We start from the raw sequence: 56,694 nt of genomic DNA, 5'->3' as shown, positions 1-56,694 counted from the left end.
TGATGTTTTTAATGCCGCGTGCCGCACCGACGGCACGAAGAATATCCACATTGCCAAGATGCGATGTCACCACCATAACGCCAGACTTCCGTTCCGCTAACTTGTCCAACATGCCGAGGTCTTCTTCAACAATATCGTTGAGGCGGATATGACCGATCCAGGCTGCCAGTTTATCGAGTGCCATCGCCCCAAAGGAACGATAATGCCGCCAGAGTTGCCAAATGTTCGGCTCTCGCACCTCGCCCTGCGCCACGTATACTCGACGCCAAAAGCCGCGCGACGCTTCGCGCTGTTCCCGCCCGGTCACAAAAAAATAGAGAAGCACGGGCTGCATCGCGTACCAGCAGAACCGACGCCCGGCAATACGATATAAGGAAAAGAGTATCTTCAGGCCAAGCGCCGCCCCTCGCTCACCTATACTTCCCCAATGTCGCGGCTCTTGTATATCGCCTCTCCGATTGCGCAAAATCTTGGGCACCTGAGTGAGCATCCCGAGAACGAGCCGCGTATGCATCTTGGTAATCAGCCAGTTATCTGCACCAAGACGGAAATTAGAGATATTGTCCTCAGGATAGGTCACATGGATTGGCAACATCCGGACCGGAGTGCCGCGCCAATATATTCGCACCATGATCTCGGTATCAAAATCCATATAATGGCCGACTGGCTCACTATCGATGACGTCAATCGTCGCATTCAGCGGATATATCCGATATCCACACATACTATCCGTAATCGTTGTCGATAGCGTTTCAACCCAGACCCAGACATGGGTGATCCAGCGGGCAAATTTTCGGGAGGCCGGTATTGTTTCATCATAAATCGGCTGACCACTGATCAACGCCTCGGGATGTACCACCGCGAGGTCAATCAGTGCCGGGAGAGCGTCGACATCATGTTGTCCATCCGCGTCAATCTGTAAGGCGTGAGTGAAGCCCTCCGCTGCGGCGAGACGAAATCCAGCCATCACGGCCGCCCCCTTGCCGCTGTTCTGTGGCTGACTATGGAGCGTCACCCCCTCTTCCGGGTCATGAAATTTCTCCAACTCGGATTTTGCCGGCTCCTCGCAGCCATCATCGATAATAAAAACGCGAAGCCCTTGTCCCTTCAGCGCCCCGATTACCTTGTCGATATGGCGATAATGATTATAGCTCGGCACAATGGCCGCGAGGGAAAAATTCATGGTGCCGTCAGTTCAAAATACCCTGATGAGCAGGTCTCATCCCCATCCCGGTAGGAGAAAATAAGACGCCGCTTTTCCCGGTTCCATTCCAGGCGGAGAAAGAGAAGACTATCCGCAACGATCAATCTTGAAAATTTAAGCTGGCCCATGCGCGTGAATGGCCCGTTAAAACCAAAATGCTCCCGGCCAAGCTGTGCAGCCCAGTCAATTTGCGCCACGCCAGGCAACACCGGCTCATTCGGGAAATGCCCCTGAAACTGAAAAAGGCCCGCATCCACAAAAAGTTCAATCTCAATGATGTCCCCGTCTCGCTGTTGACTGCGAATTTCAGGAAAGTGGCGGATATTTGACCATTTTATTTCAGCGTTTTCAGTCATGATCAGGATAGTTTAGTTCCGACCTGCCGGGACCGGCAAATAGTTCGTTCAAAGCCGGTTGCTGACGTTTACCTTGAGCATTAATGGGTATCCGCTTAACAAAACGCCAGCGCTTCGGCAGCGCCGCATTCTCCAGGTTAGGCGAAAGATCCCGCCGCAAGGCGCGCCCCAAACGAAAAGCACCGATTTCTTGATGGCGCTGCCAGCCAGCCGGGCTTAACTCGACCACTGCGACAAGAGTTTCCTGCTCTTCTTTAAGGATAAAGACTGCTGTTTCCGCGACTAAATCCGATTGGGCCAGATATTTCTCGACTTCAGCAAGGGAAATGCGCTTTCCTTCAATTTTAACGAACTGATTAGCCCGTCCCATCAAGATAAAACTTCCGTCATCAAGCCGTTCAACTATGTCATTAGTCGTATCCCAATCTTTACCATCGGTATAATTTGATTTTACACTGAGCAGCCCTTGCGCATCAATCCGTGTCTGCATGCCTGGAAGCGGCGTGAAGGGCGTGCGCTGTTGTTCCTGCTGACGATGGGCGACACCGCCGGTTTCGGTGCTGCCGAATACCTCCGTCGGAAGCGGGCCAAACTTTGCGCGTGCATCTTCAGCGGCCTCAAACGGCAAGGGGCCACCGGCCGTGAATATTACCGGTGCCATTTCTTCTGCGGGCAATGGATCAAACGGTGGAATACGTGTCAGATGCGCCGGACTGGAGACAAAACAGGCAGCAGGAGGCGCGACGGCGAGCAACTCCTCCCAGATCTCAAAGGTTTGCGAAAAAAACAACCGCCCCTCACACAGCGGGAGGAGGAGCTTGAAGTAAAGGCCAAAGATATGCTGATGGCTAACGGTCCCAAGTGTTGCCGCGCCTTCCAGTTCACGTCCCCATCTCTCATCCAGAACTACCAGTTCATTCTCAATCTGCGAAAGCGTCTTGGGCACCCTTTTTGGAGTGCCCGTGGAACCAGACGTATAAAAATCAAGATATGAGCGATCAGGGTCAAGCTCCTTGAAGTCAGTGATCGCCCCTTTTGAGCCATCAATCAAAATCTGATGATCACCCCCTGCCCCCTCAATATCGGAAAGAAGCGGACAGTCCTTGCCCACAAAATGTGCTAGCATTCCCGGCAAGGCATTGGGCGGCACAACGATACGGCAATCGGCATGCAGCGCCGCCAAGAATCCGGTTGCGAAGGCATAGCTGCTTGTGGTGGCCAGCACCAGCTTACGTATATTCTGTTCCTTTAATCGGACGCAAATATCCGCAACTTCATGGCTTAAGTCATTGAAAGTCTTCACGCCGTCCGGCGTGGTCGCGACGAGTGTTTCTCTGTCATGGCTGGAGGATAGCAATTTCGATAGCGGGGTAAACACCAATTAACTCACTTTTTTGCGTTTCACAAACAACCGGAGAATATATTCTCCCCCGAACATCAGGCCAATCAACAAATATGAAATAAATCCATTGTAAAGGGTCCATAAGGCCAGATCGGCGTGTAGCGCCGTCCAGAGCGAAATGGAGGCATTAACGAGAAAGAAAATGACCCAGGCCTCCGTCACATGACGCGTATAATTCATCGCCTGAGCATCAAGCTCGCCTTCCATCATCCGTGCAAACCGTTCGATTATTGGCGGTGGGTAAATCAGGGAATAAGCAAAGACCGCCGCGAAGGAAAGACTGATCAGCACGGGATAAGCCTTGATAGCGAGCATTTCATTGATCGCCAGCAGAGCAACAACCGCGCCCAGCACGAGCAGATATATCCAGGCTTCCGATTTGCGTGTCTGCCGGCTTTTGTTTAACAAAAGGCGCAGAATTAGAAAAGCGACAAGCGCCAGTCCGACAACCAACGGGGAAAATTTCATCAGTCCGAAATAGACGATAAAGGGATAGGCAATACTGATCAGGACGAGCAGAAGGTCCAGCGGCCCTGCTTTAAGCCGCCAAGAGGGCATGAACCCGATCCACCACATCACCTACCGAGCGCACAGTCCGGAATTCATCAGGTGGAATTTTCTTTCCCGTCAGATCCTGCAGCTTGACGACCAGATCCACCGCATCGATGCTATCAAGATCCAGATCTTCATAAAGCTGAGCGTCTTCGGAAATGAGGTCCGGCGGAACTTCGAACATATCTTCAAGATATTCGCGAAGTTTTTCATATATCTCGTCGCGGTTCATGCCCCTACTACCTTCCTTTCGGATGTAATGAAGCGCGCGAGATTGCGCACAGAAGCGAAATGCTCCTTCAAATCATCAGTTTTGTTATTAATTTTAATGCCGTAGGTTTTCTGTATGGCAACACCGAGTTCCAATGCATCGATTGAATCGAGCCCCAACCCATCCACGAACAGGCGCTCCTCACTGTCAATCTCCTCGGGCGTAATATCCTCAAGGTTCAAGGTCTTGATCACCAGCTTCTTAATTTCAAATTCAAAATCATTCATTGCAAAGTTTTCCAACATAATACTGCTCCAACTCACGCGTGAGCTTGCGTACCTTTAATGACCTTGGTTCATGCCTCAGATAGTCGGTCATGTCCAGTTGTTCGTCAAAGGTAATATCAAAACGAGCCTGGCGCGGAGGGATAGCATACCAGGGACTTCCTTTCGTTAAGGTTGACGGTTTGCATATTATTGTCACTAGCTGGATTGGGGCGCTGAAATGCGTTGCAATATTGGCGACTCCGCGCTGGAATTTAAGCGCCTGCCCCGGCACTGACCGGGTGCCTTCGGGGAAGACCAGAATGTTCTGTCCGTTCTTCAGGGCCTTCTCACACTGAGCCAGCATCATTTCCGCATCACCATCATTGCGGATATATCCCGCCGCACGCATCACGCCGCCAAGATAGGTATTGTTCCAGAGCTCATGCTTGACGATACATTGCACATTGGGCATCCGCGACATCAGAAAGACCGTATCGAGCAATGATGGATGATTGGCGACGATAAGAGCCCCGCGCACATCCTTAATTCTTTCAGTATCATGGAAGCGGGAGTCAATAATGCCACCGACCCGAAGCAGATAAACGAAAACCCGAAAGGCGTAATAAATGGTTTTACGTACACGGCGAATGCGCGACGTTTCATCCTTGGTAAAAAAGGCAATGGGCGCAAAAATAAAAATTGTCATAAATATGCCGCCAAGACCAAAGAAGGCAAAGGCGAGGCCCGTCCCGATCAACCGCCAGACATAATTTAACCGGTCAAGCATGGCGGCGACACGACCAGTCACCCTCCGGGCCGGACCAGTTCCAATCAGTTTCCCCACGCAGTAGAAACCGAATAAAACTTGTGAGCGGATCCCCCGGCGCAGGCCGTGTCTCTGTACCGGAAAATCCGAGGGAATATGCCTCTCCACCGTCCTTCGCTTTACTGATGAGCAGCGCCAGTGCACAGACGGGCACATCAGCATCCTGGAAGGGCGAATAGAAATCAGGGAGTGTTTCATCAGCATGCAACAGCAATACCGGTGAGATCGGGTCTTCCTTAAGACATGTCAATGCCTCTATTAGGCCCAGACACAGGCTTTCCTCACCAGCGGCAATCGCTGTCTGCGCCGCTCGGTTTTTACTGACAATGGACAACATACCGGCAAGAGAGTTATGCACCGACATACCAAAACCGGTGGGGGAAATAGGCTCCTCCACCGCCAGGCTTTTCAGCAACGACAACATTTGCGTTACATTGCCGTTGCGAGAGCTGAAAACAACACGGGGAGCCTCTTCTACCTCGACATCCATAGCGACACGTAATGCAACTTTACCCAACCGGGAAAGTCGTCGACGCAGTCCTGCCGGGAGGTCACGCACATCCGGCGTGGCCTCCTCGACTGGCAAGCCGACATCGTCGTCAGCCCATAGTCGCCATGCCTCTGGACTATCGAGGGACGGTGCCCAAGCAGACCAGCGCTGAACCGCAAAAGGAATCCCCGCCTCCATCAACCTTCCTTACGCCTGAAGGGCGGCGACGTTCAGACTCTTGTTGATATCGTTCTGCAAGGTCCGGATCCATTTATTATAGCTCCGGTGAATTTTCGATCCATCATACAGCAAATCAACGCTGGAAACATAATTGATCGAATAGTCTTTCTTGGAGTAGGTGATGTCAATGACTGCAACATGTGTGCGGTTGTGCAAGGTTGCCTTCATCTTGCCCGGCGTAACTTCGTTGACAACCCAACCACGGTTAATGGCGGCAGTCTGGATGATTGTACCAATATTTTCCAAGGATGTTTCCTGAAGCTTGACCGGAACCGGATTAGCTTCGGCATTATAAACAGGCTGAACACGCCCAAAGCACCCGCTGACCAAAATTGCCAGTGCGGTCACCATCGCTAATTTAAAAAACTGTTTCATCGCTCTCGTCCTTCCAAAGACTACATACCCAATGCCCGATTCTCCGGCCGGGCCAACCGGCTGCTGAAATGATTTACAATCCCTGAGATTGAATTGCCAGTACGAAACTGACTTTTTTATATCACTCACATTTTCTGCTAGCGTATAGTCAAGGTATCATTCTTAGCAATCTGCTGATATTGTCAGCACCGCCCCACCAACGGAACATTTTTGGTTGAAACTAGAAGGTGTAAAATCAGTCGATATGAAGGCCGCTGTTCTTTTCGAAACCGGAAAACCCTTGCGTCTTATTGACGGAATTGAACTCCCCGCCCTCCTCCCCGGCCAAGTCGAAGTCGAAATCGCCTACAGCGGAGTCTGCCACAGCCAGCTTATGGAGGTTCGTGGAAAACGCGGGGAAGACAAGTATTTACCACATCTACTCGGTCATGAGGCGACGGGAGTTGTGAGGGCCACGGGCGAAGGTGTCCGCAAGATAGCCGTCGGCGACAAAGTTATTCTCGGTTGGATTCGCGGCGAGGGAATGGAAGCTTCGGGCGCACTTTATAGCTGGCGCGACCAGGTCATTAATTCCGGAGGTATTACTACATTTAACGAACGAGCTATTGTGGCGGAGAACCGTCTTGTACCTCTCCCTGCCGGACTCCCCATGGATCTTGGTGTACTTTTTGGATGCGCCATTCCGACAGGTGCCGGTCTTGCACTCAATGAAATCAACATCACTCCGGATGATATGGTTGTCATCATTGGTATCGGCGGTATTGGCGCTGTCTCACTCATGTACGCCCATTGCTGTAACCCAAAAAAGCTCATTGCGATCGATGTCAATGAAGAAAAGCTTGAAGCCGCGTTAAAACTCGGTGCGAGCCATGCGCTCAACGGTGGCGATGCCGATATTCTGGAGCAAGTCGTTGCACTAACGGACGGGATGGGGGCGGATTACGCCCTCGATGCCGCAGGACATACTGCAACCATCGAGCTTGCCTTTAATGCCGTGCGGCGCAATGGCGGACACTGCGTATTTGCATCTCATCCCGCCGCGGGCCAGAAAATTTCCATAGATCCATTCGAATTGGTTAACGGCAAGCATATTCACGGTAGCTGGGGTGGCGGAACCCGACCAGACCAAGACTTACCGCGCTTTTATCAAATGGCAGTGGACCAGAATTTGCCACTCAAAAATATGATCACCAAACGCTACAGCCTTGACAATGTCAACGCCGCATTGGATGACTTGGAAGCGGGCCGCGTCATGCGCCCCCTATTGGAAATCAATCCATCCCTTGGGGAGTGAAATGACAGCAACCCTGAAAGACCATGCCTCCCGAATCTCCGCCCAATGCGCGGAACGTGGCGCTAATAAGAAAATCGGCATGGTGAGCGGCAACTTCAATGTAGTCCATCCTGGCCATCTCCGACTGTTGAAATTCGCAACCGATTGCTGCGATATCCTTGTCGTTGCGGTCAATGCAGACGACCGGCTGGGCGTGCTGGTGCCTGCGCATCTTCGGCTAGAAAATATTGCCGCAATCAGCTACGTGGATTATGCCTTTATTCTTGAAGATGACCTTGCCGATGCTATTGATACTATCCGCCCGGACCTTATCGTTAAGGGCAAAGAGCATCAGGAATTGCATAATCCTGAGCGCGACGCATTGGCAGCTTATGGCGGCAAGCTGCTGTTCAGTTCAGGTGACGCGGTCTTTTCCTCAATTGACCTCATTCAGGCGGAGAGTGAGAGGCCAACCTCAAATTTTAATTTAAAGTCCTCCGCGAACTATCTGAATAGGCACAATATAAGGAGTGAAGATTTCTCCGCTATTCTCGACCGATTCGATAACCTGAATGTGCTGGTAATCGGCGATTTAATCATCGATGAATATATTACTTGCGATGTGCTTGGCCTCTCAAGAGAAGATCCGACCATTGTTGTCACACCTGTGCTAGAGCAGAAATTTATTGGCGGTGCCGGAATCGTCGCAAGCCATGCACGGGGACTTGGCGCAAAAACCAGTTATCTCACCGTTTGCGGCGACGACCATGAAGCAACGGATGGCCAGAAAAAGTTGGAGGACTATGGGGTCGAGGTCATACTTGCTCGTGACCCAAGCCGTTCGACCACACTCAAACAACGTTTTAGGAGTGCGGGCAAGACGCTCCTCAGGGTCTCTAAACTTAAACAGCACGCGATCGAGCAGAGCCTGCAAGACGAAATTTTCGATCATTTCACACGCCTTGCCGCTAATCTGGATCTTCTGGTTTTCTCTGACTTCAACTACGGAGTTTTACCGCAAAGCCTGGTTAATCGCATCGCGGCCTATTGCCGGGAACGCCAAATTCCGATGGTGGCAGATAGCCAAACTTCTTCTCAGATCGGCAACATCGCCCGGTTTGAGAAAATGCTGCTGCTCAAGCCAACTGAGGTTGAGGCAAGGCTCGCCATCCAGAACCATGATATCGGGCTGGTCGCCGTCGCAGAAGCGCTCGCGAGGAAATGCGACCCGGAGCATATTCTCCTCACCCTCGGTGCGGAAGGGACATTAATTCAGACGACCCACCCGGATAAAAGCGCATGGATGACAGACCGTCTTCCGGCATTGTGCGCGTCGCCAAAAGACCCTGCGGGTGCAGGTGACGCCATGCTGGTCTCCGCCTCTCTCGCGCTGGCCTGTGGCGCGTCCATATGGGAAGCTGCCTATATCGGATCGGTCGCTTCAGGATGCCAGGTGGCGACGGTCGGCAACCGACCACTCAGCATCGATGAAATCCGCCACGAGCTTGGTGTACTCTAACAGGAGGCGTTAAGATGGAAGCTCTCTTACTTGCCGCCGGCCTCGGCACCCGCCTGCAACCGCTGACGTCAGAGCTGCCAAAATGCCTTATGCCCATTCATGGCCGTCCGTTGCTAGGGCTCTGGCTCGAAATGCTGATAGCAGGTGGAATTGAACGAATTTTCATTAATCTGCATTATCTTGCGCCAATTGTTCGCGAATATGTGTCGACAAGCCCATATGCACAACACGTGCAATTTTTGGAAGAACCGGAATTATTAGGAACGGCGGGCACCTTGAAGACTTTCAGGGATGAAATTTCCAGCGAAGCTCTACTTTTGGCGCATGCAGACAACCTAACACTCTTTGATGTCGGTGATTTTAGGAATTCATTCAAAGACCGACCGAAAGACTGTGCACTCACCATGATGACATTTGAGACGGATGATCCACAGAGCTGTGGCATCGTGACCCTCAACAAAGAAAAAAGGGTCATTGATTTCATTGAGAAACCAAAAGCGGATATCGGCCGCCTCGCCAACGGGGCAGTCTATATAATGGAACTTGCGGCTATTGATAAAATTATGGCGGCAAGTCCTTCGATTACGGACTTCAGCACCGAGATACTGCCGCATTTCATCGGGCGCATGAACAGCTTCCATAATGATCTTTATCATCGGGATATCGGCAATGTAACGGCGTTGGCTGAGGCGCAGAGGGAAATTCGGGATAAGACGCAAGCAATGTCACTTATCTCTTCGGTTCCATCCTATTGGTCTGCGGATGAGACCCGTCAAAACTATCTCCGCCAGTTTCAGGCCTGTTTGGCATTAGCCTCACTCGATACAAAGACAATAGACCTGATGACAACTAATTAGGGGCAAAAGAAATGGACGTCCCTCCCTCAAAGATGTAGTTAATAGATGATTTTTAATGCCCCGCGTATTCACAGGAACCACGCCAGACTGACCGGTAATTTTTCATGACCCAGAATTTTTTAGTCCTTGGCAGCAATTCCTTCTCCGGCGCGAGCTTCGTCGCCCATTTATTGAAATCTGGATACGTTGTGCACGGCGCGAGCCGATCTGCCGAGCCCCATGACGCTTTTCTTCCCTATAAATGGATAAGCGAGAAAGATAATTTCCAGTTCCACCAACTTGATCTGAACAATGATCTCGACAAGATCATTGATCTTGTCGTGGCGGAAAATATCACCCATGTGGTGAATTTCGCGTCACAAAGCATGGTCGGAGAAAGCTGGGCAAACCCCGGGGACTGGTTTCGTACTAACGCGCTTTCCACGGTATTGCTGCATGACGCCCTTCGCAAACTGGATATTCTCGAAAAATACGTCCATATCTCGACACCGGAGGTGTATGGCAGCACCTCTGGCTTTGTCCGGGAAGATCACGTCCTGAACCCGAGCACGCCTTATGCCGTCTCCCGCGCTGCGGCGGATATGAGCCTCAACAGCTTTTTCAAGACCTACGACTTTCCGGTCACCTATACCCGGGCGGCCAATGTTTATGGCCCCGGCCAGCAGCTCTATCGCATTATTCCGCGCACGATCCTTTATGCGCTCACCGGTCAGAAGCTTCAGCTTCATGGTGGCGGACATTCGGAGCGTTCCTTCATTCATATCGAGGATGTTTCAAGTGCGACGCTTAAAATTGCGCTGAAGGGTGAGTTGGGTGAGTGCTACCACATCTCAACTCCGGAACTGATCAGTATCCGCGGCCTTGTGGAAAAGACATGCGCAGTTCTCGGTGCAGACCCTGCGGATATGATCGAGGTGGTTGGTGAACGTCAAGGCAAAGATCAAACCTATAGTCTCGATGACGGCAAGCTTCGAAAAACTTTAAATTGGTCTGATGAAATCTCACTCGACCAAGGAATTTCCCAAACCGTCGATTGGGTGCGGAACAATCTGGAAGCGCTAAAACAACAGCCGCAATCCTACATTCACAAACCATGACATTCTCCGAACTGAATAGATAAGGAAACTAGGTCAACAATGGGACAGGAAATCGATCTGCTGGTAAACTACCCGAAGACAAAGCGGGATTTGACACAGCGGGGAAATGAAAAGACCGAAGAAGATCGCGCCGTCGCCCGACAGTTCGGGGAGGCGTTTTTTGACGGAGACCGGCGCCACGGCTATGGCGGGTTTTCCTATAATTCTCGGTTCTGGCAGCCTGTCATACCGACTTTTCAGGAGTATTTCGGTCTTACCGGAACTTCCAGCCTTCTCGACGTGGGTTCTGCGAAGGGTTTCATGCTCCATGACCTGAGGGAGCTCATCCCTGGCATCACGGTGCGCGGGGTCGATATTTCGGATTATGCGATTAAGAACAGTATCGAAAGCGTCCGTGATTTTGTGTCCGTCGCCGACGCACGAGACCTACCCTTTGATGACAACAGCTTCGATGTCGTGATCTCCGTCAACACGGTTCACAATCTCGAAAAAGAGGATTGCGGCAAAGCATTGCTGGAAATTGAGCGTGTCTCACGCGGTAAATCCTTCATCACGGTCGATGCCTATCGCACGGATGAGGAATATGAACGCATGCAAGCCTGGAACCTGACGGCCAAGACAATCCTACATGTCGATGAGTGGAAAGCCTTTTTCAAAGAGATCGGCTACACGGGCGATTACTACTGGTTTATCCCATGACACCAGAGCTGACCAAATCACTGGCCCGCGGTATGCGCCGCATTCGCACGGTCGAGGAAACTATCGCCGCGCGCTATCGCGAACAGGAAATGCGCTGCCCGACCCATCTTTCCAGCGGACAGGAAGCTGTCTCTGCCGCCGCTGGCGCGCTTCTGCGGCACAGCGACCTCACCGTCAGCGGTCATCGGGCTCATGCGCATTATATCGCGAAAGGTGGAAACCTAAACGCGATGATCGCCGAGATCTACGGTCGAGTGACCGGCTGTGCCCGTGGCAAGGGCGGCTCCATGCATCTAATCGACGAGACCGTCGGCTTTATGGGCTCAACGGCGATTGTCGGCGGCACGGTGCCCGTAGGTGTCGGCCTTGGCTACAGCCTGATGATGAAGGGCGGAGATGATATCGCCTGCATTTTCCTGGGTGATGCCGTTGTCGAGACTGGCGTGTTTCACGAGGCCCTCAACTTTGCGACCCTGAAAAACCTGCCGGTACTGTTTATCTGCGAAAACAATTTCTACTCCGTCTATTCCCCGCTCGAAGTCCGCCAGCCTACTGCGCGGGAAATCCATGAAAAGATCGCTGGCTACGGTATTCATACGGCATCGGGAGACGGTAATGACGTTGCGGCGGTTCATGCAATCATGTCTGACGCAATAACGAAAATTCGGACGGGCGGCGGACCCGCCTTCCTTGAATTCTCAACATTCCGCTGGCGAGAACATTGCGGTCCAAATTTTGACGATGATCTCGGCTATCGCCCTGATCCGATGATCGAGGAATGGACCGCACGTGATCCTATCTCGCTTTTCGAAACCAAGGCCCTATCTAAAGGTAGTTTGAAACAGGCGGATATTGATGCCATGCAGCAAGAAATTGACGCGGAAGTGAACGCCGCGTTTGACTTTGCGCGTTCGTCCGATTTTCCGCCCGCGGAAGAGGCCGCGATGCATGTCTTCGCTGATCATATGACGGGAGGCATGCAATAACCATGCGCAGCTTTGCCAATGAAATTCGTGATGGTCTTGATCAGGCGCTGGCAGAGGACCCCAGCGTTCTAGTTTTTGGCCTCGGCGTTCCGGACCCCAAGGGCGTTTTCGGGACAACCCTGGATCTACAGGAAAAATACGGCGAGAAACGTGTCTTTGATATGCCAACATCAGAGAATGCCATGACAGGCATCGCGATTGGCGCCGCTCTTGGCGGCTTCAAGCCTGTTCTAACCCACCAAAGGCTTGATTTTGCGCTTCTTTCCATGGACCAGCTGGTCAATAACGCAGCCAAATGGCACTTCATGTTTGGCGGCAAGCGTAGTGTCCCGATCACCATACGGATGATCCTGGGACGCGGCTGGGGCCAGGGGCCGACCCACTCCCAAAACCTGCAATCCTGGTTTGCCCATATTCCAGGTTTAAAAGTTGTCATGCCGGCGCTTGCATCGGACGCGAAGGGCTTGCTCCTTTCCAGCATATTCGATCCCAACCCGGTTATTTTCCTTGAGCATCGCTGGCTCCATAACGCCCAGACGGAGGCTGCCGATACCAACAGGCCCATTCCGCTCGGCGAGGCTAACCTTCTGCGGGAAGGAGACGCGGTGACCGTCGTTTCCGTCTCCTATATGACGATTGAGGCGCTGCATGCCGTCGATGTCCTGAAAGAGCAAGGCATTTCATGTGATCTGATTGACCTCAGAAGCATCTCGCCCATCGATTGGCCAAAGATCGAGAAATCAGTGAAGAAGACAGGTAAGCTGCTGGTGCTGGACACAGGTTTCAAGAGCTTCGGCATTGCGGCCGAGATCATGGCACATATCACGGAGACCTGCTTCAGGGACCTGACACTCCCCCCGGCTCGCTTAACGGCACCGGATTATTCGGAGTCGACCAGTCCGGCACTCACAAAGGATTATCATATTCGGGCCGAACATATCGCTGCCAGAATTGGGGAGATGACAGAACGTGAAATCTCGACCGAGCCAATTTTGAACGCCCGGAATGCCGCGCATGATGTGCCAGGCAACTGGTTTACCGGCCCGTTTTAGGGGCTCGCTTTGGCGGAAAAGGAAACGGGCAGATTGCTTTTTACAATTCTTAAAATCGCGATAGGAATTGGCTGTATCATCGCCCTGATCCATTTCGACTTTATCGATTTCAGCCTACTTGCAAATGCACTCTCCGCGCCGGGGGTTGTTCTCTTTGCCTTTACCTGTCTACTGTTCACTGTCTTTATCGGCGCGCTTAGGTGGCAGATCCTGATGCGCGCCCTGCACACGGAAATCGGCTATCTGCAATCCCTGAACTTCACTTTTATCGGTCAGTTCTTTAACGTCTTCCTGCCCGGAGCCTATGGCGGGGATTTTGTGCGCGGCGGCCTCGCCTATCGTCTGCACAAGGACAAGCTCGGCGCGATCATGATGAGCAGCCTCGTCGATCGCCTGACCGGCCTTGTCGGCTTGCTCGTGATTTCACTTGCTGTTTTGGCTCTGATCCCGTCGCAATTTCAGTTCTGGATCGGACTAATTGTTGTCACAAGTTTGGCGCTTGCGTTCTGTTGTCTTTTCGCCGCCGTTAAGTTTAAGAGGTTATTTATAGCGATAATACGGCTCATGCCGGGACCGTTAGAGCGTATTCTGATGCGTATATTCGAAACCGTCGTCGGGGCGCTTGAAAGATACTGGAACCGCAAGATGGACCTTGTCGCCGCCATCGCGCTCTCCGTATTTCAATATGTGCTGGTCCTGGAATCCCTGCACCTTCTCGGCGGTGCGATGGATATCACCGGCCTTTCCTGGATCGGCTATATTGTCTCAGGTGTCGCAGGGTTATTTGCCAACGCCATTCCCATTTCTCCCGGTGGCCTCGGAATTGGTGAAGCGGCATTTGGTCAAGTCGCCCATCTGCTGGAGGATCAAACCACAAACACGGCCTATAGTTCCGTCTTTCTGTTGATGCGGACATTGACTTTGCTCACCGCAGTATTTGGCGTGATCCCCTTCCTGCTATATCGCGATACCGTAAATGCTGTTACCCGCGAGAAGGACAAACTACATCAGGGCGGCGCCTAGCCATGTATCAGAATGTCTTTTTCCTGCTGCTCTTGTCGATAATGGCCGGGCTGTGCCTGCATGTCCTTTCCAGTCGGCGACGCCATGGCAAAGGCATTTATCAAATGGCCATTCTGCTGCTGAACGGCAGCCTTCTCGTGATGATTTGCCTGTTTCTTTTGATCGGCATCGACCTCACTTTTGAACATCTCGTTATCGCGGTGGTGTTCATCGAAAGCTTTGTCGCAATTTACTGCCTTATCCTGATCGGCGTTGTCAATGACTCCCCAACCCTCGCCATTGTAAAAGCTTTGATGTCGGCCAGGCCGGAAGGACTAACTGAAGAAGACTTGGACAAATTTATCAAAGCGCATCCGTTTGTTGGGTCTCGGCTGGAGGCATTACAAATTACAGGCGATGTTGTCGAACAGGACGGCGTTATCGCCCTGACCATCAGATCACAATGGATTGTTCGGATAATCTCGCTCTACACGCGGCTTTTGCGTATTGAACGGGAAACCGGCTAGATCATGATCACAATATTTACCACCATAGTCAGTGTTCTCACCATCGCGGTTATTTGTGATCTGCTGATCGCACGGACAAGCGGCAAACGGTTGCTCGGGTATATGACGAGCTTTGTAATCACACTAATCGGGCTACCGCTGGTCCTCGTGTCTGTCATGACACCCATCGATATTTTTGCGATGGTCATCGCGCTCGGGATCGCCCTGATGTGGTGGTTTATTTATCTCAACCTTGTACAAGCCGTAGAGTCTTCCTTACGCATCCGTATGCTTCGAGAGATTGAGGCAGAAGGCGGCTCAGTCGATATCGATAAGCTCAAATTAATCTATAACGATGACCGACTGATCCGTATTCGACTGAAACGCCTTGAAAAAGGTGGCGCTGTTATCCTGAAAAACGGACGGCATCACCTAAATTCCGGAAAGCTGGAAAAAGCCGCGCATTTTTTTACAACCCTCAAACGTCTATTATTAAACCGTCGAAGCCAGTTTGATGCTTAAGTCCGCCGTGAACGCCTATCCCCAGAACATGTTTGATCTACTGGAAATAAACAGGCTACCTTCCTTGTAGGAGGTCGGAACATCCCCTAGAGTTTCTACTTTCTGCCATCCCTTCTTCTGGGAGAAGAGGCTCACACCGAGACTGCTGAAGTAGCTATATAATTCGTCCGCGTTTTCTGGTGTACCGACCTCGACAACGGCGTCAAGTTTTTTCCAGTACTCAGCCGGAATGGCTTTCAGGATAACCGTCTCATGGCCTTCCGCATCGATTTTCGCAAAGTCCGCCCCCTTGAAAACATCTGAAGCGGCTTTGACCTCGACCATATATTTCGTGAGATCGCCATAGGGATTGCTCTTTGCGCCCGCCAGGTGGCTACCTGTTGTATTTCCCTCAACCCGGATAAACTCCGCCTGCCCGTTGGTATCGGAAACAGCCGCCTTGACCGGGGTCACGTTCCCGGTAACTCCATTCACTTCCAGCCGGCCTTTCAGCCAGTCAAAATGCCTGTCGTCCGGCTCATAGCTAGTGACCGCGAAGCCAAGCTTCGCCATCAGGATCGAATGCAAACCCAGATTTGCGCCGATATCAACGGTCGTTTTATAGCGATCCTTATTTGCATGATAGAAACTGAACAAAATCAGTTCGTCTAGCCCGAAAAGATCGAGAGAGTCGATTGCCCCCATTTTCTGATAGGGCATCACCAGAATTCCAAAAGGCCCGAAAGGAACAGGCCCTCCTTCCTCTGACGTAAAGGCAGAATTTTTGATAAATTCAAGGCAACACGCGTCGAGAAATTTATACAGTGGACTAGTGCGTGCATGCAGCGCGGATGTTGTCTGCAAGGCTTCGAATAGATTATTTTCCGCTAAGTTCATCACATGCTTTCCCGTTATTCGAATAGTTAGAGTGTGCCATCTTTATCCATTATATTTCGGAATGACCATCTCTTCTTCCAGAACTTCATCATCCAGAGCCGGAAGCTGATCTTCAAGTGCGGCTCCGAACTTTAGCACCGGATAGAGCCGTTGCTCCGGATTAATCTCAACATTGACGAAAACAGGTCCTGCTTCCGCATATACTTCCTGAAGCTGCGCCTGCATTTTTGCCGGATCGTCTATCGTGATTGTCTTCAGCCCCATGGAGCTGGCAACGGCAGGAAAGTTAGTAAAGGCAAGACCGGAAGGTTCATGCACCCCGACATAATTGGCACCGAGCCATGTCTCCAGCGTTTGTTTCTGAATCCCGTGACCATGATTATTAAAAAGAAAAATCCTGAGCTTCATCTGATGCTTGACGACGGTTGCAAGTTCCGGAAGGCAGACCATCAGTCCCCCGTCCCCGATCAGGCAGGTGAAAGCTTCATCCGGCTCCGCCGCCGCAGCTCCGATTGCCGCCGGCAGTGAATACCCCATCGGCGTATTGTTCCAGGCGCTGTGAAGGCGCTGACCGCGCTTGAACTGAAAGGCATTACAGGTCCAGGTTAAATTGCCACCGGTATCGGCAAAAATCGCTTCTTTTTCAGGCACGAACTCAGATAGCGCATCGATAAATTGGTAGGCATTGACAGTGCCCGGATTTGGCACCGGATCATAATTTTCACCGCCAAAACGGGCCTTCCATTGCGCGATATAGCCATGCCATTGCTCAAAGTCAGGGTGGTTCTTCTCTGCATAGCTATCGATAATCGGCAGAGCGTCTTCCATGCGAGCGGCGACTCGGTGTTTGACCGAAATACCAAATCCATCAAATTTATCCATCTCACCGGCGCTGATATCGATCATCGCGATTTCCGCCGCGCGTGCAAATGACGGAAGTATGCCACCTGTTAAATTCTGAGAAAGACGCGAACCCAAGCACAACAGAAAATCTGCATTCTGCACCACATAATTCCCAATGCGCGGCGCATAAACACCGAAGCTACCGATCTTGAAAGGATGGTTATGGGGTAACAAGTCAACGGCGGCCCAGCTGGAAAGCACCGGCGCGCCCAGTTTTTCGCAAAGAGCCGCAATATCATGGCCGCACTCAGGGGTTTTTAAACCACCACCCAGAATAACCGCCGGACGTTCGGCGGCAAAAAACCGCTCCATGATTTTATAAACGGGCGCGTCCAGATCAGGTTTTGGCGGTGGATCTGGTGTAAAGCCTACTAGGGTCTCTGGGTCGATCTCGGCGCGTTGAAAATCATCCGGGATATCAATCAATACAGTGCCGGGACGCCCTTCAAACGCCATATGATAGGCTTTTTCCAAGCAGTAGCGAATATCCTCTGGCTTCTTGAGCTGTACCGCATATTTCGTCACGGTCTCGAAAATGGAAACGACGTCAGTCTCCTGAAATCCGCGCTGGCGGATGTCGAGATTGCCTTTCAACCGATGCGATGCCACCTGTCCCGTCAGCATCAATGTCGGTACACTGTCATAGAAGGAACAGCAGGTACCGGTCAGCAGGTTCGTTGCGCCGGGTCCGCTTGTCGTGATCGCCACGCCGAGTTTCCCGGTCAGCCTTGCATAGCCATCCGCTGAAATCGCCGCGCTCTGCTCATGTTGAGAGCAGGTAAAGTCGATGGCAGGATTCTTGGAGACAGAATCCAAAAGATGCACCGCTGCGCCGCCTGACATGCCGAACACCTGCGTCACGCCCTTGTTGGCGAGAAAATCTATGACATAAGAAGATAGTTTCATCGATCCCGTCTCAATTTTTCACTCGCTTTTATGCTGATTGCCAGAGCGGCGCAATCGGAACATGTCATTATCTTCCCGAAGGGCCTTGACAAGTTCTCCCCCGCCGTCTCTCCAATCGTCATGAACAACAGAAAAATTTCGCCCCGCTGTTTCAGGATGTGCGAAGCACCATTTGATCAGAGCATAGATATCAGAAATAGGTGTCCCCTGCTCCCGCGTTTCAACGAAGGATCGGGTTGCTACCAAGTTATCGCCCGCGGCTTCACCCGCTGCAAGCGTCTGGTCATGTATCTTGCTGGCAACCCAACCTGTCCCAAGGGCGACGCAATGTAGGTCCGGTGTTTCATCGCTGATAAGCTCGCAGAACTTCACCAGCATCACCTTACCGAGTGAGTATGCGGAATAGTTGGCAAAGGCGCGGTTTATAGCTCCCCCCACAAGGAAAGCCACCTTTGCAGACCCAGTTGGTCGGCGATAAGGATAGAGATGATGGAGCAATTCCAACTGGTGCAATGAATTGATCATGATGGATTGACGCCAGCTGCTGGCCGGGAGGTCGACGAAATGACCGATTGGCTCCAATAATCCAACAGCGGAGACATATTCATCCCAAAAAAGGCCCCGCTCCGCGAGAAAAGCCAATACATCAAGGACTTCTTTCTCCTTCGCGATGTCGCAGGCGATCAGAAAAACATCGTCTCGATCAGCCAGTTCGCCAAGATGTTCGGGCTGGCGGTATGTGCCGATCACCTGGTATCCTGCCGCAAGATAGAACGTCGCCAATTCCCTGCCGATGTCACTTGAAATTGCCGCAATAAATACTGTTTTCGGAGTCGTCACACCAACAAGCCTATCTGCATCGCGAACCGGATCCCTGACAGGCCAGAACCCTCCGCCAGCCACTCTGCTCCAACGGGGAACCGACATTCCGATTTGCATTAACTATGACCTGTGTTACACAGTTTGAAACTTTTGACAAGTAGGGGAAAGAAAGACCGGCAACGGCGATTATTGCCGCCATGTCAGGATCTTCGAAGGGTTAGATTTATGCGTCTATTGGTAACGGGGGCCTGCGGATATAAGGGATCGGTACTGGTTCCGAAACTTCTTGCGGAAGGCCATGAAGTAGTGGCTTACGATATCCAGTGGTTTGGCAGTTTCCTGCCCGCGCATGAGGCCCTCACCGTCGTTCAGGGGGATGTCCGCTTCTTCGATACGGCGTTGCTTGACGGTATCGATGCTATTATTCATCTCGCGTCAGTTGCCAACGACCCCTGCGGTGATCTCGACCCAAAATTAACTTGGGAAATCAGCGCCCTTGCTACCATGCAGCTTGCGGACAATGCCGCCCGTGCCGGGATTAAGCGTTTTATCTATGCCTCATCTGGAAGCGTATATGGCGTAAAAGAGGAAGAGCAGGTTACGGAAGACCTCACTCTGCTGCCGATATCCGAATATAACAAAACCAAAATGGTTGCCGAGCGGGTGATGCTAAGTTACGCCGATCAGATGTGCGTGCAAATTGTTCGTCCGGCCACCGTCTGCGGAGTATCCCCCCGGATGCGGCTGGATGTCTCTGTTAATATGCTGACCATGCAGGCGTTGGTGAATGGCAAGATCACGGTGTTCGGTGGGGAACAGGTTCGCCCCAACATTCATATAGATGATATTGCCCGGCTCTATATTTTCCTCCTCGACCATCCGGAAGTCACCGGCGTCTATAATGCTGGTTTTGAAAATTTGAAAATCATCGAGATTGCGGAGCGGATCGCGGCGAAAATTCCTTGCGAGATTGAAGTAACCCCGTCGAACGATCCCCGGTCCTACAGAGTGAATTCCGATCGCATCCTTGCCGCGGGTTTCAAACCGGAAAAATCCGTAAACGATGCCATCACAGAGGTTATCGCTTCCTATCAGCGCCGGGACCTGCGCGATGAAGATCGCTGGTACAATCTCCGCTGGATGGAGAATATGGCTAAAAGCGCTTAAGCGCCTCAATAAAGAATAGATTTTATGAGCCTCTCTTTCTCTGATTACAGTACCCGCTTAAGCAGTGCCCTTGTTGCTGCAGATCCGGCAAACATTAATACGCTCTGCGATCATCTTCTGGCAGCATGGAAAGATAAAAGGCAGCTCTTTCTCTGCGGCAATGGTGGTAGCGCCGGCAATGCAGTCCATATCGCTAATGACATGATTTACGGGATCGACCGCAAAACAGGCAAAGGACTGCGCGCCCATGCCCTGCCCGCGAATACTGCAATCCTGACCTGCCTCGCCAACGACGAGGGGTATGCCGAGATTTTCGCCAAGCAACTTGGCGTCTATGCCAACGCCGGTGACGCGCTCGTTGTTCTTTCAGGTAGCGGTAACTCTCCGAATATCCTTCGCGCGCTTGAATATGCAAAAGACAACGGATTAACCAGCTTTGCCATTCTCGGTTATAGCGGTGGAAAGGCCAAGGAACTTGCCGATTATCCAATCCATTTTGCAATCGACGACATGCAAGTTTCCGAAGATAGCCAGCTGGTCGTCATGCATTATGCAATGCAATGGCTTGCCGAGCGTGCCCGCGAAGTAACCCTTTGAGAATTCGGGATAACTAACTGAAAATGATAAAAAAATGATCAGTTTTATTGTTCCGGCTTTTAATGAGGGTAGTGCCATTGCAGATACAGTGGAAACGATCCGCAGCGTCACACGCCTCCATGAAATTGATAACTATGAGATTATTGCCATTGATGATGGCAGTACGGATGATTCCAGAGACATCCTGAGCTCTCTTGCTGCCGTGGATTCCCGGATCGAACCTATATATCACTCGACCAATATGGGACTCGGCCGATCCATCGTTGATGGTGTTCACAAGGCGCGAATGCCACAGTTCATTATCGTACCCGGTGACAATGACATCAGCACGTCCTCACTCAGCCTGATGCTGCATTTCAAAGACGCTGCGGAGATGGTGCTAACCGTCCCGATTAATAAAGAAGCCCGGCCTAATCTGAGGCAGATCATCTCCGCTACCTATCAGATATTGCATAACATATTCTTCGGTACGTCAGTGAGTTACCTGAACGGACCCGGTGTGTGGCCGACCGCGAGAGTCAAAGATCTCAAGCTTATCTCCAACCGCTTCTCAATTATTTCTGAAATGAATGTCAAGCTTTTGACCAAGGGGGTCGAGTTTGCCGAAGTGCCCATCTACCTGCAAGCGGATGAACCCACCCGAGGAACAGTGACTCTCCGTAATCTGGTTGAGGTGGTAAAAGTCTTTTTGATGCTGGTCGTTGAATTGAACCTGAAGCCTGACCGGCCAGAAAAAAAACCACTTAACCGGATTAAAATCAACTTCGGCCGTTAGGTCGTCGGCGAAGGGGCGGGCATGGACAGGATCAAACGTTTTTTTGAAAATTACGAGACTTCGGCCTTCTTCCTGATCGTCGTGCAGCCGGTTTTCTACGCTCCTCTGCGCTTCACTGAGGCTCTCAATCAACGTCGTATTTTCTTTATGTTTTATGCGTTGTTTGCCTGTGCCTTAGTTGCCTGGACATCCAGCCTGTTCTCCGGCCCACTGCCAATCTACACTGCAGAACATGCTATGCTGTATGATTTCGAAAACACGGCATTCCAGCGGCGCATATACATGCTCTACGCGCTTGTTCTTTTCCTCGCGGCACTAATAGGAGCGATAAGCATCCAGGATCCAGCCTTTTCATATTTTTCGGAATTTCGGAAAAAAAACCGACTCGCCATACAGACAATTGTCGCATTAATGATCCTTTCTGTAACCCTTCCGGTTTTTTTCAATTATCTCGGAAGTATTACCGAAAAACGGGCCTTTTGGGCTGTTCTGGGCACTTTGATATTATTCGCCATTTTGCTCCGCAGCACTGAATCAAAACGCGGAGTATGGTTCCTTATTCTTTTCACACTGATTATTTTCTTCCTTTATTTTTTGCTGCCCCTGAAAGCGACCTTTATCGTTCAGAGAGATTATCTATGGGGACTTGACCATCATTGGACAGGTGTCATTGGCGGTGGATTACTCGCCAATATTTTCCCCACAACTTCGACTTCTGCCCTGCCTGAATACGGGATTTATCTGAATAGGTTGATTGCTTACGCCAACACGATGCCGCTCTTTGACGGGTTTGGCGGAACAATAAAGTTTCTCCAGGCTATCAATATCGTCTTCACCCTAATGTTGCTGGTCATACTCATTCAGCGATTTGGAACCCGGCAAATACCGCTTGCCCTGCTCTCTTTCCTGCTCGTTGTTTTTATTATGGCGCCGACGCTGTCATCGGCCTCCCCCACATTGCAGGTGCCGAACCAGGCAACGCTGCGTTTTGTTTTTATCCCCTTCATCCTATTGTTCGTGCCCTTGATGGCATGTGGTCCGGCTATTCTTTGGTGGATAGTAGCAGGAATTTTAAGTGCCATTGCGGCGTCATATAATCTGGAAACCGGGCTGGTCGTCTCGCTTGGTCTTGGTTTCGCGCTTTTTATCCGGTCAATGAGAAACGGCTACCTTATCGTTATTGTCGGCGGCATACTCTTTCTTGCAGCCTTTCTCTGCACCGCATACCTCGCAATTAAAGCGGGCGTGAATGGACAATTTGATCTCGCCGATATGTCGTCCCTGCTCAATCTCTTTGCGGCAGGCTATGGCGGCAAGGAATTCTACTGGTACGCGCCCTTTTTCATCATCATGGCGCATGTTTTCTATCTCTTCATCGGCTGGCTTCGCCGCTCCCGTGAAGATCGTGTTTTATCCAGAAGTGAGCTCCAGTCCATCGCCATCGTCGGCATGATTATAGCCTTTATGCCTTATGTCACCAATCGGTTCTATGCGCAGAACATGTGGATTCCCTATCTTCTCTATCTGCTGCTTATCCTGCCAATGATGACGAAAAAAACCTTACTCGGAAAAGCTCTTTTGTTGTTGTTTGTAATCGGTGTTCTCGCGCCGTCACAGCTGGAACAGTCGACTTTATTCGTAAAAAACCTCAAACAGACATGGACTTTGAAACCGGTGGAGACCTGCCTGAATGGTTTCACCGCGCCAAAGGAAGTCTGCGACTATGTCGGCGGGCAAGTAGCAGAATTAAAGAGCCGCAGCGAGAATGGCGATACAATCTGGATCAGTGCTGCCCCACTCACCTTAGCGACGCTATCAGGTATTGAGCCTTCCTTAAGTCGAGCAGATCCATTTGCTTATGCGCGCACGCCAGCATTTCAAGCTTCTTTGCGAGATGAAATCAAGGCGAAAGCACCCGATCTTATTCTTATCGACAGAGTCGATATACTAAACCCTCTCGGTATTCCGGCCGCCGTCGGCGACTGGCAAAAACGTCTGGTGAAAGAAGCGGGATACCGGATCGATGGAAAATCAGATTTCTGGCTTTATGCAAGGAAAATCAAATAAGGGTAGCTATAGAGTAGTCAGTCAGCTTGACGGGCCCGCAGGCTCGCCCCGAAATTCTCCCGAACGCCCATGCCCCCATCAGCGATCAACACCTGCCCGGTGAGGTAGGACGCATCTTCTGAACAGAGGAAAGAGACAATCGTGCCAATTTCCGCAGCACTCGCCGCACGCTTGAGGGGGACAATCGCCTCAATGATTTTCCTGTTCTCAGGGTTATCGCTGATCTTCATGCCGCCATCACGGTCAACAAGGCCGGGCGCGACCGCATTCACCCGGATACCTTCTGCCCCAAATTGACATGCCAAATAGCGCGTCATCTGCTCTAACCCAGCCTTCGAGACATGATAGGGCCAACTGCATTGCTCAGGGGCAACAGCGGTTGCCGTGACAGAGGAGATATTAACAATGGCGGGCATCGACGCCTTGCGAAGATGCGGCAAAGCCGCCTCCGCCAACCACGCAGTCGCTTGCAGGACAACCTCGGCATGCGCTGGCCAGTCTGGACCGTGAAGTCTTCCGATTTGCGCCTTGTTCCGACCTGGCGCCGCATTATTGATAAGCACATCCAGCGCGCCGAAGCTAGCAATCACGTCATTTACGGCTGAACGACACCCCTCCACCGTAGATATATCAGCCTGGATACTGATGACATGCTGATCTGAGTTGGAAAATGTCGCGGCATAGGCGGCGGCTGTCTCGGCATCTTTATCGACAATGGCGACTCGCGCGCCGCGCTCGACCAGAACCTTGACTATACCCGCACCAATCCCTTGCGCACCGCCGGTGACCAAGGCGACTTTGTCCTGATGCCGTTTAGCGTTCATTTCGTTCCTCACCTAAGATCGCGTAAACCTGGGCGGATCTCGATCCAGTTGACATTGGCTCTCTGATCATTGCGCAACAGGTCACCAATTACCTTTGCAATGTCATCCGGTAGCAGGTGCCAATCCTCATCCTCTACCCCGGCAAATCCCGTTGCCACCGCACCGGGTGCGACCAGACTCACGCCGATCCCGTATTTGCTCAAATCAAGAAAAAGGGCCTCGGAAAAGCCCTGAAGACCGAATTTAGTCGCATTATAGGCAGTCCCTCCTGGAAACGCATAGCGTCCTGCCCGGCTTCCCAGATTTATGATGTTACCCTTTGGCGATTTTTTAAGATAGGGGATTGCCGTTTTGCAGCAGTTGAACACACCATTCAGATTGATGTCGATCATGCTGCGCCAGTCATCTAAGGACATCGCCTCTATATTGGCAATATGCCCGACACCGGCATTATTTACCAACGCATCAAGACCGCCCATCGAGTTTGCCGCCTGATCCATCATCCCGGAGACAGCGTCATAGTCACGAACATCACAGACCGCGCCATCAATCGACGAGGTAGCCACAATATCTGATAATTCACGTTGTGCCGTCGCCAACTTCTCCGCGTTGCGACCGCAAATAAAAACCTGATGACCATCAAGCAGCAATCGTCGCGCTGTAGCAAGACCGATCCCGGCCGTGCCACCTGTAATCAGGACCTTGCTTTTGAAATATTCCCCCACTGTCGGCATAAATTCGCTTTACTGGACCGCGATGGGTTTTCGGAATAGTCGGTGAATATGTGGATACCTCATCAGCATTTTTCCAAGCCCATCGAAGCTATCGCCAAATTCGTCCGCATAATTCTCTATCATCTCACGTTGATGTGGCTGATGTGTCATGGCATATCGTCCCTTGTCGGAGACCTGTATCTGCTGCGGTAAAACCTGAAAAGATTCCTTCTCTGCCGCCACCAGATCGAAGGAAAAATGGTCGCTCTCCTCTTCCAGAATGGTGAGCAGACGATGTTTGCGTAACAAGCTGAACCGCTCCAGGTCGGCAATATAGCTAGCCATCAAATCGTCAAGCCGGTTCAACTCCTCAAGCCAGTCCTTTAAAAGTGCAAACAAAACCCTGTTCATGTCATCGAGCAACAGGAAGAACGATGTCGCCTTCCCCGTGGACATTTCATTGGTCCCGCGCTCATCACTCAGCATTTCATCAATATGGCTGTGAACATGATCGGCTAGACTATCGACATTATCCCAAAGTCTTTCCGATGTGCCGGATTTGAAATCGTCGTACATGGCGGTAATGGCATCGGATAGATTTCGGCGGTTTTCATAGAACCGCAGAATGAAGTCAAACCAAGAAAGGCCCAAAGCCTTGCAGAGCCCCTGAATTTCAGCGAACACCTTGCCATTGTGCAGAATCTCGATCGTCAGATCCAATTCTCGGCAGGCAATATAATCATCGAAGGGCAAGGTCGAATTCGAGACCAGAATTTCTTCAGACTCGACGGCGGTAAAGGTTTCCCCCGCAACTTCATAGCGCCCGAAAGACCGTGGCATAATCCGATATTTGGTCTTCATATTATATTTCTGACGGTTTTCCGGCGTATTGAGAGCCGTTTGCGGCAGCATAATGAGTTGATACATACGGATATTATCAAACCCCATTTCCACGGTATCACGCAACGACTGCGTATGTGCAGTCACTGAATCACCAGGAAGACCCAAAATAAGCTCAGAATAGGTGCCGGTATTAGTAGTGTTTGCCATCTTCCCGGCTTCGGACAGTTTTTCAACGGAGATATTCGACCGAGCGACATTGGCAAGAACCGTTGGATCTGTCGACTGAAGGGATGCCGCCATGCTAACCGCCCCGTTCAACGATTTGACGATATCAACCACCCGTTCTTTCTGGTTTTTACCCGTCGAAACATGGACATACTTCGGGTAGTTATACTTTTCCTGACAGTCCGCGATAATCCGCGCCTTTTCATAATCCTGCTTGAACATGCCAAAATTAGCGTCAGATATATAAAGGTCGCGCGGGCCGCGGACGCGCTCCGAAATATAATGCATCTCGCGCTCAAGCTGCCCTTCGCGCTGGCTGACGAGGTTATAATATTTGCTTCCTTCTGTGCAAAACGCGCATTTAAACGGGCATCCGCGCGTCGTATGGATCATCGGTCCCAGGTTTTCATCGAAAAATTTGTCCATCAAGCCCATCAGGTAGGGTGACGGGACATCCTCCAGATCGAGCCTCGGGAGGGGAGCCCCCTTGACCACCTCATCGTCCACCTTGTAGTGAACATTGCCTATTTCGCGGCGCTCGGCCTTGATGGCATCGACATCGAAGTCCGTCTCAATCAGGGTATCTAGCAACCGAACAAAAGCCTCTTCCCCTTCTTGGACCACATGGAAATCGATATCCGGATTTATGCGCCAGAACTCCGTGACCTCACCTTCTGACAGACCATAATTCGGACCGCCGAAGATCACGACAGTCTCCGGCCAATGCTTTTTGATCACTCGCGCATATTGACGGGAAATATCCTGGTTCCAGGAGTAGTTGGCAAATCCGATAACATCCGGCACGGCGACGTCAATAGCCGCACTCAGGTCCTCAGGGTATTTGAAAAGCTCAACATCAACCCCTTCGGGCTTTTTTTCCAGCAGATAGGCGGCAACCAAGCCAATAGAAAGGGGGAAAACGTTGGAAGAAAGCACCAGACCGTTATGTGTCAGATCGGCGAGATAAATACGAATGTTTGCCATTAGTCCTGCAGTAATCCGGTTTTGATGAAAAGGCGTTAACCTTATACATCCTTCCCCTGGATTTGTCAGAAAAAACTACCTTTTTGCTCAGCTCACGGCGCGTTCAGGAGCATCCCGCAAGGTAAAAGGACGGCAAAGATGATCGCCTTGCTGGTCATTAAAACGGCCCATGATGAATAATCATCATGGGCCGCCATTTAGTTTCTCGATTTCAGGTTGCGCAATTAAGCGGCACGCACCTCTTTGAGGAAGCTCTCAATATCCTGCCGGAGGTTGCCGGAGAGTTCTTCGAGCTTCGTAGACGCTGAGAGTACCTGAGAAGCGGCCGCGCCCGTTTCACCCGCCTTGGCGGAGACTTCGCCGATCTTGGCGGAGACTTGCGATGTACCGCTAGAGGCTTCCTGAACATTTCGGGAAATCTCGTTGGTGGCTGCGCTCTGCTCTTCTATCGCGGAGGAAATACTGACCGTGCTTTCGCGGATCGTATTGATCACGCCATCGATATTCCCGATGGCAGAAACCGCTTCCTCGGTCGCGAACTGCATATCGTTGATCTGCCCACCGATTTCTTCCGTTGCCCGCGCGGTCTGTGTCGCCAGGCTCTTGACTTCAGAGGCAACAACGGCAAAACCCTTGCCTGCCTCCCCGGCGCGTGCGGCCTCAATCGTGGCATTCAACGCGAGCAGGTTCGTCTGACCGGCGATATCATTGATCATATTGACCACTTCGCTGATCTTCCGGGCTGTTTCTGCGAGCTTGGAGACAGAGGTCGTGCTGCTGGCGGCTTCCGTTACCGCCTGCTCAGAGACGTTGTTTGCCTGCTGCACCTGACGGCTGATCTCATTGATAGAAGAGGTCAGCTCTTCGGCCGCAGACGCAACTGTCTGCACATTCGCAGAGGCCTCACCGGATGCAAGGGCAACAGCTTCTGAGAGCTCCTGCGATGCCCCCGCCGTCTGTGTCATTGAATTCGCCGTGGCCTGTAATTCACGAACCGCATGGATAACCGTCTCCAGGACTTCCTGTACACGACCCTCGAAGGTCGCGATCAGGCCAGAGATTTTTTCTGCGCGTTCCTGCTTGGCGGCGTTCTCCGCCTGCTCACGGGCGCGTTCATCCGCTTCCCGCTTGGATTCACGCTCACGTTCAGCACGCTCACGCTCTACCCGTTCCTCTGCCGCCTGCTTAGCTTCCGCTTCAAGGCGCTGCTGCTCTAGGGCATTGTCCTTGAACACCTGTACCGCCCGCGCCATTTCACCTATTTCATCTTTTTGTTCCTGGGAACCGATTTCGACGGTGCTATCCCCTTCAGCCAGCTTTGCCATAACATTGATGATTTCAGCAATTGGCTGTGTGATCATACGCATTGTGACAAATGTAACTGCACAAGAAATAACCAAGGCCAGAATCGCAATTACAACAAACGTGAGTTCAGTGTTATTAATTGCGTTAGTCGCTTCAACAAGGGACGCCTCTCCCATTTCATTCCAGAGGGTTGTCAAATCAGTAAGCGTACCGTACATCGTCCGAAACTGCAGGTCTGTATCCACCATCATAATAACCGCGGTGGAGGTATCGAGTTCCGTCATTTCAACGACTTCGGTAGCGGCAACACCATAGCTTTTTAATTCTTTCAGTGCCTTTGCCAGAATCTCCATTTCAGTTTCGTTGAATTGACCATTTTCAACAGCACCGCTGAAGGATTCCGTCAGCTTGCCAAGCGTCGCTATAACTGTCTGCCGTTCTGCAGCGAGCTTTTCTTCATCGACACCAGCTGTGGTTTCTGAAATCAGACGAAACAATCCACCATTAAACGCTTGTAAATCACGCTGGAAACCGATCGCCTTCCCGATTTTTTGCGTGTCCTGTTTATGCAGGTCGGCCATCTTGGCTTGAGAATTATCTAGCCCGACATAAGCCACTACGCCCAATATGATCAGGGAAGCTACAAAAATCATCGGTGCGATGAATAGTTTGGTTGAAATCTTTAAATTTTTGACGTTCATGAGCCTCTACCTTCTCATTTTACAATACGGTGCGTAGAACGGCCGTTTTTGAGACGACCGTACTACGCGGAGGTTTACTTAGTCGAAGTAACCAATGCCGAAATAAACATCACCTGATCTTTTGACGTAGGTGTGTTTCTGAGCAATTTTCTTGGTTTCAGGATGCGTCCATTTATAGTCGACCCAACCAACACCGGGACCTGTGGCTACAGTCCGCATTTCTGTAACGAAATGTTTGCCGTCTGTGTCCTTCAGCTTTGAAAGATTTTTGCCAACCAATTTTTCGTTAGCGCCGTGAAAGACCAATTTTCCGTTATTAATTTCCGTAACGAAAACATAGAATTCACCCTTGTTAAAATCTCCGCCTTTTTTAGCGAAATCCTGAAAGGCTTGGTCCTGACCAACTGACTCATAATGGCTGACCGCGCCGTCCATCATGTCAACAACAGTGTCTTTTTTCTCATCAGCACTGGCAACGCCCGCAAACAAGAACATGCTCATACCGACAACTAGGGATAAAACTCGAGACATATATTAACTCCTAATAAAATAAATTTTCCGGTTCCTTGTACTTCTCCATCGATTAGTACAATTGAATCTATTAAGAGTTTCCTAATGCAACCCAAAAACCGCCGAACCGTTGAATTCTGATAGATTTCAGCATGAAACAGCCACCCAATTAAGGGGCCGCTGTTTAGTATTCAGGCAGCTGAGGGAAGTTAAAAAATCAGATTCCGAATACCGGCTGAAGCAACCGGCTGAAAAAGCCGGAGAACTTGAGCGGTGCATCAGTTGCAATCAGGCAGATGCAATCCTCCGCGGTATCGGCGACAGGCTGATGATGAACGTCGCTATCCAGATCGGCAATATCGCCAGACTGAAAGCGACCAAGGTCATCGATATAGGAGCCGCGCAGGATCAGTGTGAGTTCCTGCCCAGAATGGCTATGTTCGGGCATGGTCTTGCCCGGGGCAATTTTCAATAGTCGGAGTGTGCCCTTTTTCTTTTCTGACCCGGTTCTGGGTAACGGATAATGGCTGATGCCCGGGATCAATGTCCGCCAGGGAATATCATCAAGGGTCGCAGGCATCCGCTCCGCAAGCGGCATCGGCACGCCCGTATTAGAATAGTCGTGCATGCGGCGCGACTGCTTCTCTGAAATATCCTCTTGTAGAGTGCTGCCCGGGATTGCATCCGCCATCGCTGTTTCTGTCGCGGATAGGGTGGATGTATCTGTCTCCATTAAAAAGAGTCCCGCCATTTCCTCCATCAACTCCTCACTTTCACGGCATTTTGGACAAATCGCCAGATGCGTCGCCACGACGACCGACAGTGAGTCCGCAAGGGTTCCGTTGACATATGCCATCAGCGTGTCATCGCCAATATGATGTCGTATACTCATTGCAAAGCCTCCAGTTCCGCGCGGATCTTACCGAAAGCCAGTCGTATTCTGGACTTTACGGTACCGAGAGGAACTCCTAATAACTCGGCGATTTCGCCGTGCGATTTTTCTTCAAAAAAAGACATCTTTATAATTGTCATCTGTTCCGGCGGCAGCAGGGCCATCGCCTTTTGAATGCGTTCTCTATCCTGTTTCCGACTGACCGCCTGTTCTCCGGTTTCCGGCCCATCCGGCACAAAGCACGGATCTTCCGGGTCAGGTTCAGGGCGGCGTTCCTTGCGCAGTCGGTCAATCTTGACGTTTCTCGCGATCGTGTAGACCCAGGTAGAAGCGGACGCTTTGGAACTGTCGAAAAGTGCAGCTTTACGCCAAACCTTCATCATTGTTTCCTGCATTACATCCTCGGCGGCACTTTCAATCATGCCCCCTTTAATCAGGAAATATTTCAGCCGCGGCGCTAGATCCGCGAACAACCGCTTGAACGCCGTTGGATCCTGATCCTGCCCAATAGCGATGAGATCCCTATCCAAGTCTTGCGGGATTGCCCGCGATCCTGCTGCGTCCTGCCTGATACCATCCGGTGAGGTCATGCTTGCCTTTAATTTACCTGACATCCACAATGTGTCGTGTTTCAGTCTACCCTATTACGGTAGATTTGAATAACCAGATCATTTTAGGTCAAATTTTTTTGTGATCTATCCTGTTAGTTTTCGCGTATCTCATTTAAATCGACGAAAAAACGACGGATATATAAATGAAAAAAATTGCGGTGATCGGTAGCGGTATTTCGGGATTGTCAGCAGCCTGGCTGTTAGCGCAAAATCACGACGTGACCCTGTTCGAGAAAGATGATCGTCTGGGCGGACACAGCAATACCGTTGAAATTGACGGTCAGTTCATAGACACCGGTTTTATTGTATATAACAAATTGAACTACCCTAACCTCGTCGCCTTTTTTGAACAGCTTAATATTGCCACTCAGCAGACAGAAATGTCTTTCAGCGCCTCCCTCGACAACGGGAAACTTGAATATGCCGGCACTTCTCTGGCGGCACTATTTGCCCAGAAATCAAATCTGTTCCGGCCTGCCTATTGGGGAATGATCCGCGACATTCTGAAATTCTATCGCGAAGCACCGGCACTTATGAATCGTGCCGAAACAGAGCATTGGACGTTAAGAAAGTTCCTTGTGCATGGCAGCTATGGACGTCATTTCATTGACAATCACCTGCTGCCAATGGGAGCGGCAATCTGGTCAACCCCCGCAAAAGACATGCTGGACTACCCCGCCGCGGCCTTTATTCGCTTTTGTCAGAACCACGGCCTTTTACAAATTTCGGATCGCCCCGAATGGCGGACTGTTACTGGCGGTAGTCGCCAATATGTCGACCGGATTGCCGAAACTCTCTCGGGCAGCATTCGCCTGAACAGTGCAGTCGCCGCAGTCCATATCGAGAAATCCGGTGTTCATGTCGAATGCAGGGGCGGACATGTGCAACAGTTTGACGATGTCGTGCTTGCCACTCACGCAGATCAGGCTCTCGCCATGATCGCGGAACCAACACCCGCGCAGAAAAAACTTCTGGGGTCTTTCAAGTATGAGAAAAACCTCGCGATCCTCCATACTGATCCATCCCTTATGCCAAAGCGGCGTAAAGCCTGGGCAAGCTGGAACTATATAGGCGGCAATCAGGAAAGTGGCTCTAAAGAGGAGCTTTCTGTGACCTATTGGATGAACCGGCTTCAGGGCCTCCATACAGACAAAGACTATTTTGTGACTCTTAACCCGGCATTTGAACCAAAAGAAGGAACGGTCCTCCGGAGTTTTCCCTACGATCATCCTCTGTTCGATAATTCGGCCATCGCCGCGCAGAAAATGCTGTGGAACCTTCAAGGGCAAAAAAACCTCTGGTTCTGTGGTAGTTATTTCGGTTACGGTTTTCATGAAGATGGTATTCAGTCCGGCCTTGCGATGGCAGAGGAGTTAGGCGGTCACCAGCGGCCATGGTATGTCGACCCGTCTCGTTCGCGTATTCACTTGCCGAAAGACGCAGCCGGACAGCCCTTTGCGAAAGTTGCCTGAGCCCGATGCAAAAAAGCGGCCTTTATAATGGAATAGTGACCCATCGGCGTTTAAGTCCCGTGGGACATCATCTCGACTACCGGATCTTTTATCTGCTCATCGATCTTGATGAACTGGATGATCTGGGGAGAGATATTCCCTTTCTATCCGTCAACAAACGCAACCTTGTCTCTTTTTTCACGAAGGACTTTGGTGATGGCACGCCTACGGATATAAAAGCGCGAATTCTTGAACAGGTAAAACAACAAGGGTTGGCAACGGAGATTTCATCCGTCCGATTACTCTGTATCCCGCGTATATTTGGATACGCCTTCAATCCGCTGAGTACATATTACTGTTTTGACGCGAATGATGATCTCGTCACCCTCGTTTATGAGGTCAGCAATACATTTGGAGAGAAGCACAGCTACATCCTGCCAGCCGGTCCCGCCGATTCAAGAGGGTTGGTGAAGCAAGCTTGTTCAAAGGAATTCTACGTCTCCCCGTTCATGCCGATGGAATGCCGCTATGAATTCTCGGTATTACCTCCCGGAGAGACAATCGCGCTTTCCATCCGACAGTTCCATGAAGGTAAAGCGGTCATGAATGCGTCGTTCGTCGGACAGCGCAGCCCGCTTACTCGTGGCGCCCTTGGCCGTGCGTTGTTCAAGTTTCCGTTTAACAGCCTCAAAGTCATTGTCGGCATCCATTGGGAAGCGCTGAAACTCTGGCTGAAGGGGATGAAACTTGTGGCGCGTCCCAAGAAGAAAGCAGCGAACCCGAAACCGGTTACCCCCTCCATATATGGAAAATATCAGGAGAAGTAGATGACGGATGTCACCCCGCAAACTGACATGATTGCCAGTGATCCGAAGGATCTCATTGCGGCATTTCCCAAACGGACCGACCCTTGGCTCAAAGCCCTGACAATGAGTCTGTCACGAATGGCCGTAGGTCACCTGACCCTTGTCTTGCCGACCGGAGCAAAACTCAAATTTGGATCATTACGCGCAGATGAGCCTGCGGCAACGGTCTTTCTACATAATATCAGGGCAGCCAAGCGTATTCTGAAATCAGGCGATATCGGCCTCGGTGAAAGCTATATGGAGGGTGACTGGTCCAGCCCGGACATAACCGCACTCATAGAACTCGGCTTACTCAATGAAAAAAACCTAAAGTCAGCGATGTTTGGCAAATGGCTTTCGGGGATTGTCAATTTTCTCCAGCATCTGCGCGCGCGCAACAGCCGGACCGGAAGCCGACGAAACATTGCCTATCATTACGATCTTGGCAACGCATTTTACCAAAGCTGGCTGGATGAAACCATGACCTATTCAGCCGCGCTCTTTACTCGAGAAGGACAATCGCTCGCCGAAGCACAGCGCGAAAAATATCGCCGTATCGCTGACATTGCTGGCGTCGATGAGAATGCGAATGTGCTGGAAATTGGTTGCGGATGGGGCGGATTTGCTCGCCTCGCCGCAGAGGAATATAGCGCAAAAGTAGAAGGTATTACCCTATCTGAAGAACAGCTCGCCTATGCGAATGAAAAGTCAGAAAAGTTACCGGTTCCCGCCCGGAATAGCTTCCATTTTCGGGATTATCGAGATCAGGACGGCCAGTTCGACGCCATCGTCTCAATTGAGATGTTCGAAGCCGTAGGGGAAGAAAATTGGGATAGCTACTTTGCTGCCATAAAACGCAATTTAAAAGTTGGCGGACGAGCGGCAATACAGGTTATCACCATTGATGAAAGCCGGTATCAATCCTACCGCAGTTCCGCTGATTTCATTCAGCGATATATCTTTCCGGGCGGTCAACTCCCGTCGAAAACCGCCTTTATCGATGCGGCGGCACGAAACGGCCTGACCGCGCATATCCGGGAGGAATTCGGCGGCGATTACGCAACTACTCTCAAAATCTGGAAAGAAAAATTTCTCGCCAAATGGAATGAGGTCGAAACACAGGGTTTCGATGCGCGTTTCAAGCGCATGTGGGAATTTTATCTGCAATATTGCGAAGCCGGTTTTCGCCAGAAATCAATTGATGTCGTTATCTTCGAACTCCGCTAAATTTTTGCACAAAACGATACTATTCTATGCCCTGCCCGGCTCGGTGATGGCGATGCCGCTGATTCCGGCGTTCGTACTTCTACCCGCATTCTATGCGGAAACAGTGGGGCTCGGCCTCGCGCAGACAGGGATAATTCTCCTGCTGGTGAGGATCAGCGACGTGATCAGCGACCCTGTTGTTGGCTGGCTCTCTGATTATATCCGTCGCTGGCACATGGGGAAAAAGATCCAGATTACTATCGGCGCCGTTATTTGCGGCTCGGCGCTTTATGCCCTTTTTACGCCCTCAGATACGGCGGGCGAACTCTATCTTTTTGTCTGGTATGGGCTGTTGCTTCTTGGATGGACGATCGTTCAGATCCCTTACCTTGCCTGGACAGTGGAACTCACCGGGGACTATAACGCGCGGGTCAATCTTAACGCCGCACGTGAGCTTTCCGGCCTTACCGGCATTCTGGCTCTCAGTATTTTTCTCGTCATCACTGCCGAGTATGGTGCCTCGCAACAGCTTGCCTACGCCGCTATTTTCGTCATTGGCTGCGGCGTTATTGTTTTTCCGTTGCTTCTCAGCCTGCCCACAGGCCGCGTTAAACAACCTCCGCTTAAACTTCTTAACTCCCTGTCCGGCTTGTCCCGAAATCGTCTCTTTTTTCGATTGTTGAGCGCCTGGTTTCTAAGCGGCCTCTCCATCGGCATAGCCACCGCCTGCTTCCCGTTGTTCATAACCCATGTTCTTGAACTACCGGAGGCATATAACTCGTATCTCTTGTTTGTGTATTTCCTGTCCGGAATTCTCGGCATACCTCTCTGGATTTGGCTGAGCGCCCGCATCAGCAAGCATCGAAGCTGGGGTCTCGCCATGGGGGTCGCCTGCCTTGCGTTTCTGACCGTCCCGATGATCGGTGCAGGAGACATTGTTTTCTTTGGTGTCATCTGCCTGATCACTGGGTTTTCCCTTGGCGCCGATCTTGCCCTACCACCGGCCATGCAATCCGATATCGCCGACTGGGATAATTATCTCAATCACCGCGACCGCTCTTCCTTCCTATTCGCGCTCTGGAGCATGGCGACGAAGCTGTCTCTCGGACTCGGCGTTGCCGCCGCGTTCCTGATCCTGGGTCAGGGTGAAACGAGTATGTCGCCAACTACTACCGAAATCGATCCATTTAGACTTGCGGTGATCTATGGCTGGCTTCCCGCCGTATTAAAGATAGCGGCTGTCGCACTGATGTGGGGATACCCCCTGACAGCCCAACAGCAGCAAGCAATTAATTTACGGCTCCAGCGACGCAACCAGTCACTCGCTTAGCCCGGTGAGGATAATATGATCAAAGGCTTAATGGTGGCGATCACCTTGACGATTTTAGCAGGATGTAGTGGGATGAAGGCGGAACAATTCGCGGAAGCAACCCCTCCTCTCGAACTTTTCGATTATTTCGAGGGCCAGACGAAGGCCTGGGGCATCTTCGAAGACCGGTTCGGCAATCTCCGCCGTCAATTTGAAGTAACGATCAATGGAAAGGTCGAGGGCGATACGCTGATACTGGATGAGTATTTCGTCTATCGCGATGGCGAAACGGACCGGCGCGTGTGGACCATCCAGCGCGAAGGCGACCATCACTATTCAGGGACTGCTGGCGATGTTATCGGTACGGCTGAGGGTGTGCATTATGGGAACGCGCTCAACTGGCGTTATGACATGGATTTAAAGGTAGGCGAAAATGTCTGGCGCGTTGCTTTTGATGATTGGCTATATCGTCAACCGGGCGGAGTGATCATCAATCGCGCAACAGTGACACGGTGGGGCTTCACCATCGGGACGGTAACGCTCTTCTTCAAGAAAGACGAAGTTTCTTCCTGATCAGTCGCAACACACCGCCAAGCAGGGGAACCTTTTCGTAAAAATGCGAGGCTGCGTCCCAATAGTCAACATGGCGGATTATCAAACCTGCCTCATCGAAATAAATTTCTGATAGTCCTTCAAAATTGAGGTTGCCAATCTTGTGTGCGTCGCCCGCAAATTGCCATTTCAATATCGCCGTCTGGCCGTCCTCCTCCCAGTAGCTTGCGCTGATCTTGAACGCCGGATGATCCATATCGTCGAACATTTGTTTGAACAGGCGTTTAACGTCTCGGCGGTTGGTCAGATGGTTGAACGGGTCTTCAAAGGAGAAACCTTCCGACGTCAAATTGTCGAGATCATCAATTGTTTGCAGCGTCAACGTCTCAAAATAACGGATATAGGCCGCAAGCCGGTCCTGATGCGTCTTGGGGACAGTCATCCACTGGTTCCTTTTCGGATAAGCGGCAGAGAAATCACGTAAGGGAGCATCCGGATGAATTTCAGGATATAGGCAAAGCGTCTCGGAAAGGTAATCTCAAATGCATTCCCTTCTATCCCTTTTATCATGCTAGCCGCTGCATCTTCTACTTCCATCAGGAAGGGCATGGGGAAATTGTTTCCGGCAGTAAGCGGCGTTTTGACGAAGCCTGGATTGACAAGCTGGATCGTCACACCACTTCCCATCAATTCCACCCGCAAGGCTTCACATAGATTAATCAGCGCTGCTTTGGTTGGCCCATAGGCAAGCGATAGCGGCAACCCCTGATACCCGGCGACCGAGGCGACAACCACAATCTTTCCGGATCCGTCACTAAGGTAATGCGGCAGGATTCGTTCAATGAGCCGAACAACGCCAGAATAGTTTACATCCATCACCTCCATGGCCTTATCAGCGGAGAAATGATCGAAAGACATTGGCGCATAAGCTCCTGCATTCAGAATAACTGTCTTGGGTCCCTCTCCATCCGCAAAGAGTTGGTAGGTTGCAAGCTTGACCGAACATTCATCCATTACGTCAAGTGGCACTGATTTAATCAAATCAGGTTTAAACGTGACAACCTCATTTAGTTTTTCCTTGCTGCGGGCGCTGATTATCACCTCTACGCCTTTATCCGCATATTGCAAGGCAACCTCGCGGCCGATCCCGCTGCTGGCGCCAACAATCCAAATGGCATTGTTTGTCATTCGTTCAATCCGACTTCCACAGGGCAGGTTTCGCAAAAATATACCATATCCGAATTGTCTTCAGCCTTGAATGCCATTTTAACCCAACGCCCTTTGCGATCATACCAAGACATCAGCGTCAACTCTCCGTCATAGACATAACGGGTCGCCCGAACAGTGCCGCCGCGAACGGGCACCGTTTCCTCACCTGTGTCAGTGATCGTAACGTTGTTCATTTTCCCGGTCAGCGTATTAAAAAGGCGGGATTGATCAAGAACACCTTTATGCCAATGATTTGTCGGATAGACTTCCGGATGAGATGTCGTAGCGTGAACTTCGCCATTCACTACAAATGCAGCCACATGACGCATCCCGCGTATTTTTGAGTTTGTGCCATCATCATTTATCCTGATGTCAATGGCCGTCAGCTTGCCTTCCGACCAAATAGCCTCACTCTCGTAATCAAAACGGTAAAGAGAGATACCAAGGAACTTAACTTCAATATTTAATTCACTATCAACTCGATAGGCATCCCCCACTCTCTCGAAAGAGACCATATGCTTGCCAACTGGAACACCATCACGATGCACGGAAAATTCATGCCTCTCGCCATACAGGCTTAACGGATCAACGGCACGATCCGACGATGCCGCCGCGCCGTGGATCCCGATCATCATCATTAATAAAAGAAGTACTCGCAGATCAAAAAAAGCGTGCCTAAACCGTCTAATATATTTACCATCGGTCATGAGTTATCTCCCGTTTGATGGATATACATTTTATACGGTGCCGCGATCGGTTCGGATCATTTCATAATGCGGAAAAGGCAGCGAATGGATACGAGAAGCTGGCGTTCATCCCGTTTCCTTTTTATGATTTATAAAAAATAAAAAGGTAGTTGAGAAATGAGTCTTATTGAAACCATCGCACAATCCCATAAATCCATGGTCGAAGGTCGGGATATTCCTTGGCTGCTGCGCCAATGGGTTGAGCGTTGCCCAGATAAACCTTTTATAATTTGGGAACCATTTGATGGTGCATCCCAATCTTTCACCTATGCCAACTTTGCGGCACGTGTGGAACGAGTTGCCGCCGCTCTGCACAAGAACGGCGTTGTTCTGGGCGATAAGGTCATGCTTCACCTGGACAACAGCCCGGAATTTCTGATTTCCTGGTTCGCTTGTGCGCATATCGGCGCAGTTGCTGTCTCCACCAACACCAGATCCGTCGCCCGGGACATGACCTATTTTGCGGATCATGCCCAGATTGTCGCCGCTATCACGCAGCCGTCCTTCGCCAAGCTTGTGCATGACTCCGCTCCCGGCATCAAAATTCTGGCCGTTACGAATAACGACGCAGGGGCGCCAGCGGACGTGCCTGCTGATCTCCCTCATATCCCCTTCAGCGCCTTACTTGCCGAGACATCCCCCTGCCCGCAACGCGCCGCTGACCCTTTCGCGGATCTTGGTGTGCAATTCACATCCGGCACGACGTCAAGGCCGAAAGCCGTCCTTTGGACTCATGCCAATGCGATCTGGGGAGCGCAGATGAATGTCGTGCATATGCGGCTTCGGCATGAGGATGTCTGCATGGCTTTTCTTCCGATGTTTCACACAAATGCGCAGTCCTACTCGATGCTGAGCACCTTGTGGATCGGCGGCACGATTGTCATGCAGCCAAAATTCTCTGCATCGCGCTTCTGGGACGTTGCCCGGCGAAACAAATGCACCTGGGCCTCCATAATCCGCTTCTGTGTCAGCGCCCTGCTCGCAAAGGACCCGCCGTCAGATCACAGTTTCCGGTTCTGGGGCGCGGGTATTCGCATTCCACAGGTCGAAGAAATTTACGGTATAAAGACATTGGGCTGGTGGGGTATGACAGAGACCATTACTCAAGGCATCGTTAGCGATATGGACCATGCCGGACCCGCCACAGGGATCGGCCGTGTCTCACCCGGATTTAACATTGATATTCGCGATCCTGATGGCTGTCATATCAAGCCCGGCGAACGTGGATTGCTCTATATTCGCGGGGTACGCGGGGTTAGCCTGTTCAAGGAGTATTTCCGTAATCCCGAGGCAAATGCGAAATCTTTCGATGAGGACGGTTGGTTCGAGACCGGGGATTACGCCCGAATGGATGAAAATGGCGATCTTTTCTTCGGAGATCGCGAGAAAGACATGCTGAAAATCGGCGCCGAAAATGTTGCCGCATCTGAAATTGAAGCCGTGGTAATGGAAACCGGCTGGGTCGAGGAATGTGCCGTTGTCGGGCAGAAGCACTATATGCTGGACGAGGTCCCGGTTGTTTTTCTCATCCCGAAAGCCGGAGCACCGGACGATCTGAAACACGCGATTATCGACTCCTGCAAGAAGAACCTTGCCGATTTCAAGGTTGTCCGCGATGTTATCATTCTAGATGATTTTCCGCGTTCGACCTTGGAGAAGATTGCCAAGAACGAGCTTCGAGAAAGACTGCCGGCGATTGAATCGGAAACCCAAGCAGGATAATCCGGAAAGAAGAATGCCAATGACAAATGCGACGACAATGCTCGATCTTATCAACTCTGGTGCTGGCGAAGATGCAGCCATCGGTGCGCCGGGCCGCCCTTCCCTTACTTATGCCGGCCTTAACGAACTGAGTGCCAACGTGATTGAAAGGCTCAACAGTCTTGGTATTGGACGTGGGGATCGGGTTGCGATTGTCCTGCCGAACGGCCCGGAAATGGCGAGCGCCTTTGTCACCGTCGCTTCTGCCGCTACCACAGCGCCACTCAATCCCGACTATAAGGCTGAGGAGTTTGAGTTTTATCTGGATGATCTTAAAGCCAAAGCATTGATCGTCGAGAAAGGCAGCACGAGCCCAGCAGTTAATGTCGCGAAAAAACTCGGCGTTATGGTGATTGAACTTACCGTGCCTGAGAAGGCCGCCGCTGGCTCATTTCAGTTGGCAGGTGACCCCATTGGGAATGCGACCTCACCGGGTCCGGCCAAAGCGGATGACATCGCGCTGATCTTGCATACGTCCGGCACAACGTCGCGACCGAAAATTGTCCCGCTCAGCCATCAGAATGTTACGGCATCCGCACGCAATATTGCCCGTTCGTTGGCGCTGACGCCTGCGGATAAATGCCTCAACATCATGCCGCTCTTTCATATTCACGGACTTATTGCGGCGGTGCTGTCCTCCCTGAAGGCAGGCGCAAGCGTGACCTGTACGCCAGGTTTCAATGCCTTGAAAATTTTTGGGTGGATCAGTGAAGAAAAACCGACATGGTATACAGCGGTTCCCACCATGCATCAGGCCATTCTTGCGCGCGGGGCTCGCAACGCGGATATCATTGATGCCGCCCAGCTTCGCTTTATCCGCTCTTCCTCCGCCTCTCTTCCCCCGCAGGTCATGACGGCGCTGGAGGATATGTGGAACTGCCCGGTCATTGAAGCATACGGCATGACCGAAGCTGCCCATCAAATGGCGGCAAACCCGTTGCCACCGGCAAAACGCATTCCCGGCAGCGTCGGTATTGCCTCAGGGCCAGAGATCGCCATTATGTCCGAAGGTGGAGACCTGCTCAAATCCGGTGAAACCGGCGAGATTGTCATTCGCGGAGAGAACGTCACACAAGGATATGAAAATAACCCAAAAGCCAATGCAGAGGGTTTCAGTGGAGGCTGGTTTCGCACCGGCGATCAGGGCATATTGTCTGCAGATGGATATCTTTCCCTTACCGGTCGGCTGAAGGAAATTATCAACCGCGGGGGCGAGAAAATCTCACCGCGAGAAGTCGATGAAATACTGATGAACCATCCGGCTGTAGAACAGGTTGTGACTTTTGCCATCCCCCATGAAAAGCTAGGCGAAGATGTTGCGGCGGCGGTCGTTTTAAAGGATGATCAGCAGGCGACAGAGGCAGAACTTCGAGACTTCGCGGCGAAGAGCCTCGCAGCTTTTAAGGTACCGCGCAGCATCACGCTGCTGGATGAAATCCCGAAAGGGGCTACAGGTAAACTACAACGGATCGGCCTCGCCGAGAAACTGGGATTAGCGTAATGAAAATTTGTATTTATGGCGCGGGCGCAATTGGCGGGCTGGTTGGTGCACTGCTGGCACGGAAAGGCGAGACGGAAGTCTCTCTTATCGCGCGGGGGCCGCATTTGGCCGCTATTCGCGAAAGGGGCCTGACAATCAACGGGCCGGAAGAAAGCTTCACCATTGAAAATATAACGGCGACGGATAATCCGGCTGAACTCGGCCCGCAGGACTATGTCATCATCGCCCTGAAAGCCCATTCAATCGGGGGCATCGTGGATAAGCTTCAGCCTCTTCTCGGCCCTGAGACGGCCGTCGTCACCGCGCAAAACGGCGTTCCTTGGTGGTATTTTTATGGTCTTAAAGGCGACAAAGAGAACCAGCGCGTCAAATCGGTCGATCCGGACGGATCAATCTGGGACGGGATCGGCCCGGAACGTGCCATCGGCGCGGTTATCTATCAGGCTGCTGAAGTCACCGAACCAGGTGTTATCTCGCAAATGGCCGGAGATCGCTTCCCTGTAGGAGAACCGACCGGAGAACGAACGGAACGTGTTACGACGCTTTCAAAGCTGTTGATCAGTGCCGGGCTCAAAGCACCGGTACGTACCGATATCCGCTCCGATATCTGGGTTAAGCTTTGGGGGAACCTTAGTTTCAATCCGATTTCTGCTTTGACCGGAGAGACCCTCGACAAAATAACCGGCGATCCGGATACTCGCGCCATTGCGCGCAAAATGATGGTTGAAGCGCAGGCCATTGGTGAGGCCCTTGGCGTAAACTACCCCATTAATGTAGATAAGCGTATTGAAGGCTCCTCAAAAGTGGGGCCACACAAAACTTCAATGCTGGTTGACTTGGAAAACCGCCGACCAATGGAGATTGATGCTTTGGTGACCGCGGTCCAGGAACTCGGGGCTATTACCGGCAATGAAACGCCGACGATCGATACGGTCGCCGCTTTGGTCCGACAAATGGCGCGGCGGGTCGGTTGTCTCAACTAGTCAGGCAATAATTAAACATATCTTACTGATTTTTAAATCTAATTACCCGCTGCGATACATGCTCGTGGCGGGTTTTTCTTGTCATGAGCAGCTCTATTGCAATTTACTATACATAGCTTATTATATAACAAACAAACTATTTGGAGGCGGCATATGAAACTCCCTGAGGAAAGCCTCGGTTTCTTGGTCAATGACGTGTCCCGGTTAATGCGACGAAACTACAACCGACGGGCACAAGGGTTGGGACTCTCCCTCGCCCAGTGGCGGGCATTGGCCTTTTTGTCGCGTAAAGAAGGCGTCAAACAAGTAACTCTCGCCGACTCTCTGGAAGTTCAGCCTATTACGCTGGCCCGTCTCATAGACCGGCTGGAGGAAGCAGGCCTCGTTACGCGTCGGCCAGACCCAGACGATAGACGGGCAATACGTCTCTACCTCACGCCTCAAGCCCAACCACTACTGGATCAAATGTGGAAGTTGGCGCAAAAAACGCATGAAGATGCTCTGAACGATTTCTCCGATGTCGCACGTAATGCGCTAATCAAATCGCTTCAACAGGCCAAGCAGAGTTTGCTGGTGGCCGAGGAACGCACATGCGATGGAAATACTGAGGAGGCCGAAAGAAACCATAATGTCACAAAACGCAACTGATCCCAACGATGGCCGGTCCCGATCCGAACAACTAAATTCCGAAACATCGACCGTTTTAAGCGTTGCGCATACTACTGCGAGTAAACTTGGACGCCGTCGCCGCTGGACGCGGAACTTTCTTCTTCTGCTAGGGCCGCTAGTTGTGATCTTTGTCGGTGGATATTTTTATTACACAGGCGGCAGATTTGTCGACACGGAAAATGCCTATGTAAAGGCGGATACGGTGATGATCGCGGCCGAAGTTTCAGGACTTATTTCCAGTGTACCGGTGAAGGAGAACCAGCGCGTCGTCAAAGGAGATATCCTGTTCCAGATCAATGACCGACCCTATCGCATTGCGATAGCTGAAGCTGAAGCAGGGCTCGCCAATGCCAGAGATAAAATCGCCAGTCTTAAAGCCACATACCGGCAGAAACTCGGCGAGCTTGCCCTTGCTCGCACCAATATCGCGTTTGCAAAAAAAGAGCATGACAGACAGACCCGATTGATTGCCAGCAGCGCCGTTTCACGCAGTAAGCTCGATGCAACGCGGCACGAACTTGACATTGCAAAACAGCAGGTCCTGGTCATCAATCAGGAGCTTTCGGAAATCAGTGCACAACTCGGAGGCAATCCAAAAATCCCTGTTGAAGAACACGCGCTTTTTCTTTCTGCCTTGGCCGCGAAGGAAAGAGCGGAACTTGATCTGGAGCGGACGACTGTGCGGGCACCGTTTGATGGAATTGCCAGCAACACACCACAGATCGGCCAACAGGTCATTGGCAACGGTGCTTTTAGCAGCCCAATCATGAGCCTCGTGGCCGACAAGAATATTTGGATAGAAGCCAACTTCAAGGAAACTGACCTCACCCATGTTCTAGCAGGCCAGAGAGCAACGATCCATGTTGACACTTACCCTGACCGGGAGTGGCGGGGAACTGTTGAAAGCCTTAGTCAGGCCACGGGGGCCGAGTTTTCTGTCATTCCCCCACAGAATGCCACAGGCAATTGGGTCAAGGTGGTGCAGCGAATTCCTATCCGGATCAAAGTAATCCGCCAGGATAATGACCCCCTGTTCCGTGCGGGCATGAGCACGACGGTTGAGATTGATACGGAGCAGAATCGCCCCATGCCGAAAATCATCCATGCTGCGCTTGATTGGCTTGGCGAGTTTCCAACCACCGCCATAGCCGGTGAGACATCCACCGAAAAATGACTGACGAAAGTGCCACCAGCACGCCGTTAGAACGCGGGCTAATCACCCTATCCATCATGCTGGCGACGGTTATGCAGTCGCTGGATATGACCATCGCCAATGTTGCCCTGCCCCATATGCAAGGGACCATGTCTGCAACGCAGGATCAGATCTCCTGGGTTCTGACCTCTTACATTGTAGCTGCGGCAATCATGACACCCCCAACGGGATTTTTCGCCTCCCGCCTCGGTCGTAAACGCCTCTTCATTATTATGGTGACCGGTTTTACCATTACATCGATGCTCTGCGGGACAGCGTCAACCTTGAACGAGATTGTGCTCTATCGGTTGTTGCAGGGGGCCTTTGGGGCCGGACTTGTCCCGTTGTCACAGGCCGTTCTGCTCGATACCTATCCCACAGAAAAGCACGGTTCCGCCATGGCCATGTGGGGCATGGGGGTGATGGTTGGACCGATCCTCGGCCCGACACTCGGCGGATTTCTAACCGAAACATATAACTGGCGATGGGTTTTCTTTATCAACCTGCCCTTTGGCATTCTTGCACTGCTGGGCATCCTTGCTTTTGTGCCAGAGACGGCGAAGGAGCGCGCCCGCAATTTTGACTATATCGGGTTCGCGTTATTGAGCCTATCCATTGGCGCACTCCAGATGATGCTCGATCGCGGAGAATCGCAAGACTGGTTCGCCTCGAATGAAATCATTATCGAAGCCGTCGTTGCCGGACTCTGCTTTTATATGTTTCTTGTGCATATGTTTACCGCAAAAATGCCCTTTATCGAACCGGGTCTGTTCAAGGATCGTAACTTCAGCGTCGGCCTTCTTTTGATATTTATGGTTGGAGTTATCCTGCTCGCGACCATGGCTCTCCTGCCACCATTCTTACAGAATTTGATGGGTTTCCCCGTTCTCATCACGGGCTATGTACTCGCGCCGCGCGGCATCGGCACCATGATCGCGATGGTGTTCGTCGGTCGCCTGATTGGGAAAATAGATAACCGTCTGTTGATCTTTTTCGGTATCAGCCTGACTGCCTATTCCCTCTATGAGATGTCGCGTTTTACGACCGATGTCTCTGTTAGCACCCTTGTTTGGACCGGGATTATGCAAGGAGTAGGATTAGGCTTTATCTTCATTCCGTTGAGTACTCTCACCTTCTCGACGCTGGCTGCGCATTTTCGCAACGAAGGCACCGCCATGTTCAGCCTGATACGCAATATCGGGAGCAGCATTGGCATTTCAATCGTTTTCACGATGTTGAGCCGCAATACCCAAGTCAATCATGCCGCTATTGCTGATCGGATGGATCCCTTTCGCGACGCGATGCAGCCACCGTTCTTGCCCAATGCCTGGAACTGGAATATGGCGTCGGGGCTCACCGCGCTTGATAACGAGATTACGCGTCAGTCCGCGACCATTGCCTTTCTCAATGATTTTACGCTGATGATGTGGGTGATGCTTGCCGCCGCGCCTCTATTACTGCTATTGAAAAGGCCGGAAAAGAAACAATCCGCAGAATTGGCCGTGGCAGAATAGTCATTGCCACCACCTGTAAATATGACCACAATGGCCATATCAAAAACAAGAAAATAGCCAATGCATGAAGGCTATCAAAAAGGGGCAATGATTTCCTATGCAGTATTTTAACTTCGACCCGTACAGCCTGCCGCCGGAGGCGGAAACGCTGCGTCGGGAAGTCCGAGAGTACCTGAATGACGAACTGGCCGACTATCCGGCCGTGTTACGCTCGCGCTCCTGGGCCGGACTCGACCCTGATTTTTCTCGCAAGATGGGGGAAAAAGGGTGGATCGGGCTGACCTGGCCGAAGAAATACGGCGGTGCCGAACGCACCTTCTTTGAACGCTACGCCCTTCTGGAAGAACTGCTCGCCTATGGCGCCCCCGTTGGCAGCCACTGGATCGCTGATCGCCAAAGCGGCCCCACAATCCTTCGATTTGGTACTGAAGAGCAATGCAACCGTATTCTGCCCGGTATCATCAAGGGGGAATCCTTTTTTTGCATTGGCATGAGTGAACCGGACAGCGGTTCCGACCTTGCCTCTATCCGCACCAAAGCGGACAAGGTTGACGGTGGTTATCTGCTTAACGGCACCAAAGTCTGGACGACTGGCGCGCATCATTGCGACTGGATGATTGCCCTCGTGCGGACAAGCCCGCCATCTGAAAACCGTCATGCCGGCATGAGCCAGTTCCTGATCAACCTGAAACAAACCAAGGGCCTGACCATCGACCCGATCAAGAATCTGGCAGGCGAAAAGCATTTCAATATGGTCGTGTTCGAAGATTTTTTCGTGCCCGAGGAAGACCGCATCGGTGCCGAAGGCGATGGCTGGCAGCAGGTTACGGCTGAGCTCGCCTTCGAACGCTCAGGGCCGGAGCGGTATATGTCTTCCATCCAGCTCTTGATCGAGCTGATCCGCGAGGCGAAGCTTGACCCCAATAACAAGGCGCAAGAACAGATAGGACGCCTGATTGCCCATCTCGCGACGCTACGCCGGATGTCGATCTCCGTGGCCGGTAAACTTGAATCCCATTCAAATCCGGCACTGGAAGCTTCTGTCGTTAAGGATCTTGGCGCAATCTATGAACAGGATATGCCCGAAATTGCGCATCGTTTCGCCAGAACTGAGGCCAGCATGACAGCCGCCACCGATTTTGAGCAGGTGCGCGCTTATATTACTCAAGCCGCCGTCTCTTTCTCCCTTCGCGGGGGTACGCGGGAGATTTTACGGGGCATTATTGCACGGGGGCTTGGCTTACGATGAATGAACTTCGTCAAATCATGGCCGATACGGTTGAAAAACTCTTCTCCGATCAGGTCACAAAGAACTCAAGGGAACAGGCGGAAGTCGCTATCTTCCCGGATGAATTATTGCAGGCCATCACAGAAAACGGTCTTTTGCACGTTCTTGTTCCGGAAAATATGGGCGGCGTGAGTGGACAATTTGCCGATGCGGAAGTCATCGCCCGCGCCGTTGGCCGCCACGCGGTCCCGCTTCCGATTGTGGAGCAAATTCTCGCAAATTATCTCCTTGCAAGCGCGGGAATAACACCGCCAGAGGGCATCACCGTCTTTGCTCCCGTCCGTGACGGTGAAGCGATCCAATTGAAGGATGGTAAAGTCACGGGAACGGCAACTCGCATACCATGGGGCCGCAAGGCCAGCCATGTCGCCGTTATCACGGATGACGGCATTGCCCTCGTCAAGGCGGGCGATTATACACTCACCGAGAACCAGAATATTGCTGCAGAACCGCGCGATACGATTGACTTCGAGAATGCGTCACCGGTTGAAAGTGGCGAGCTTCCGGCCAGAATGACAGCGCAGTCCGCCTTCGCACTCGGGGCGATGATGCGCTCATCCCAGATGGCAGGTGCCATTGAATGGATATTGGAGGCCAGCGTCCAATATGCCAATGACCGGGTGCAGTTCGGGCGCGCCCTCGGCAAGTTTCAGGCGATCCAGCAAAATATGGCGGAGATGGCGGGACATTCGGCAGCGTCCGGTGCGGCGGCTCTCGGGGCATTTCAGGCGGCTGATATGGCACTGAATAACGATATCAACAGTACATTCGAGATCGCCGCCGCCAAAACACGGATTAGCGAGGCGGCGGGTGTTGTCACGTCCCACGCCCACCAGATTCATGGCGCTATCGGTTTTACCTATGAGCATGACCTGCATTTCCGGACACGACGGCTTTGGTCGTGGCGGGATGAGTTCGGTTCAGACAGCTATTGGGCCGACTGGATCGGCGGACATGTCCTCGAACTCGAGGCAGATGACCTCTGGCCCTGGCTGACAACCCGACCGACTTAACCACACCGACACGGCGACGCACATCGCAACAAAGCGGTAACGGGCGCGCAAGACGCCCCGCCGCAAGAGGGAGAAAAACTATGTCACTCGACCTTAAAATCACAAACGGAACCATCATCGACGGGACGGGAGCGCCCGGCTATATCGGAGATGTCGGCATCAAAGACGGCAAGATCGTCTCTGTCGGCGAGGTTGAGGAGGACGCCGCACGAGAAATTGATGCAACCAGCATGGTTATCTCCCCCGGTTTCGTGGATATCCACACCCATTACGACGCACAAGTAATCTGGGACCGGATGCTCTCCATTTCGCCCTGGCATGGCGTGACAACCGCCGTCATCGGCAATTGCGGCTTTGGCGTTGCGCCTACCCGGCCCGAGCACCGCACCAGTATCATGCGGACCTTAGAAAAAGTTGAGGGGATGTCCTTTGACGCCCTTGCGGAAGGGCTCGGGAGTGACTGGCCGTTCGAGAGTTTCGCTGAATATATGGACGCGATTGAGGCACGCGGGACAGCCATTAATTTAGCAGTTTTTGCCGGACATACTCCGATACGAACCTATGTCATGGGACCTGAAGCGGTGGAGCGGACCGCCAATGACGAGGAGGTCGCCAGCATGGCAGATATCGTCCGCGAGGCGATGGAAGCTGGCGCAATCGGGTTTTCCACATCACAAGCGACGACGCATCATGGCTATGGCGGCAAGCCGGTGCCAAGCCGCCTCGCCGATATGATTGAGATGGACCAATTGGTTGCGGCTGCACGTCTTGGCGGAGCAAAAATAGTTCAGGCAACTGTTGGTCCGACTTTGTTTCATGACCAGCTTGCCTTGCTCTCTCAGAAGCATGATATCCCGGTGACCTGGACGGCGCTTCTCTCCGGCATGTCCGGCCCCGGCTCCCATCGCCGCCATCAGGAAACAACACGCAAACTTCGGGAAGACGGCGTGAAAATTCATCCTCAGGTCGCCTGTCGCCCGATCAATTTCGATTTTGAATTCAACGAGCCTTTCCCCTTCGAGATGCGCCCCCTCTTCAAACAGATCATGGAAGCAGACCGCAAAGGCCGGAAAGCAATCTATCGCGACCCTGAGTTTCGCGACCAGTTCAGGGACGATACGGCAACCGGGGCCCGGAATGCTGTAGCCGGCTGGATAGATCGCTGCGTTATCTCCATGGCACCTGGCAATCCAGAATGGGAAGAAAAGCCGCTTCGGGAAATTGCCGAAAGCCAGGGAAAAGACCCGATTGATTTCGTGCTTGATCTCTCACTTGAAACGGATTTTGTCGCCCGCTTCCGCTTCCCTATCGTCAATTATGATGAGGAAGAAGTCGCTGAGCTCCTGCAGGATGACAACCTCATACTCGGGCTTTCCGATGCGGGTGCCCATGCGAGCCAACTCTGCGATGCCTGCTACTCAACGCATCTTCTGGGGCATTGGGTACGCGAAAAAAATACGCTTAAGCTGGAGAAGGCAATTCATATGCTAACTCAGAAACCGGCTGAACTGTTTGGCATCACGGATCGCGGCAAGATCGCAGAAGGAGCCTTGGCCGATGTTGTGATCTTTGATCCCACAACAATTGCAGCCGGCGGACTGGAGCGTGTCCATGATTTACCGACCGGGGCCGATCGGCTTATTTCCCCGGCATCTGGTATCAAAACTGTTATCGTCAACGGACAGATACTATTGGAGGAAAACCAGGTCTCAATCCCTGAAGCTGCAGCGCTCCCCGGTAAACTTCTCCGGAACGGTACGGCCGCCTGAACGCCTCTTAGGCGGCAGGTGGATCAGCGCTGAACGTCGTACGATACAACAGCCTGCGGGTGCCATCATAATCATTGGTGGCGTAATGCAGGCAGGTGCGGTTATCCCAAATCGCTACATCCCCGGCCCGCCAGCGAAACCGACAGGAAAAATCCGGACGGGTGCAATGCTTATAAATGTCGGCTAGGATCGGCGCACTCTCTTCTTCGCTCATATCTTCAAACCGGGTTGTGTAGATGGGGTTAAGAAAAAGCGCTTGCCGACCGCTAAGCGGTTCCCTGATAACCGCCGGATGCAAAATTTCCCGGTCAGCCGCCGGATCCCCGCGAGTCATGCGAATGGAGGCTCCTGCCTGCTCTTCTTCAGGTGGTTGATGTGTCACGCCATAGGGCGCGCCAATATGGACAGCTTTGCGCCCGTCAACGACCGACTTCAGAGCTTCAGAAAGGGAAGTATATGCGGACACCTGGCTCGCCCAGACCGTATCACCGCCGACTTGCGGAACCTCGATCGCGGACAGAATGGAGCCGGCAGGTGGATTCTCAAGAAAGCTGAAATCGGAATGCCAGTCTCCGCCAAAGACGCCCTTATTGCATTCATCCGCCTCTTTCAGTACCGCGATTACTTCATCATCCTCGGGCATTGGTTCAACATAGGGCAGTTTCATAATCGGGCCGAAAACCTCGGTAAGTTCCTTCTGCTGCTTAATCGTAGGGTGCAGGTCCCGAAGGGCAATCATCTGATAATCCGCTAGCGCCTGACGCAGAAAATCTGCCATATCCGCTGTGACCCCGTTGGTAATGTCGAAACCCGTAATTTCGGCGCCCATCAATCCCGTCAGTTTTTCTATCTGAACCATTTTTTCCGTCGTTCTCGTTTAATACTCGTAAAATTTCGGTTGGAGTTGTTATCAGGTAAAGCTGCCTAAATTCATCTTTATTCTCCTTTTGTATTCACCGCTATTTTCTCATGCTTCGTCGGTCTCTGAAGTTTAATTTCATGACATTTTCTGATTCCGCAAGGTCCTGCAACTGCATCAAGGACTTTCAACAACTCGCAGTTTATGGTTTAATTATCATTCTCGCCATCCATCGGCGTATAATTTCTGATCACAATCCGGTCGTATGGAGGGCCCGGTTAAGTGTACCAACCCTTTGTCTTGGCCCTTTTACGTAACCCTCGACAGATAGGTGCAGTCGTACCGAGCGGCCAATCGCTGGCCCGGGCCATGGCCATCGCGGCCGCTCCTTCAGGTAAGCGAATACTTGAAATCGGCCCAGGCACCGGCGCCATTACCAAAGCGCTGCTGGCCGAAGGCGCCACACCTGACCAGCTTTGCCTGCTGGAGCGTGACACCAAGCTGACGATCTATCTTACAGAAAAGTTCCCCGGTGTCCGCGTGATCAATGGAGATGCCCGTTCAATTGCCGACGTGGTCCAGCCGAAATCTGGATCCTGTTTTGACATTGTTATTTCCAGTCTGCCACTCCTTAATATGAGAGAGGCCGATAAAATTACAATTCTGGACCAGGTTTTTTCAATACTCGATCCGCAGGGAGCCCTGGTACAATATACCTATTCGGCCAAAGCCCCTATATCTCCTTCCCTGACAAACAGGTTCGGCGTCAAAGGCGAAAGAACTGCCATGATTTTTCGCAACTTGCCGCCTGCGAGCGTTTGGAAATACTGCCATCCAAGAATGTATGAAGTCTGATTTTTTTAAAGCGCAGTGAGAATGTTTCTCAACTGCTGGATAAATCTTTATTCTGGTCGCGCAAGGCGACCCCGTCGAGGAAAACGGTCAAAACCTTCGCAATCAAGTCGTCCAGTGATTTCGACACTTCTTCCTTGTCCCAATTCGGGCGAAACCAATTGGCACTCCAATTCAACGCCCCTAACATTAGCTGCCGCATCTGAAGAACATCGAGATCACGTCGGACTTCCCCGTTTTCCTGTGCCCGCACCAATGCACGACTCCAACTGTTAGTATATTGTTGCCTTATTGGCCGATGCTTTTCTCTCACATCCTCGGGTAATTGCCCATAAATACGTATATTCATCGCGACGAAATCATTGCGTATGAATAGATAAAGCATATGTGCGCGAATGGCAGACGCGAGACGGCTGGCGTTATCAGAATAGCTATTTTCATTCTCAAGAATATAAGTAACGCCCTCAACAATCTCGTTCAGTCCCCGGGACAACACATCGTCGATAATCTCCTCCTTCGAGGAAAAATGGTAATAAATACTGCCCGCTTCAATCCCTGCCACTTCGGCAATATGCCGAAGCGTAACGCCGTCGTACCCCTTCTTTCGCAATGCCCGCGTAGTGGAAAGCAGAATGTGAAGTCGGGTCTGCGCCGCCTTGGACCGTCCCGCGACTTTTGGCGACATTGGCTCAACCATTATGCCTTCTACCTCGCGCCCATTCCACTTATGAGAATGATTCAGGATTCCATCGAGAAGAAGAGCAACCGTCATTTCAGAAAATTCCTGAACCGAGAATCGATCGCTATCAAACCATTCAGTTGTCCAGTTGAGTGCCCCAACAATTAATTGCTGGAGGGTCAAGACATTCACATCCGATCTGATTTCACGTTTTTTTTGGGCATTGGAGAACGCCGCTGTCCAAATATCTCCGTAAATCTCGAACACACGGCGGTGCCTTACCTGTGCTTCGGGAGACAGCATGGAATAATTTCGCATAATCGCCGCTGTAAACTCGCTGCCACCCAAGACCTGTTCCAGATGAGCATAAACCATCGCGGAAAATATCTCTCGGAATTCCGCGCCGCGCGCCTCATGCTCATCATATGCCGAAGAAACAACATCAATAACCTGACGGCAACCGAGGTCAAAAACATCATCGAGCAGATCTTCCTTCGATGCAAAGTGATAATAGAGGCTGCCTGCCTCCATACCGGCGGCGGCGGCTATATCCTTAAGCGTTGTACGCGCATAGCCTTTTTCACAAAATTGCCGTGCGGCTGTCGCAAGAATTGCGTCACGCGTACCGTTTGACTTCCGGTGCCTGCGCTTGCCTCTGCTTGCCCTGCCCGGCTGTAGGTTCATGGATGGTTAGTTCCTCAATATATGAAATCACTAGGTTGTCTCTCAGCGAGATCGGCAACGTTACGTCGCCATAATGCCAAGTGCAATGGAGAATAAAGATAAACTAATGCAGAAAAAACGAATTAAATCAATATGAAACTATTGTAGGAAACAATCACGTACAGCAATGTTTCAGGCGATGCAAAGCTGCTAAAACACCGGATTTCTTACTTTTGAACATCTTCCGTAAAAGCATCTTTTGTATTTTGAACTTCTCCAGCCTCTATATGGGAGACCATATTTGGATAGGCTGCGCGAAAATCACTAAGGAACTGCTCAATCGGAACATCGAGAAACACACCTCGATCATTCTCATACTCCATATGTCGCTCATCCTGCTCATTAAACTCGTGGAAAAGCGCATCCGACGTCCCGTCAAACTCAAGCGGTTTCACACCGAAGCGCTCACAAAGCTCCATATTAAAGGCCGGGGTAATCTTGTAGCTCTTCCCTTCCAGCCAGACCTGCACATAACCGTGATAAATGAAGAGATCCGTCCCCATCAATTCACTGAGCTTCGGTGTATTGAGATGATTACGCACATCCGCAAAGCCAAGCGCCGCGGGAATACCCGCCGCCCGCAGACAGGCCGTCAACAGGATGGCTTTTGGCACGCAGTACGCTGAACTTCCTTTTGCGATTACACTTGCGCGATAAGCGTCAGGGGTCAAAGATATCTGATACGGATCGTATCGCAAACCATCGCGCACCGCATTGAACAGGCATATGGTTTTTTCCGTATCGGAGGCAGCGTCCGCAAGTCCGTCAAAGGCTCTGGCGACAAATTCCTGTACCTCGCGTGAGTTACTATCTACAAAATCCGCAGATTGTAGAAATTCTTTCGCTTCCAGGGAAACAGGGTTGTCTTGCGCCTTCATTCTATAATTCTTTTCTCGGCGGTCATGCTCTAAACAGCACTTTCTCAATTGATTACCGCCTCTATCTGTTGCTGTCAATTAACCCCACAGGAAACAAGTGATTGAAGAAAGTTACTTGCGACCAGAGAGTTATTGATCTTTAATATAAGAAACCGCTTATCGTTTGATTGCGATCCGGCTAGAGAATAACAAACAAGACCAGGAGCAAAACATGGTCCAGCAACTCACCACGGATTATGAAGTAATTGTTATCGGTGCGGGTGTTGCCGGCATATACCAGATCAAGCGCCTCATTGATATGGGCATCAACGCAACCGTGCTTGAGGGCAGCGATAACCTCGGTGGGACCTGGTATAATAACCGTTACCCCGGCGCACGATTTGATTCAGAAAGCTATACCTATGGCTATTCTTTCTCAAAAGAAGTTCTGGAAGAATGGCACTGGAAAGAACGCTTTTCGAGCCAACCGGAGAATCTGCGCTATCTCAATTTTGTCGCAGACAAATTCAACTTGCGAAACCATATGCAGTTTAACTGCAAGGTTAAGGCGGCCAAATTCGATGAGCAAAATTCAATCTGGCAGCTAAAGGTAAGTGACGGTCGCACCCTCTCCTGTCGGTTCGTGATTATGGCCATCGGCCTACTTTCCCAGCCAACTCTCCCCAAACTGGAGGGCATGGATGACTTCAAAGGCACGTCGTTTCATACCTATTACTGGCCGCATGAGGGCATTGACCTGACCGGCAAGAAAGTCGGTATTATCGGCACCGGAGCCACGGCGATCCAGATCATTCCGGTTATCGCGGAACAGGCAGAGGAACTCTATGTCTTCCAGCGCCGTCCCAATTGGAGCGCACCGCTAAATAACAGTGAACTCTCAGAAGCGGAAATGGCCGACATCCGTACCCGCTATGACGAAATATTCGAAGCCTGCAGTGAGTCTCCGGGTGGCTTCGTGCACCGGCCGGACCGTCGCTCCTTCTATGAAGTATCCCGCGAAGAACGGTTGGCGCTTTGGGACAAGCTCTATGATGAACCTGGTTTCGGGATATGGCTCTCTAATTTCCGTGAAATTTTCATGGATGAGAAAGCCAATGCGGAATTTTCTGATTATATTGCGGATCGCATCCGCCAACGGGTGAAAGACCCTGTGACGGCAGAAACATTGATACCGAAAGATCATGGCTTCGGCATACAGCGGGTCCCTCTCGAAACCAACTATTTCGAGGCTTACAATCGGGACAATGTCCATTTGACGGATATTCAGAAAGAGCCGCTTCAAAGGGTGACCGAAACCGGCCTCCGCACGACGGCTCGTGACTATGATCTTGATGTCATCATTTACTCGACCGGGTTTGATGCGATGACCGGTGCGTTCGATCATATCGATATCGAAGGGGTTGGCGGTGCCAAGCTAAAGGATAAATGGTTTGAAGCCCCTGCAACGTTTCTTGGGATGATGATACATGGCTTCCCGAACCTGTTGATGCCAAACGGCCCGCAAAGCGGTTCAGCCTCGACCAATTATCCTCGCGGAATCGAATCCGGCGTCAATTGGCTTATGGATTTACTGGAGTATATGCAGGACCACGGGTATACCCGCGCCGAAGCAAGCAAGGCGGCGGAAGAAGAATGGACCGCCGAAGTCGTGGAAATGTACAAGATTATGCTGATGCGGAAAGCCAAATCCTGGTTCACCGGTTATAATTCGAATGTTGTCGGTCATGAGGCCGGGCATGTCCGTCATCTTGTCTATAACGGCGGCTCCCCAAAATACATGGCGCGGCTGCAAACGGTTGCGGCCACTGACTATGAAGGTGTTGATTTTGAAGGAGAGCCGACAGAGCCACAGGCAAAGCCGCTACAATCGACAGCCTGACACTCGCAAACGCTACGACAGTTTTACGACCGCCTTGCCGATCATTTCGCGATTTTCAATTTGAGAAAGCGCTCTGGGCACCTCTGCAAGATCCTCAAGCGGTTGGGTTGGCACCTTGAGAGCGCCCATTTGAATGGCCTCAAATACCGTCTTTGCGGCGATAGCCAATCGCGCGGGCTTGTGCCAACGGTAATAGCCTAGCACCATGCCATGAGCGGAACGGTTCTTAACCAGAAGACGGTTAGCGGCAAAGTTTGGTATGCCTCCTCCCGCAAAACCAATAATCAGATACCGGCCATCCCAGTCTAGACAATGGGCCGCAATATCCGCAAAGTCGCCACCGACCGGATCAAGGACAATATCGACATCCCGTCCTGAATTTGCCTCTTTCACACGATCACGTAAATCCGATCCGTAAATGAGCGCCGCATCGGCACCTGCTGCCTTCGCAGCGTCAGCCTTTGCAACATCGCTGACGGCGGCGATCACTTTTGCGCCGTGGAATTTTGCAAGCTGCACGCCAGTAAGGCCTACCCCACCGGCAGCCCCACTTATCAGCACGGTTTCGCCCGGCTGTATCTGTCCCTTTTCGACCAACGCCATTTCTGACGTGAGGGCAACGGAAAGAACAGCGGCAGTCTGGACAGGATCGCAATTTTC

The 56,694-nt window shown here is 51.5% G+C and carries 56 protein-coding genes (2 of these 56 running past the window's edge); 30 read left to right on the top strand and 26 right to left on the bottom strand.

Annotated elements, in window-relative coordinates; translation table 11 throughout:
* The 9 genes in view from LKE13_RS11080 to LKE13_RS11040 are tightly spaced (at most 9 nt apart) and all read right to left on the bottom strand, a layout consistent with a single transcriptional unit that may run on beyond the window.
* Positions 1-1,183, bottom strand: the 5' portion of a protein-coding gene (locus LKE13_RS11080; protein WP_227951295.1) for a glycosyltransferase family 2 protein. Its footprint begins 518 nt before the window's first position; 1,183 of the gene's 1,701 nt are visible here — the first part of the coding sequence; its start codon is at positions 1,181-1,183; its stop codon lies off the left edge, out of view.
* A complete protein-coding gene (locus LKE13_RS11075) occupies positions 1,180-1,560 on the bottom strand; it encodes a 3-hydroxyacyl-ACP dehydratase FabZ family protein (protein WP_227951293.1) in 381 nt (126 codons plus the stop codon). The genes LKE13_RS11080 and LKE13_RS11075 overlap by 4 nt, the downstream gene beginning before the upstream one ends.
* Entirely contained in the window at positions 1,553-2,938 is a 1,386-nt protein-coding gene (locus LKE13_RS11070) for an AMP-binding protein (RefSeq protein ID WP_227951291.1), read from the bottom strand. The genes LKE13_RS11075 and LKE13_RS11070 overlap by 8 nt, the downstream gene beginning before the upstream one ends.
* 3 nt (positions 2,939-2,941) lie before the next feature.
* Positions 2,942-3,520 carry a hypothetical protein gene (locus LKE13_RS11065; protein WP_227951289.1) on the bottom strand — a complete coding sequence of 193 codons (579 nt, stop codon included), beginning with the start codon at positions 3,518-3,520 and terminating at the stop codon, positions 2,942-2,944.
* A complete protein-coding gene (locus LKE13_RS11060) occupies positions 3,501-3,746 on the bottom strand; it encodes an acyl carrier protein (protein WP_227951287.1) in 246 nt (81 codons plus the stop codon). Before LKE13_RS11060 ends, LKE13_RS11065 begins: the two co-directional genes overlap by 20 nt.
* Positions 3,743-4,012 carry a phosphopantetheine-binding protein gene (locus LKE13_RS11055; RefSeq protein WP_227951285.1) on the bottom strand — a complete coding sequence of 90 codons (270 nt, stop codon included), beginning with the start codon at positions 4,010-4,012 and terminating at the stop codon, positions 3,743-3,745. The genes LKE13_RS11060 and LKE13_RS11055 overlap by 4 nt, the downstream gene beginning before the upstream one ends.
* On the bottom strand, positions 4,005-4,799 hold the full coding sequence (locus LKE13_RS11050; RefSeq protein ID WP_227951282.1) for a lysophospholipid acyltransferase family protein: 795 nt from the start codon (positions 4,797-4,799) through the stop codon (positions 4,005-4,007). The genes LKE13_RS11055 and LKE13_RS11050 overlap by 8 nt, the downstream gene beginning before the upstream one ends.
* Complete coding sequence (locus tag LKE13_RS11045; protein WP_227951280.1) at positions 4,771-5,505, bottom strand: beta-ketoacyl synthase chain length factor; 735 nt, start codon at positions 5,503-5,505, stop codon at positions 4,771-4,773. Before LKE13_RS11045 ends, LKE13_RS11050 begins: the two co-directional genes overlap by 29 nt.
* Before the next feature lie 9 nt (positions 5,506-5,514).
* Entirely contained in the window at positions 5,515-5,922 is a 408-nt protein-coding gene (locus LKE13_RS11040; RefSeq protein ID WP_227951278.1) for a hypothetical protein, read from the bottom strand.
* Between the two features lie 214 nt (positions 5,923-6,136).
* Between LKE13_RS11040 and LKE13_RS11035 the strand changes: the two genes are divergently transcribed.
* The 10 genes from LKE13_RS11035 to LKE13_RS10990 all read left to right on the top strand — a co-directional run bounded on the left by LKE13_RS11035 (position 6,137) and on the right by LKE13_RS10990 (position 15,435).
* The gene (locus LKE13_RS11035; RefSeq protein WP_227951276.1) at positions 6,137-7,216 is read left to right on the top strand and encodes a zinc-binding dehydrogenase; all 1,080 of its coding nucleotides are present in this window, start codon (positions 6,137-6,139) and stop codon (positions 7,214-7,216) included.
* A gap of 1 nt (position 7,217) precedes the next feature.
* The gene (locus LKE13_RS11030; protein WP_227951273.1) at positions 7,218-8,714 is read left to right on the top strand and encodes a PfkB family carbohydrate kinase; all 1,497 of its coding nucleotides are present in this window, start codon (positions 7,218-7,220) and stop codon (positions 8,712-8,714) included.
* A gap of 14 nt (positions 8,715-8,728) precedes the next feature.
* Positions 8,729-9,571, top strand: a complete 843-nt coding sequence (locus LKE13_RS11025) for a nucleotidyltransferase family protein (protein WP_227951271.1) — start codon at positions 8,729-8,731, stop codon at positions 9,569-9,571.
* A gap of 104 nt (positions 9,572-9,675) precedes the next feature.
* Positions 9,676-10,668 (top strand): GDP-mannose 4,6-dehydratase, encoded by a 993-nt coding sequence (locus LKE13_RS11020; RefSeq protein ID WP_227951269.1) that lies wholly within the window; start codon positions 9,676-9,678, stop codon positions 10,666-10,668.
* A 39-nt stretch (positions 10,669-10,707) separates the two neighbouring features.
* The gene (locus LKE13_RS11015) at positions 10,708-11,367 is read left to right on the top strand and encodes a class I SAM-dependent methyltransferase (RefSeq protein WP_227951267.1); all 660 of its coding nucleotides are present in this window, start codon (positions 10,708-10,710) and stop codon (positions 11,365-11,367) included.
* Positions 11,364-12,353 (top strand): thiamine pyrophosphate-dependent dehydrogenase E1 component subunit alpha, encoded by a 990-nt coding sequence (locus tag LKE13_RS11010; RefSeq protein ID WP_227951265.1) that lies wholly within the window; start codon positions 11,364-11,366, stop codon positions 12,351-12,353. Before LKE13_RS11015 ends, LKE13_RS11010 begins: the two co-directional genes overlap by 4 nt.
* 2 nt (positions 12,354-12,355) lie before the next feature.
* The gene (locus LKE13_RS11005; protein WP_227951263.1) at positions 12,356-13,405 is read left to right on the top strand and encodes an alpha-ketoacid dehydrogenase subunit beta; all 1,050 of its coding nucleotides are present in this window, start codon (positions 12,356-12,358) and stop codon (positions 13,403-13,405) included.
* A 33-nt stretch (positions 13,406-13,438) separates the two neighbouring features.
* Positions 13,439-14,428, top strand: a complete 990-nt coding sequence (locus LKE13_RS11000; protein WP_227951261.1) for a lysylphosphatidylglycerol synthase transmembrane domain-containing protein — start codon at positions 13,439-13,441, stop codon at positions 14,426-14,428.
* Between the two features lie 2 nt (positions 14,429-14,430).
* Positions 14,431-14,934, top strand: coding sequence for a hypothetical protein (locus tag LKE13_RS10995; protein ID WP_227951258.1), 504 nt, complete (start codon positions 14,431-14,433; stop codon positions 14,932-14,934).
* 3 nt (positions 14,935-14,937) lie between these two features.
* The gene (locus LKE13_RS10990) at positions 14,938-15,435 is read left to right on the top strand and encodes a hypothetical protein (RefSeq protein ID WP_227951256.1); all 498 of its coding nucleotides are present in this window, start codon (positions 14,938-14,940) and stop codon (positions 15,433-15,435) included.
* A 15-nt stretch (positions 15,436-15,450) separates the two neighbouring features.
* Here the strand turns inward: LKE13_RS10990 and LKE13_RS10985 are convergent, their stop codons facing one another.
* From LKE13_RS10985 to LKE13_RS10975, 3 genes are read right to left on the bottom strand one after another with little or no spacing between them, the layout of a single operon-like run.
* The gene (locus LKE13_RS10985) at positions 15,451-16,311 is read right to left on the bottom strand and encodes an FkbM family methyltransferase (RefSeq protein ID WP_227951254.1); all 861 of its coding nucleotides are present in this window, start codon (positions 16,309-16,311) and stop codon (positions 15,451-15,453) included.
* Between the two features lie 42 nt (positions 16,312-16,353).
* Complete coding sequence (locus LKE13_RS10980; protein WP_227951252.1) at positions 16,354-18,120, bottom strand: thiamine pyrophosphate-binding protein; 1,767 nt, start codon at positions 18,118-18,120, stop codon at positions 16,354-16,356.
* A gap of 18 nt (positions 18,121-18,138) precedes the next feature.
* The gene (locus LKE13_RS10975) at positions 18,139-19,047 is read right to left on the bottom strand and encodes an SDR family oxidoreductase (protein ID WP_227951250.1); all 909 of its coding nucleotides are present in this window, start codon (positions 19,045-19,047) and stop codon (positions 18,139-18,141) included.
* Between the two features lie 120 nt (positions 19,048-19,167).
* On the opposite strand from LKE13_RS10975, the gene LKE13_RS10970 reads away from it, so the two are divergent.
* From LKE13_RS10970 to LKE13_RS10955, 4 genes are read left to right on the top strand one after another with little or no spacing between them, the layout of a single operon-like run.
* Positions 19,168-20,109, top strand: a complete 942-nt coding sequence (locus LKE13_RS10970; RefSeq protein WP_227951248.1) for an NAD-dependent epimerase/dehydratase family protein — start codon at positions 19,168-19,170, stop codon at positions 20,107-20,109.
* 24 nt (positions 20,110-20,133) lie between these two features.
* Positions 20,134-20,706, top strand: coding sequence for an SIS domain-containing protein (locus LKE13_RS10965; protein ID WP_227951246.1), 573 nt, complete (start codon positions 20,134-20,136; stop codon positions 20,704-20,706).
* Positions 20,707-20,740: 34 nt separating this feature from the next.
* Positions 20,741-21,481, top strand: a complete 741-nt coding sequence (locus tag LKE13_RS10960; RefSeq protein ID WP_227951244.1) for a glycosyltransferase family 2 protein — start codon at positions 20,741-20,743, stop codon at positions 21,479-21,481.
* A gap of 21 nt (positions 21,482-21,502) precedes the next feature.
* Positions 21,503-23,548 carry a hypothetical protein gene (locus LKE13_RS10955; RefSeq protein WP_227951242.1) on the top strand — a complete coding sequence of 682 codons (2,046 nt, stop codon included), beginning with the start codon at positions 21,503-21,505 and terminating at the stop codon, positions 23,546-23,548.
* 17 nt (positions 23,549-23,565) lie between these two features.
* On the opposite strand, the gene LKE13_RS10950 is transcribed toward LKE13_RS10955, so the two are convergent.
* The 7 genes from LKE13_RS10950 to LKE13_RS10920 form a co-directional block, all read right to left on the bottom strand.
* The gene (locus tag LKE13_RS10950) at positions 23,566-24,372 is read right to left on the bottom strand and encodes an SDR family NAD(P)-dependent oxidoreductase (RefSeq protein ID WP_227951240.1); all 807 of its coding nucleotides are present in this window, start codon (positions 24,370-24,372) and stop codon (positions 23,566-23,568) included.
* 8 nt (positions 24,373-24,380) lie between these two features.
* Positions 24,381-25,106, bottom strand: a complete 726-nt coding sequence (locus tag LKE13_RS10945) for an SDR family NAD(P)-dependent oxidoreductase (RefSeq protein ID WP_227951238.1) — start codon at positions 25,104-25,106, stop codon at positions 24,381-24,383.
* A gap of 9 nt (positions 25,107-25,115) precedes the next feature.
* Complete coding sequence (locus LKE13_RS10940) at positions 25,116-27,137, bottom strand: B12-binding domain-containing radical SAM protein (RefSeq protein ID WP_227951236.1); 2,022 nt, start codon at positions 27,135-27,137, stop codon at positions 25,116-25,118.
* 224 nt (positions 27,138-27,361) lie between these two features.
* Positions 27,362-29,143, bottom strand: coding sequence for a methyl-accepting chemotaxis protein (locus LKE13_RS10935; RefSeq protein ID WP_227951234.1), 1,782 nt, complete (start codon positions 29,141-29,143; stop codon positions 27,362-27,364).
* Positions 29,144-29,221: 78 nt separating this feature from the next.
* Positions 29,222-29,674 carry a cache domain-containing protein gene (locus tag LKE13_RS10930; RefSeq protein WP_227951231.1) on the bottom strand — a complete coding sequence of 151 codons (453 nt, stop codon included), beginning with the start codon at positions 29,672-29,674 and terminating at the stop codon, positions 29,222-29,224.
* A gap of 196 nt (positions 29,675-29,870) precedes the next feature.
* Positions 29,871-30,545 (bottom strand): ChrR family anti-sigma-E factor, encoded by a 675-nt coding sequence (locus tag LKE13_RS10925; RefSeq protein ID WP_227951229.1) that lies wholly within the window; start codon positions 30,543-30,545, stop codon positions 29,871-29,873.
* The gene (locus LKE13_RS10920; protein WP_227951227.1) at positions 30,542-31,159 is read right to left on the bottom strand and encodes a sigma-70 family RNA polymerase sigma factor; all 618 of its coding nucleotides are present in this window, start codon (positions 31,157-31,159) and stop codon (positions 30,542-30,544) included. Before LKE13_RS10920 ends, LKE13_RS10925 begins: the two co-directional genes overlap by 4 nt.
* A gap of 140 nt (positions 31,160-31,299) precedes the next feature.
* On the opposite strand from LKE13_RS10920, the gene LKE13_RS10915 reads away from it, so the two are divergent.
* Genes LKE13_RS10915 through LKE13_RS10895 form a run of 5 tightly spaced genes read left to right on the top strand, consistent with a single transcriptional unit; the run spans position 31,300 to position 36,540 of the window.
* Positions 31,300-32,628, top strand: coding sequence for an NAD(P)/FAD-dependent oxidoreductase (locus LKE13_RS10915; protein WP_227951225.1), 1,329 nt, complete (start codon positions 31,300-31,302; stop codon positions 32,626-32,628).
* Positions 32,550-33,434, top strand: a complete 885-nt coding sequence (locus LKE13_RS10910; protein ID WP_321576139.1) for a DUF1365 domain-containing protein — start codon at positions 32,550-32,552, stop codon at positions 33,432-33,434. The genes LKE13_RS10915 and LKE13_RS10910 overlap by 79 nt, the downstream gene beginning before the upstream one ends.
* Positions 33,435-34,679 (top strand): SAM-dependent methyltransferase, encoded by a 1,245-nt coding sequence (locus LKE13_RS10905; RefSeq protein WP_227951221.1) that lies wholly within the window; start codon positions 33,435-33,437, stop codon positions 34,677-34,679.
* Complete coding sequence (locus tag LKE13_RS10900; protein WP_227951219.1) at positions 34,654-35,988, top strand: MFS transporter; 1,335 nt, start codon at positions 34,654-34,656, stop codon at positions 35,986-35,988. Before LKE13_RS10905 ends, LKE13_RS10900 begins: the two co-directional genes overlap by 26 nt.
* A gap of 15 nt (positions 35,989-36,003) precedes the next feature.
* Positions 36,004-36,540 (top strand): DUF3833 domain-containing protein, encoded by a 537-nt coding sequence (locus LKE13_RS10895; protein ID WP_227951217.1) that lies wholly within the window; start codon positions 36,004-36,006, stop codon positions 36,538-36,540.
* Here LKE13_RS10895 and LKE13_RS10890 read toward each other — a convergent pair.
* From LKE13_RS10890 to LKE13_RS10880, 3 genes are read right to left on the bottom strand one after another with little or no spacing between them, the layout of a single operon-like run.
* Positions 36,515-36,961: a nuclear transport factor 2 family protein gene (locus tag LKE13_RS10890; RefSeq protein WP_227951215.1), complete on the bottom strand. Its 447-nt coding sequence runs from the start codon at positions 36,959-36,961 to the stop codon at positions 36,515-36,517. The genes LKE13_RS10895 and LKE13_RS10890 overlap by 26 nt on opposite strands.
* Positions 36,958-37,707: an SDR family NAD(P)-dependent oxidoreductase gene (locus tag LKE13_RS10885; protein WP_227951213.1), complete on the bottom strand. Its 750-nt coding sequence runs from the start codon at positions 37,705-37,707 to the stop codon at positions 36,958-36,960. The genes LKE13_RS10890 and LKE13_RS10885 overlap by 4 nt, the downstream gene beginning before the upstream one ends.
* The gene (locus LKE13_RS10880) at positions 37,704-38,435 is read right to left on the bottom strand and encodes a DUF6134 family protein (RefSeq protein ID WP_227951211.1); all 732 of its coding nucleotides are present in this window, start codon (positions 38,433-38,435) and stop codon (positions 37,704-37,706) included. Before LKE13_RS10880 ends, LKE13_RS10885 begins: the two co-directional genes overlap by 4 nt.
* 156 nt (positions 38,436-38,591) lie before the next feature.
* Between LKE13_RS10880 and LKE13_RS10875 the strand changes: the two genes are divergently transcribed.
* From LKE13_RS10875 to LKE13_RS10835, 9 genes are all read left to right on the top strand, one after another.
* Complete coding sequence (locus tag LKE13_RS10875; RefSeq protein WP_227951208.1) at positions 38,592-40,196, top strand: AMP-binding protein; 1,605 nt, start codon at positions 38,592-38,594, stop codon at positions 40,194-40,196.
* Positions 40,197-40,215: 19 nt separating this feature from the next.
* Positions 40,216-41,736: an acyl--CoA ligase gene (locus tag LKE13_RS10870; protein ID WP_415776528.1), complete on the top strand. Its 1,521-nt coding sequence runs from the start codon at positions 40,216-40,218 to the stop codon at positions 41,734-41,736.
* Entirely contained in the window at positions 41,736-42,719 is a 984-nt protein-coding gene (locus LKE13_RS10865; protein ID WP_227951204.1) for a 2-dehydropantoate 2-reductase, read from the top strand. Before LKE13_RS10870 ends, LKE13_RS10865 begins: the two co-directional genes overlap by 1 nt.
* A 153-nt stretch (positions 42,720-42,872) precedes the next feature.
* Positions 42,873-43,367, top strand: a complete 495-nt coding sequence (locus tag LKE13_RS10860; protein ID WP_227951202.1) for a MarR family winged helix-turn-helix transcriptional regulator — start codon at positions 42,873-42,875, stop codon at positions 43,365-43,367.
* A complete protein-coding gene (locus LKE13_RS10855) occupies positions 43,348-44,562 on the top strand; it encodes an HlyD family secretion protein (protein ID WP_227951200.1) in 1,215 nt (404 codons plus the stop codon). Before LKE13_RS10860 ends, LKE13_RS10855 begins: the two co-directional genes overlap by 20 nt.
* Positions 44,559-46,094 (top strand): DHA2 family efflux MFS transporter permease subunit, encoded by a 1,536-nt coding sequence (locus tag LKE13_RS10850; protein ID WP_227951197.1) that lies wholly within the window; start codon positions 44,559-44,561, stop codon positions 46,092-46,094. The genes LKE13_RS10855 and LKE13_RS10850 overlap by 4 nt, the downstream gene beginning before the upstream one ends.
* Positions 46,095-46,191: 97 nt before the next feature.
* The gene (locus tag LKE13_RS10845; RefSeq protein WP_227951195.1) at positions 46,192-47,343 is read left to right on the top strand and encodes an acyl-CoA dehydrogenase family protein; all 1,152 of its coding nucleotides are present in this window, start codon (positions 46,192-46,194) and stop codon (positions 47,341-47,343) included.
* Entirely contained in the window at positions 47,340-48,395 is a 1,056-nt protein-coding gene (locus LKE13_RS10840) for an acyl-CoA dehydrogenase family protein (protein ID WP_227951192.1), read from the top strand. The genes LKE13_RS10845 and LKE13_RS10840 overlap by 4 nt, the downstream gene beginning before the upstream one ends.
* A gap of 80 nt (positions 48,396-48,475) precedes the next feature.
* Positions 48,476-50,164: an N-acyl-D-amino-acid deacylase family protein gene (locus LKE13_RS10835; RefSeq protein WP_227951190.1), complete on the top strand. Its 1,689-nt coding sequence runs from the start codon at positions 48,476-48,478 to the stop codon at positions 50,162-50,164.
* A gap of 7 nt (positions 50,165-50,171) precedes the next feature.
* On the opposite strand, the gene LKE13_RS10830 is transcribed toward LKE13_RS10835, so the two are convergent.
* Positions 50,172-51,023, bottom strand: a complete 852-nt coding sequence (locus LKE13_RS10830) for a TauD/TfdA dioxygenase family protein (RefSeq protein WP_227951188.1) — start codon at positions 51,021-51,023, stop codon at positions 50,172-50,174.
* A 369-nt stretch (positions 51,024-51,392) separates the two neighbouring features.
* Between LKE13_RS10830 and LKE13_RS10825 the strand changes: the two genes are divergently transcribed.
* Positions 51,393-51,878, top strand: coding sequence for a class I SAM-dependent methyltransferase (locus tag LKE13_RS10825; RefSeq protein WP_227951186.1), 486 nt, complete (start codon positions 51,393-51,395; stop codon positions 51,876-51,878).
* 28 nt (positions 51,879-51,906) lie between these two features.
* Here the strand turns inward: LKE13_RS10825 and LKE13_RS10820 are convergent, their stop codons facing one another.
* Both LKE13_RS10820 and LKE13_RS10815 read right to left on the bottom strand, forming a co-directional pair.
* Positions 51,907-53,238 carry a TetR/AcrR family transcriptional regulator gene (locus tag LKE13_RS10820; RefSeq protein WP_227951183.1) on the bottom strand — a complete coding sequence of 444 codons (1,332 nt, stop codon included), beginning with the start codon at positions 53,236-53,238 and terminating at the stop codon, positions 51,907-51,909.
* 206 nt (positions 53,239-53,444) lie between these two features.
* Positions 53,445-54,155 carry a transglutaminase-like domain-containing protein gene (locus LKE13_RS10815; protein ID WP_227951181.1) on the bottom strand — a complete coding sequence of 237 codons (711 nt, stop codon included), beginning with the start codon at positions 54,153-54,155 and terminating at the stop codon, positions 53,445-53,447.
* Positions 54,156-54,366: 211 nt separating this feature from the next.
* Here LKE13_RS10815 and LKE13_RS10810 point away from each other — a divergent pair, with 211 nt between their 5' ends.
* Positions 54,367-56,034 carry a flavin-containing monooxygenase gene (locus LKE13_RS10810; RefSeq protein ID WP_227951179.1) on the top strand — a complete coding sequence of 556 codons (1,668 nt, stop codon included), beginning with the start codon at positions 54,367-54,369 and terminating at the stop codon, positions 56,032-56,034.
* Positions 56,035-56,046: 12 nt separating this feature from the next.
* On the opposite strand, the gene LKE13_RS10805 is transcribed toward LKE13_RS10810, so the two are convergent.
* Positions 56,047-56,694, bottom strand: partial view of an NADPH:quinone oxidoreductase family protein gene (locus LKE13_RS10805; protein WP_227951177.1) — the 3' portion only. The gene runs 327 nt beyond the window's last position; the window shows 648 of its 975 coding nt (coding positions 328-975); the start codon falls outside the window, past its right edge — the gene reads right to left on this strand; its stop codon occupies positions 56,047-56,049.

This window comes from Sneathiella sp. HT1-7, assembly GCF_020731145.1.
GTDB lineage: Bacteria > Pseudomonadota > Alphaproteobacteria > Sneathiellales > Sneathiellaceae > Sneathiella.
This window is presented reverse-complemented; position numbering and strand designations above follow the sequence as displayed.

What these genes read in the sequence shown, in the direction of transcription:
- LKE13_RS11065 (WP_227951289.1), bottom strand. Translation starts at nt 3,520, where the DNA reads ATGCCCTCTTGGCGGCTTAAAGCAGGGCCGCTGGACCTTCTGCTCGTC.
- LKE13_RS10875 (WP_227951208.1), top strand. Translation starts at nt 38,592, where the DNA reads ATGAGTCTTATTGAAACCATCGCACAATCCCATAAATCCATGGTCGAA.
- LKE13_RS11060 (WP_227951287.1), bottom strand. Translation starts at nt 3,746, where the DNA reads ATGAACCGCGACGAGATATATGAAAAACTTCGCGAATATCTTGAAGAT.
- LKE13_RS11075 (WP_227951293.1), bottom strand. Translation starts at nt 1,560, where the DNA reads ATGACTGAAAACGCTGAAATAAAATGGTCAAATATCCGCCACTTTCCT.
- LKE13_RS11010 (WP_227951265.1), top strand. Translation starts at nt 11,364, where the DNA reads ATGACACCAGAGCTGACCAAATCACTGGCCCGCGGTATGCGCCGCATT.
- LKE13_RS10815 (WP_227951181.1), bottom strand. Translation starts at nt 54,155, where the DNA reads ATGAAGGCGCAAGACAACCCTGTTTCCCTGGAAGCGAAAGAATTTCTA.
- LKE13_RS10995 (WP_227951258.1), top strand. Translation starts at nt 14,431, where the DNA reads ATGTATCAGAATGTCTTTTTCCTGCTGCTCTTGTCGATAATGGCCGGG.
- LKE13_RS11030 (WP_227951273.1), top strand. Translation starts at nt 7,218, where the DNA reads ATGACAGCAACCCTGAAAGACCATGCCTCCCGAATCTCCGCCCAATGC.
- LKE13_RS10890 (WP_227951215.1), bottom strand. Translation starts at nt 36,961, where the DNA reads ATGACTGTCCCCAAGACGCATCAGGACCGGCTTGCGGCCTATATCCGT.
- LKE13_RS10885 (WP_227951213.1), bottom strand. Translation starts at nt 37,707, where the DNA reads ATGACAAACAATGCCATTTGGATTGTTGGCGCCAGCAGCGGGATCGGC.
- LKE13_RS10900 (WP_227951219.1), top strand. Translation starts at nt 34,654, where the DNA reads ATGTCGTTATCTTCGAACTCCGCTAAATTTTTGCACAAAACGATACTA.
- LKE13_RS11015 (WP_227951267.1), top strand. Translation starts at nt 10,708, where the DNA reads ATGGGACAGGAAATCGATCTGCTGGTAAACTACCCGAAGACAAAGCGG.
- LKE13_RS10865 (WP_227951204.1), top strand. Translation starts at nt 41,736, where the DNA reads ATGAAAATTTGTATTTATGGCGCGGGCGCAATTGGCGGGCTGGTTGGT.
- LKE13_RS11040 (WP_227951278.1), bottom strand. Translation starts at nt 5,922, where the DNA reads ATGAAACAGTTTTTTAAATTAGCGATGGTGACCGCACTGGCAATTTTG.
- LKE13_RS10970 (WP_227951248.1), top strand. Translation starts at nt 19,168, where the DNA reads ATGCGTCTATTGGTAACGGGGGCCTGCGGATATAAGGGATCGGTACTG.
- LKE13_RS10820 (WP_227951183.1), bottom strand. Translation starts at nt 53,238, where the DNA reads ATGAACCTACAGCCGGGCAGGGCAAGCAGAGGCAAGCGCAGGCACCGG.
- LKE13_RS10985 (WP_227951254.1), bottom strand. Translation starts at nt 16,311, where the DNA reads ATGAACTTAGCGGAAAATAATCTATTCGAAGCCTTGCAGACAACATCC.
- LKE13_RS10955 (WP_227951242.1), top strand. Translation starts at nt 21,503, where the DNA reads ATGGACAGGATCAAACGTTTTTTTGAAAATTACGAGACTTCGGCCTTC.
- LKE13_RS10925 (WP_227951229.1), bottom strand. Translation starts at nt 30,545, where the DNA reads ATGAGTATACGACATCATATTGGCGATGACACGCTGATGGCATATGTC.
- LKE13_RS10810 (WP_227951179.1), top strand. Translation starts at nt 54,367, where the DNA reads ATGGTCCAGCAACTCACCACGGATTATGAAGTAATTGTTATCGGTGCG.
- LKE13_RS10825 (WP_227951186.1), top strand. Translation starts at nt 51,393, where the DNA reads ATGGCCATCGCGGCCGCTCCTTCAGGTAAGCGAATACTTGAAATCGGC.
- LKE13_RS11055 (WP_227951285.1), bottom strand. Translation starts at nt 4,012, where the DNA reads ATGAATGATTTTGAATTTGAAATTAAGAAGCTGGTGATCAAGACCTTG.
- LKE13_RS10950 (WP_227951240.1), bottom strand. Translation starts at nt 24,372, where the DNA reads ATGAACGCTAAACGGCATCAGGACAAAGTCGCCTTGGTCACCGGCGGT.
- LKE13_RS11045 (WP_227951280.1), bottom strand. Translation starts at nt 5,505, where the DNA reads ATGGAGGCGGGGATTCCTTTTGCGGTTCAGCGCTGGTCTGCTTGGGCA.
- LKE13_RS10880 (WP_227951211.1), bottom strand. Translation starts at nt 38,435, where the DNA reads ATGACCGATGGTAAATATATTAGACGGTTTAGGCACGCTTTTTTTGAT.
- LKE13_RS10910 (WP_321576139.1), top strand. Translation starts at nt 32,550, where the DNA reads ATGGTATGTCGACCCGTCTCGTTCGCGTATTCACTTGCCGAAAGACGC.
- LKE13_RS10840 (WP_227951192.1), top strand. Translation starts at nt 47,340, where the DNA reads ATGAATGAACTTCGTCAAATCATGGCCGATACGGTTGAAAAACTCTTC.
- LKE13_RS10915 (WP_227951225.1), top strand. Translation starts at nt 31,300, where the DNA reads ATGAAAAAAATTGCGGTGATCGGTAGCGGTATTTCGGGATTGTCAGCA.
- LKE13_RS10860 (WP_227951202.1), top strand. Translation starts at nt 42,873, where the DNA reads ATGAAACTCCCTGAGGAAAGCCTCGGTTTCTTGGTCAATGACGTGTCC.
- LKE13_RS10920 (WP_227951227.1), bottom strand. Translation starts at nt 31,159, where the DNA reads ATGTCAGGTAAATTAAAGGCAAGCATGACCTCACCGGATGGTATCAGG.
- LKE13_RS10965 (WP_227951246.1), top strand. Translation starts at nt 20,134, where the DNA reads ATGAGCCTCTCTTTCTCTGATTACAGTACCCGCTTAAGCAGTGCCCTT.
- LKE13_RS10935 (WP_227951234.1), bottom strand. Translation starts at nt 29,143, where the DNA reads ATGAACGTCAAAAATTTAAAGATTTCAACCAAACTATTCATCGCACCG.
- LKE13_RS10870 (WP_415776528.1), top strand. Translation starts at nt 40,216, where the DNA reads ATGACAAATGCGACGACAATGCTCGATCTTATCAACTCTGGTGCTGGC.
- LKE13_RS11020 (WP_227951269.1), top strand. Translation starts at nt 9,676, where the DNA reads ATGACCCAGAATTTTTTAGTCCTTGGCAGCAATTCCTTCTCCGGCGCG.
- LKE13_RS11005 (WP_227951263.1), top strand. Translation starts at nt 12,356, where the DNA reads ATGCGCAGCTTTGCCAATGAAATTCGTGATGGTCTTGATCAGGCGCTG.
- LKE13_RS10905 (WP_227951221.1), top strand. Translation starts at nt 33,435, where the DNA reads ATGACGGATGTCACCCCGCAAACTGACATGATTGCCAGTGATCCGAAG.
- LKE13_RS10940 (WP_227951236.1), bottom strand. Translation starts at nt 27,137, where the DNA reads ATGGCAAACATTCGTATTTATCTCGCCGATCTGACACATAACGGTCTG.
- LKE13_RS10980 (WP_227951252.1), bottom strand. Translation starts at nt 18,120, where the DNA reads ATGAAACTATCTTCTTATGTCATAGATTTTCTCGCCAACAAGGGCGTG.
- LKE13_RS11025 (WP_227951271.1), top strand. Translation starts at nt 8,729, where the DNA reads ATGGAAGCTCTCTTACTTGCCGCCGGCCTCGGCACCCGCCTGCAACCG.
- LKE13_RS10855 (WP_227951200.1), top strand. Translation starts at nt 43,348, where the DNA reads ATGTCACAAAACGCAACTGATCCCAACGATGGCCGGTCCCGATCCGAA.
- LKE13_RS10945 (WP_227951238.1), bottom strand. Translation starts at nt 25,106, where the DNA reads ATGCCGACAGTGGGGGAATATTTCAAAAGCAAGGTCCTGATTACAGGT.
- LKE13_RS10990 (WP_227951256.1), top strand. Translation starts at nt 14,938, where the DNA reads ATGATCACAATATTTACCACCATAGTCAGTGTTCTCACCATCGCGGTT.
- LKE13_RS10975 (WP_227951250.1), bottom strand. Translation starts at nt 19,047, where the DNA reads ATGTCGGTTCCCCGTTGGAGCAGAGTGGCTGGCGGAGGGTTCTGGCCT.
- LKE13_RS10960 (WP_227951244.1), top strand. Translation starts at nt 20,741, where the DNA reads ATGATCAGTTTTATTGTTCCGGCTTTTAATGAGGGTAGTGCCATTGCA.
- LKE13_RS10930 (WP_227951231.1), bottom strand. Translation starts at nt 29,674, where the DNA reads ATGTCTCGAGTTTTATCCCTAGTTGTCGGTATGAGCATGTTCTTGTTT.
- LKE13_RS10895 (WP_227951217.1), top strand. Translation starts at nt 36,004, where the DNA reads ATGATCAAAGGCTTAATGGTGGCGATCACCTTGACGATTTTAGCAGGA.
- LKE13_RS10850 (WP_227951197.1), top strand. Translation starts at nt 44,559, where the DNA reads ATGACTGACGAAAGTGCCACCAGCACGCCGTTAGAACGCGGGCTAATC.
- LKE13_RS10845 (WP_227951195.1), top strand. Translation starts at nt 46,192, where the DNA reads ATGCAGTATTTTAACTTCGACCCGTACAGCCTGCCGCCGGAGGCGGAA.
- LKE13_RS10835 (WP_227951190.1), top strand. Translation starts at nt 48,476, where the DNA reads ATGTCACTCGACCTTAAAATCACAAACGGAACCATCATCGACGGGACG.
- LKE13_RS10830 (WP_227951188.1), bottom strand. Translation starts at nt 51,023, where the DNA reads ATGGTTCAGATAGAAAAACTGACGGGATTGATGGGCGCCGAAATTACG.